At 63.6% G+C, this 57,671-nt stretch carries 44 protein-coding genes (1 of these 44 running past the window's edge); 17 read left to right on the top strand and 27 right to left on the bottom strand.

Annotated features, from left to right (window positions below; translation table 11 throughout):
* The 3 genes in view from G3480_RS04410 to G3480_RS04400 are tightly spaced (at most 21 nt apart) and all read right to left on the bottom strand, a layout consistent with a single transcriptional unit that may run on beyond the window.
* Positions 1–90, bottom strand: partial view of an ABC transporter permease subunit gene (locus G3480_RS04410; protein ID WP_164652464.1) — the 5' portion only. The gene continues 831 nt to the left of window position 1, outside the view; only the first 90 of its 921 coding nucleotides appear in the window; its start codon is at positions 88–90; the stop codon falls past the left edge of the window.
* Complete coding sequence (locus G3480_RS04405) at positions 87–1,223, bottom strand: ABC transporter ATP-binding protein (protein WP_164652463.1); 1,137 nt, start codon at positions 1,221–1,223, stop codon at positions 87–89. The genes G3480_RS04410 and G3480_RS04405 overlap by 4 nt, the downstream gene beginning before the upstream one ends.
* Positions 1,224–1,244: 21 nt before the next feature.
* Entirely contained in the window at positions 1,245–2,327 is a 1,083-nt protein-coding gene (locus tag G3480_RS04400) for a polyamine ABC transporter substrate-binding protein (RefSeq protein WP_240905579.1), read from the bottom strand.
* Between the two features lie 330 nt (positions 2,328–2,657).
* On the opposite strand from G3480_RS04400, the gene G3480_RS04395 reads away from it, so the two are divergent.
* From G3480_RS04395 to G3480_RS04345, 12 genes are all read left to right on the top strand, one after another.
* On the top strand, positions 2,658–3,656 hold the full coding sequence (locus tag G3480_RS04395; RefSeq protein ID WP_164652461.1) for a MerR family transcriptional regulator: 999 nt from the start codon (positions 2,658–2,660) through the stop codon (positions 3,654–3,656).
* Between the two features lie 73 nt (positions 3,657–3,729).
* Positions 3,730–5,322 (top strand): imidazole glycerol phosphate synthase subunit HisF, encoded by a 1,593-nt coding sequence (hisF, locus tag G3480_RS04390; RefSeq protein ID WP_164652460.1) that lies wholly within the window; start codon positions 3,730–3,732, stop codon positions 5,320–5,322.
* Between the two features lie 5 nt (positions 5,323–5,327).
* Positions 5,328–6,188 carry a COG3904 family protein gene (locus tag G3480_RS04385; RefSeq protein ID WP_164652459.1) on the top strand — a complete coding sequence of 287 codons (861 nt, stop codon included), beginning with the start codon at positions 5,328–5,330 and terminating at the stop codon, positions 6,186–6,188.
* A 409-nt stretch (positions 6,189–6,597) separates the two neighbouring features.
* Positions 6,598–7,464: an RnfABCDGE type electron transport complex subunit B gene (locus G3480_RS04380; RefSeq protein WP_164652458.1), complete on the top strand. Its 867-nt coding sequence runs from the start codon at positions 6,598–6,600 to the stop codon at positions 7,462–7,464.
* Between the two features lie 179 nt (positions 7,465–7,643).
* Positions 7,644–12,599 carry a 2-oxoacid:acceptor oxidoreductase family protein gene (locus G3480_RS04375; protein WP_164652457.1) on the top strand — a complete coding sequence of 1,652 codons (4,956 nt, stop codon included), beginning with the start codon at positions 7,644–7,646 and terminating at the stop codon, positions 12,597–12,599.
* A 166-nt stretch (positions 12,600–12,765) separates the two neighbouring features.
* A complete protein-coding gene (rsxC, locus tag G3480_RS04370; protein WP_164652456.1) occupies positions 12,766–14,208 on the top strand; it encodes an electron transport complex subunit RsxC in 1,443 nt (480 codons plus the stop codon).
* Positions 14,209–14,415: 207 nt separating this feature from the next.
* Positions 14,416–15,462: an RnfABCDGE type electron transport complex subunit D gene (locus G3480_RS04365; RefSeq protein WP_164652455.1), complete on the top strand. Its 1,047-nt coding sequence runs from the start codon at positions 14,416–14,418 to the stop codon at positions 15,460–15,462.
* Positions 15,463–15,568: 106 nt separating this feature from the next.
* Complete coding sequence (locus G3480_RS04360) at positions 15,569–16,255, top strand: RnfABCDGE type electron transport complex subunit G (protein WP_164652454.1); 687 nt, start codon at positions 15,569–15,571, stop codon at positions 16,253–16,255.
* An 18-nt stretch (positions 16,256–16,273) separates the two neighbouring features.
* Positions 16,274–16,936, top strand: coding sequence for an electron transport complex subunit RsxE (rsxE, locus tag G3480_RS04355; protein ID WP_164652453.1), 663 nt, complete (start codon positions 16,274–16,276; stop codon positions 16,934–16,936).
* Entirely contained in the window at positions 16,926–17,516 is a 591-nt protein-coding gene (locus tag G3480_RS04350) for an electron transport complex protein RnfA (RefSeq protein ID WP_164652452.1), read from the top strand. The genes rsxE and G3480_RS04350 overlap by 11 nt, the downstream gene beginning before the upstream one ends.
* Positions 17,509–17,676 (top strand): hypothetical protein, encoded by a 168-nt coding sequence (locus G3480_RS27615; RefSeq protein ID WP_167752454.1) that lies wholly within the window; start codon positions 17,509–17,511, stop codon positions 17,674–17,676. The genes G3480_RS04350 and G3480_RS27615 overlap by 8 nt, the downstream gene beginning before the upstream one ends.
* Positions 17,677–17,847: 171 nt before the next feature.
* Positions 17,848–18,750, top strand: a complete 903-nt coding sequence (locus tag G3480_RS04345) for a ferredoxin reductase domain-containing protein (RefSeq protein ID WP_164652451.1) — start codon at positions 17,848–17,850, stop codon at positions 18,748–18,750.
* Positions 18,751–18,835: 85 nt separating this feature from the next.
* Here G3480_RS04345 and ribF read toward each other — a convergent pair whose 3' ends face one another.
* The 6 genes from ribF to G3480_RS04315 form a co-directional block, all read right to left on the bottom strand.
* A complete protein-coding gene (gene ribF, locus G3480_RS04340) occupies positions 18,836–19,786 on the bottom strand; it encodes a bifunctional riboflavin kinase/FAD synthetase (protein WP_164652450.1) in 951 nt (316 codons plus the stop codon).
* 401 nt (positions 19,787–20,187) lie between these two features.
* On the bottom strand, positions 20,188–20,802 hold the full coding sequence (locus tag G3480_RS04335) for a coiled-coil domain-containing protein (RefSeq protein WP_164652449.1): 615 nt from the start codon (positions 20,800–20,802) through the stop codon (positions 20,188–20,190).
* Positions 20,765–21,010, bottom strand: coding sequence for a hypothetical protein (locus G3480_RS29420; protein ID WP_164652448.1), 246 nt, complete (start codon positions 21,008–21,010; stop codon positions 20,765–20,767). The genes G3480_RS04335 and G3480_RS29420 overlap by 38 nt, the downstream gene beginning before the upstream one ends.
* A gap of 267 nt (positions 21,011–21,277) precedes the next feature.
* On the bottom strand, positions 21,278–24,394 hold the full coding sequence (locus tag G3480_RS04325; RefSeq protein ID WP_164652447.1) for an efflux RND transporter permease subunit: 3,117 nt from the start codon (positions 24,392–24,394) through the stop codon (positions 21,278–21,280).
* A gap of 11 nt (positions 24,395–24,405) precedes the next feature.
* Positions 24,406–25,536, bottom strand: a complete 1,131-nt coding sequence (locus tag G3480_RS04320) for an efflux RND transporter periplasmic adaptor subunit (RefSeq protein ID WP_164652446.1) — start codon at positions 25,534–25,536, stop codon at positions 24,406–24,408.
* A 343-nt stretch (positions 25,537–25,879) separates the two neighbouring features.
* Positions 25,880–27,013 carry a glycosyltransferase family 2 protein gene (locus G3480_RS04315; protein WP_164652445.1) on the bottom strand — a complete coding sequence of 378 codons (1,134 nt, stop codon included), beginning with the start codon at positions 27,011–27,013 and terminating at the stop codon, positions 25,880–25,882.
* 194 nt (positions 27,014–27,207) lie between these two features.
* On the opposite strand from G3480_RS04315, the gene G3480_RS04310 reads away from it, so the two are divergent.
* Positions 27,208–28,755: a glycosyltransferase family 39 protein gene (locus tag G3480_RS04310; protein ID WP_164652444.1), complete on the top strand. Its 1,548-nt coding sequence runs from the start codon at positions 27,208–27,210 to the stop codon at positions 28,753–28,755.
* A 16-nt stretch (positions 28,756–28,771) separates the two neighbouring features.
* Here G3480_RS04310 and G3480_RS04305 read toward each other — a convergent pair whose 3' ends face one another.
* Complete coding sequence (locus G3480_RS04305) at positions 28,772–30,022, bottom strand: bifunctional alpha/beta hydrolase/OsmC family protein (protein ID WP_164652443.1); 1,251 nt, start codon at positions 30,020–30,022, stop codon at positions 28,772–28,774.
* Between the two features lie 461 nt (positions 30,023–30,483).
* On the opposite strand from G3480_RS04305, the gene alr reads away from it, so the two are divergent.
* Entirely contained in the window at positions 30,484–31,575 is a 1,092-nt protein-coding gene (alr, locus tag G3480_RS04300; RefSeq protein ID WP_164652442.1) for an alanine racemase, read from the top strand.
* Positions 31,576–32,033: 458 nt separating this feature from the next.
* The gene (gene rapA, locus G3480_RS04295) at positions 32,034–34,814 is read left to right on the top strand and encodes an RNA polymerase-associated protein RapA (protein ID WP_164652441.1); all 2,781 of its coding nucleotides are present in this window, start codon (positions 32,034–32,036) and stop codon (positions 34,812–34,814) included.
* Positions 34,815–35,449: 635 nt separating this feature from the next.
* Here rapA and G3480_RS04290 read toward each other — a convergent pair.
* Positions 35,450–35,650 (bottom strand): Trm112 family protein, encoded by a 201-nt coding sequence (locus tag G3480_RS04290; protein WP_164652440.1) that lies wholly within the window; start codon positions 35,648–35,650, stop codon positions 35,450–35,452.
* A 195-nt stretch (positions 35,651–35,845) separates the two neighbouring features.
* Here G3480_RS04290 and G3480_RS04285 point away from each other — a divergent pair, with 195 nt between their 5' ends.
* Both G3480_RS04285 and G3480_RS04280 read left to right on the top strand, forming a co-directional pair.
* Positions 35,846–37,426 carry an alpha/beta fold hydrolase gene (locus tag G3480_RS04285; protein WP_164652439.1) on the top strand — a complete coding sequence of 527 codons (1,581 nt, stop codon included), beginning with the start codon at positions 35,846–35,848 and terminating at the stop codon, positions 37,424–37,426.
* Positions 37,427–37,801: 375 nt separating this feature from the next.
* Positions 37,802–38,251, top strand: coding sequence for a hypothetical protein (locus tag G3480_RS04280; RefSeq protein ID WP_164652438.1), 450 nt, complete (start codon positions 37,802–37,804; stop codon positions 38,249–38,251).
* 115 nt (positions 38,252–38,366) lie between these two features.
* On the opposite strand, the gene clpX is transcribed toward G3480_RS04280, so the two are convergent.
* The 16 genes from clpX to G3480_RS04200 form a co-directional block, all read right to left on the bottom strand.
* On the bottom strand, positions 38,367–39,653 hold the full coding sequence (clpX, locus tag G3480_RS04275) for an ATP-dependent Clp protease ATP-binding subunit ClpX (RefSeq protein WP_164652437.1): 1,287 nt from the start codon (positions 39,651–39,653) through the stop codon (positions 38,367–38,369).
* Positions 39,650–40,543, bottom strand: coding sequence for a nitrogen fixation protein NifM (gene nifM / locus G3480_RS04270; protein ID WP_164652436.1), 894 nt, complete (start codon positions 40,541–40,543; stop codon positions 39,650–39,652). The genes clpX and nifM overlap by 4 nt, the downstream gene beginning before the upstream one ends.
* Positions 40,544–40,570: 27 nt before the next feature.
* On the bottom strand, positions 40,571–41,044 hold the full coding sequence (locus G3480_RS04265; RefSeq protein ID WP_164652435.1) for a nitrogen fixation protein NifZ: 474 nt from the start codon (positions 41,042–41,044) through the stop codon (positions 40,571–40,573).
* Positions 41,028–41,372, bottom strand: a complete 345-nt coding sequence (nifW, locus tag G3480_RS04260; RefSeq protein WP_164652434.1) for a nitrogenase-stabilizing/protective protein NifW — start codon at positions 41,370–41,372, stop codon at positions 41,028–41,030. Before nifW ends, G3480_RS04265 begins: the two co-directional genes overlap by 17 nt.
* A 186-nt stretch (positions 41,373–41,558) precedes the next feature.
* Positions 41,559–42,101 (bottom strand): hypothetical protein, encoded by a 543-nt coding sequence (locus tag G3480_RS04255; protein ID WP_164652433.1) that lies wholly within the window; start codon positions 42,099–42,101, stop codon positions 41,559–41,561.
* A gap of 4 nt (positions 42,102–42,105) precedes the next feature.
* Positions 42,106–42,888 (bottom strand): serine O-acetyltransferase, encoded by a 783-nt coding sequence (gene cysE / locus G3480_RS04250; protein ID WP_164652432.1) that lies wholly within the window; start codon positions 42,886–42,888, stop codon positions 42,106–42,108.
* 21 nt (positions 42,889–42,909) lie between these two features.
* A complete protein-coding gene (gene nifV / locus G3480_RS04245) occupies positions 42,910–44,058 on the bottom strand; it encodes a homocitrate synthase (protein WP_164652431.1) in 1,149 nt (382 codons plus the stop codon).
* Positions 44,059–44,392: 334 nt separating this feature from the next.
* Positions 44,393–44,944 carry a hypothetical protein gene (locus G3480_RS04240; RefSeq protein ID WP_164652430.1) on the bottom strand — a complete coding sequence of 184 codons (552 nt, stop codon included), beginning with the start codon at positions 44,942–44,944 and terminating at the stop codon, positions 44,393–44,395.
* 147 nt (positions 44,945–45,091) lie between these two features.
* Entirely contained in the window at positions 45,092–46,045 is a 954-nt protein-coding gene (locus G3480_RS04235) for a hypothetical protein (RefSeq protein WP_164652429.1), read from the bottom strand.
* Between the two features lie 112 nt (positions 46,046–46,157).
* A complete protein-coding gene (locus G3480_RS04230; RefSeq protein WP_164652428.1) occupies positions 46,158–46,766 on the bottom strand; it encodes an exosortase H-associated membrane protein in 609 nt (202 codons plus the stop codon).
* A gap of 1 nt (position 46,767) precedes the next feature.
* Entirely contained in the window at positions 46,768–47,292 is a 525-nt protein-coding gene (gene xrtH / locus G3480_RS04225; protein WP_164652427.1) for an exosortase H, read from the bottom strand.
* A gap of 464 nt (positions 47,293–47,756) precedes the next feature.
* Positions 47,757–50,156 carry an ATP-binding protein gene (locus G3480_RS04220; protein ID WP_164652426.1) on the bottom strand — a complete coding sequence of 800 codons (2,400 nt, stop codon included), beginning with the start codon at positions 50,154–50,156 and terminating at the stop codon, positions 47,757–47,759.
* 17 nt (positions 50,157–50,173) lie between these two features.
* A complete protein-coding gene (locus tag G3480_RS04215) occupies positions 50,174–50,488 on the bottom strand; it encodes a circadian clock KaiB family protein (RefSeq protein ID WP_164652425.1) in 315 nt (104 codons plus the stop codon).
* Positions 50,485–52,212, bottom strand: a complete 1,728-nt coding sequence (gene kaiC / locus G3480_RS04210) for a circadian clock protein KaiC (RefSeq protein WP_164652424.1) — start codon at positions 52,210–52,212, stop codon at positions 50,485–50,487. The genes G3480_RS04215 and kaiC overlap by 4 nt, the downstream gene beginning before the upstream one ends.
* A gap of 406 nt (positions 52,213–52,618) precedes the next feature.
* Positions 52,619–55,852: an efflux RND transporter permease subunit gene (locus G3480_RS04205; RefSeq protein ID WP_164652423.1), complete on the bottom strand. Its 3,234-nt coding sequence runs from the start codon at positions 55,850–55,852 to the stop codon at positions 52,619–52,621.
* A 103-nt stretch (positions 55,853–55,955) separates the two neighbouring features.
* Positions 55,956–57,119, bottom strand: coding sequence for an efflux RND transporter periplasmic adaptor subunit (locus G3480_RS04200; RefSeq protein WP_240905578.1), 1,164 nt, complete (start codon positions 57,117–57,119; stop codon positions 55,956–55,958).
* Between the last annotated feature and the right edge of the window lie 552 nt (positions 57,120–57,671).

The following is a 57,671-nucleotide window of genomic DNA, read 5'->3' as shown; positions in this document are numbered from 1 at the left end:
GACCCCGAGCCAGACATAGGGGATGCCAATGTTGACCAGGCGGCTCAGCCGACGGCTGCCCTGCGACTGTGGACCGGCGCCGATGCTCATTCGGTCAGGACCACGCCGCTGGTCGGTGACCACTCGACGCTGACATCCTGCTCCCATGTCAAGGCTTGCTCGGTACGCGGCTGGATGTTGGTGAGCGTCATCTCGACCAGCTGTCCGCCGTTGGCGCGGATGCGATAGATGGAGACGTCGCCCAGGTAGGCGATGTCCTCGACCACGCCGCTCAACCGATTGACGCCGTCCTCGGCGGGGCCATCGCTGAGCCGCATCTTCTCCGGGCGAATCGCGACCGTCACTGGCGTCCCGAGCGGATGCGGATGGAGGCTGCGCATCCGCAGGATGCCGCCGTGGCGTGCCTCGATCAGGACCTGGTCGCCTTCGCGCTCCATCACCTTGCCCTCGAACAGATTCACGGATCCGATGAACTCCGCGGTCAAGCGACAGTTCGGGAACTCGTAGATGGCTGTCGGTGTATCGACCTGCATGATCTGGCCCGCGTCCATGACGGCGATGCGCGTCGACATGGTCATGGCCTCTTCCTGATCGTGGGTGACGGTCACGAAGGTGATCCCGAGCCGCTCCTGCAAGTTGACCAGCTCGAACTGGGTGCTCTCGCGCAGACGCTTGTCGAGTGCGCCGAGCGGCTCGTCGAGGAGCAGGAGCTTGGGGTGCCGCGCCAGACTGCGTGCCAGGGCGACGCGCTGGCGCTGCCCTCCGGAGAGCTGGTCGGGGCGGCGTTTGCGAAGCTCCATGATCTTGAGCAGGTCCAGCATCTCGCCGACACGCTCCTGGCGCTCCTTCTTGGCAACGCGGTCCTGCTTGAGTCCGAACTCGACGTTCTGCTCCACCGTCATGTGCGGGAAGAGGGCGTAGGACTGGAACATCATGTTCACCGGGCGGGCGTAGGGAGGGACGTCGGTGACGTCCACCCCGTCGATGTAGATCCTGCCCGACGTCGGGTACTCGAAGCCCGCGAGCAGGCGCAGCAAGGTGGACTTGCCGCAGCCGGAGCTGCCGAGCAGTGAGAAGAACTCGCCCTTGAAGATGTTGAGGCTGACGTCATCGACCGCGTAGAGATCACCAAATGTCTTGGTGACACGGTCGATGCGCAGATAAGGAGGCGCTTTCGGATCCTGCCAGGGTTCGAGCAGGCGCCGTTCGTTGCTGACAGCCATGGGCGGGATCCGTTGTGCTCCTCAGCGATTGGACTTGATGCGGGTCCAGAGTCGGTTCAGGGTCCGGATCTCTCGGTCGCTGCGTTCGTTGGGCACGAAGAGACGCGCTTTCACCTCCGGCGGAGGATAGATCTCCGGATCCTCGCGCAGTTCTGCCTCGATGAGGGGCGTCGCCGCCAGATTGGGATTCGCATAGAAGACGTAGTCCGAAATATCGGCGATCACCTGGGGGTCGAGAAGGTAGGCGATGAAGGCATGGGCGGCGTCCGGGTGGGGGGCGTCCTTCGGGATGGCCATGACATCCGTCCACAGCGCGGCGCCTTCGCGCGGGATCCTGTAGGCGATCTCGATGCCCTTGTCAGCTTCCTCCGCGCGCTCCTGGGCCTGCAGCACGTCGCCCGAATAGCCATGCGCGACGCATAGCTCCCCGTTCGCCAAGTCGCTGATGTACTGTGACGAGTGGAAGTAGCGGATGTTGGCATGGACGCCCTTGATGACCGCGGCGGCGGCATCCAGGTCGGCCTTGTCGAGACTGTTTGGGTCTTTTCCCAGATAGGCGAGCGCGGCGGAGAAGACCTCGGTCGGGTCGTCGAGTAGGGCGATGCCGCAGTCCTTCAGCTTGGCGGCTTGCTCCGGATCGAAGATCAGCGCCCAGGTGTCGAGCTTGGCCTCGGCGCCGAGTGCCGCCTTGACCTTCTCGACATTCAGACCCAAGCCAGAGGTGCCCCACATGTAGGGGACTAGGTATTGGTTGCCGGGATCGATGGATGCGAGGCTGGCCATGATCTCCGGATCCAGCCTCTCGAGTCCGGGTAGCTTGGACTTGTCCAGCGGCTGATAGAGTCCGGCCTTGATATGACGGGCCGCGAAGGGGCGCGCGGTGGGGAAGATGACATCGTATCCGCTGCCGCCGGCGAAGAGCTTGGCCTCGAGCACCTCATTGGCGTCGTAGACGTCCAGCACCGGGCGGATGCCGGTGCGCGCTTGGAAGTTGGGGAGCGTGTCTTCGGCGAAATAGTCGCTCCAGTTGTAGAGATGCACTTGCTCCTCGGCCTGGACCGCCGGGCAGCAGCCGATGGCCAGGGCTGGGAGCAGGGCGCGCAGACCTTTGAGTCGATTGGTCAATTGTCACCTCTTGGAAATACCATCGTAACAATGGGGTCAGTTCGGGTGGTTCGGATCGGGTCGGCGAACAATGCTACTGCATGTCGGCGGTCTTGCGCATCGTTGTCGGGCGACCTCGCGTGGCGCCGATCTCGCGGTTGTCTTCGAGGTCGTTGGGTTGATTGACGTGCGGCTCTGGGGTGCTTTGGGGTAAAGGCCACCTCAGTCTTCTTGGTGCCGGCCGTTTCGAACTCCTGGCGGGGGCTTGGACGAGCGGGGGTGCGAACCCATTAACCGTTTGCATCACAAGATCATTTCGAGGACCTACTTTTGACCGATCGTGATCCACCGGAGTCGGGGCAGACCTTTCGAATCGGCACCGTTTCCCGTCTCACCGGGGTTCCGACCGATACCCTGCGCGTTTGGGAGCGCCGCTACCATGTTGTGACGCCCGTGCGGTCCGAAGCAGGCACTCGGCATTACGCGGCGGAGGACGTCGCACGCTTGTCCTTGATCAAGCGTCTCGTCGATGGTGGAGATGCTATCAGCAGTGTCGCCAACCTTTCCCTGCTGGATCTGCGTGAGCGGATGCGCGGTGCGCAGCTACCCGAGCGGTTCTCGATCACCGAGCGTCCCTGCTCCGTCTTGGTCTGCGGCGCCTATCTGGCGGACCGGCTGCGCGGGGAGTCCAGTCGCGAGCAAGGGATCGAGTTTCTGGGTTTCTTCAGCTCGCCCGATGCCTTGTTGGCGGCTCCACACCAGGAGCCTCCGGATGTCTTGGTGCTGGAACTCCCAACCCTGCATGCGGAGAGCGTCCGCGAGGTCAATCGACTGCTCCAGCGCTCCGGCGCCGCGCGTGCCCTCCTGGTCTACGGATTCGCGACTTGCTCGGCATTGCGTCTGCTCGATGGGAACCGCGTGATCGCGCGGCGCGCTCCGGTGGATGTCGATGCCCTCTGTCAGGACTGCATCGCGCTGGCGCCAGGGCTGCGTCGCCCAGCAGGGGGCGGTGAGGCGACGGTCTTGGAAGGACTGGGGGAGCCGGCTCCGCGTAAATTTTCCGACGCTGAGCTTGCGCGTCTCGCCGCTGTCTCGCCCGCAGGGGACTGCAACTGGTCGCGCCACCTGGTGGATCTGGTCGCGTCCTTGTCGGCGTTCGAGACCTATGGCTCGGAGTGCGTCGACCAAAGCTCAGAGGACCCGGCACTCATCACCTTCATCGGCGCATGCACGGTGCGGGCGCGGGCCTTGATGGAGGCGGCCTTGGAGCGCGCCGCGTCTCCGGAGGAGCCAGGCTCGGCGGAACCGCTAAACCCAGGCGACGCTTAGCGCTAGAATAGCGGCCCGGGCCCCGATGCCCCGTCGGTGCTCCGCTTACTCATCAGCTCCCTGGATTCAACCTATGATTTCGCTCCTGGACTATGGCGCGGGCAACGTCCGCAGTCTGCGCAATGCAATTCACGCCCTTGGCTTCAACCTGACCGAGATCCAGCGGCCAGAGGACATCCTCAAGGCCGAGCGGTTGATCTTTCCTGGGGTGGGCGCCTTTGGAGCGGCCATGGAGCGCCTGCACCGGCTTGGCTATGTCGAGCCTCTCAAGGCGTATCTGGCGGAGGGGCGGCCCTATCTCGGTATCTGTATCGGGCTGCAGACCCTGTTCGAGAGCAGCGAGGAATCGCCCGGCGTGGCAGGTCTCGGCCTGATTCCGGGGCAGATCCGTCGCTTTGACGCGCAAGCCCTGTCCGTTCCCCACATGGGTTGGAACGATGTGCGGGTCGAGCGTGCCTCGCCGCTCTTTGCCGACTATGCCGGGGAGAAACTCTACTTCGTGCACTCCTATCGTGCCGAGCCGAGCGCTGAGAATGCCGACTGGCGCCTTGCCACCACCGACTATGGCGCCGCCTTCCTCAGTGCCGTGCAAAAGGGGCGCGTCGGGGCGGTGCAGTTCCATCCGGAGAAGAGCGGCGAGGCGGGCCTGCGTCTGCTGCGTCACTTCTTGGCAGGTGAGGATCGCTCTGCCCCGGCCCTGGAGCGGCCAGCTCGTCAGGAGCCGACGCGCTTCGCCAAACGCATCATCGCCTGCCTGGATGTGCGCTCCAACGACGCGGGCGATCTGGTCGTGACCAAGGGCGATCAGTACGACGTGCGCGAATCGGGCGAGGTGCGGAACTTGGGTAAGCCCGTCGAGCTGGCGCAACGCTACTACGAGGAGGGCGCGGACGAGATCACCTTCCTCAACATCACCGGCTTTCGTGACTTCCCGCTGTCGGATCAGCCGATGCTGGAGGTCTTGAAGCGGACCTCTGAGAAGGTCTTCGTCCCGCTCACCATCGGCGGCGGTATCCGTGAGTTTACCGACGCCAAGGGTAAGCATTACTCAGCGCTCAGTGTGGCCGACGCCTATTTTCGCTCAGGCGCGGACAAGATCTCTATTGGCTCCGACGCCGTCTATGCCGTCGAGGCCTACAAGGCGCGCGGCGGTGAAAAGGACGGCAGCACCGCCATCGAGCAAATCGCCCGGGTCTACGGCAATCAGGCCGTCGTCATCTCGATCGACCCACGCCGCGTCTATGTCGATTCGCCCACTATGACCGATCACGTCACGGTGGAGACTCAGGTGCCGGGGCCGAATGGCGAGCGCTGCTGCTGGTTTCAATGTACGGTCAAGGGCGGACGCGAAGGCCGTGACGTCGATGTCGTCGAGCTGGCGCGGGCCTGTGAGGACCTTGGGGCAGGAGAGATCCTCTTGAACTCCATCGATCGCGACGGCACCGGGGCTGGCTTCGACATCGAGCTGGTTCGGGCCGTGCGGGAGGCCGTGAGCATCCCGGTCATTGCCTCCAGCGGCGCCGGCTGTGTCGAGCATTTCTCCGAGGTCTTCGAGGCGACCGGCGTGGAGGCCGCATTGGCTGCCGGCATCTTCCACCGTCGGGAGGTTCCCATCATGGCCGTGAAGACCTATCTGCGCGAACAAGGGATCGAGACCCGGACCTGATCTGAATGCCGCGAATCGTCCTCATACTCGTCGGCATTCTTGGGCTCTCGGCCCTTGTGGGCTGTACCTCCCTGGGTGCTGGACGGTCGGAGGGCGGCGGTCAGGCGCAGGCGTTGAGCCTTGATGAGCGGCTCTCGACGATTGCCGCCTGTCACCTGCTGCGGGTCGGGCAATGGAATGATGTGGCCGTCACGGATGCGGTCGTCATCGTGGCGGCAGACAAGTACAAGATCCCGATCGAATCCATCATCGAGCGCTCCAATCAGCTCGCCCAGGATTACCAGAGCCGGCCGTCGGATCTGGTCAGCCGCGCGGTCGCCGCCTGCCAACAGCTCGAAACCATGACCGGTGAGGTGTCTGCCCTGGTGCGCTTCGAGCCGAACGGCAGCCTGCGCACAGCCTGGCTGCGGATCGACGGTTTGGAGATCGCGCCAGGGTTTGCCAAGCGCACGGCTGCGGAACTGCGTCGGCGCAAGGCCATCGGGCTGGTGATCAATAGCCCTGGGGGCTCGGTCTATGAAGCGCGCACGCTGGGGCGCTACCTGCGTGCGAACGGACTGCGCACGGCGGTGGACGGCTATTGCGCTTCGGCCTGCGTGGATGTGCTTGCGGGCGGGGTGGAGCGCTATGTGACCGCCGAGGCCAAACTCGGGATTCATCAGAGTAAGGTTCCGCGTCGCTATAGCACGCATGAAGGCGGCCAGCTTTATGTGGCGGATTCCTTCCTGTATCTGCGCGAGATGGGGGTCGACGCTGATGTCGCGATCGCGGCTGCGTCTGTTCCCAACGACAAGATTCTCCTCATTCCGATTGCTGATGCCTTGGCGACCGGACTCGTGACCGGGGTCGTCGACGGCTTCGAATAGTCTCAGCCGCCAGCCTTCGGTTCAAAATGCCTCAGCCGCGAGCGAGCCGTCTGCGGTCTCAGGCGGCTTTCAGCTCGCTCCGATCTTCCTTCCTCCCAGTTGGCTGAGGCCGATATGGCCTCGCTGTCTGGTCGCTGCTCGTCAGAACCATCCCTCTCCAAAGTCGTCTCTGGTCGCTGATTGACTGATTTTAATGGATATTTTTCAAATTTAAATACTGACGATTTACATAATTAGCATTCTTAATAGATCACAATTCCGTAAACTACTCATGTTCATTGCGGTGGCGCTCCAGTGCTGCCCGTCGTCAGTGGTTCTCGGCGCTTCGCGGGAATCCTCTGCTTGGTGATGCGGTACTTTCTCTCTGAGTCCGCGCTTTCCTGTTTGCCCTTCGCCGGACTAGCAGTATATGGCAACCATTTTCACTGCCGTGGGCTTCATGACCGCGCTAGGCGTACTACTCGCCTTGGTTTTGGTCATCGCGAACAAGCGGCTGTACGTCTTCGAGGATCCTCGCATCGACCAGGTCGAGGGTCTCTTGCCTATGGCTAATTGCGGTGCCTGTGGTACGGCGGGCTGTCGGCCCTTCGCCGAGATGTTGGTGAAGGGTGAGACGGAGCCATCGCGATGCACGGCGAATTCCAAGTCGATGAACCAGATCATCGCCGATTTTCTCGGTGTGGGTCTGGGCGCGAGCGAGCAGCGCGTGGCCAGGCTGGCCTGCGCGGGTGGCGGCAACGTGGCCTATGTGCGTGCCAACTACAGCGGACTGAAGTCCTGTCGGGCCGCGGCGCTGGTCTCCGGCGGCGGGCGTGGCTGCGCCTGGGGTTGTTTGGGCTTCGGAGACTGCGAGGTGGTGTGTGAGTTCGATGCCATCTACATGAATGCCCAAGGCATTCCGGTGGTGGTCGAGGACAAGTGCACCGCCTGCGGCGACTGCGTGACAGTCTGTCCCAAGGATCTCTTCAGCTTGCATCCGGTCAGCCACCGGCTTTGGGTGGCCTGCCTCAATCTGGAGTTCGGCGATCTCGCCGAACACCATTGCGAGGTGGCCTGTACCGCCTGCGGTCGCTGTGAGCAGGATTCGCCAGAGGGTCTCATCACCATCCAGAACAATCTGGCGGTCGTCGATTACACCAACAACAGCCTGGCCTCGAAGGTCGCCATTGAGCGCTGCCCAACGGGCGCGATTGTCTGGCTGGAAGAGAACGGCGCCGTCCTAAAGGGGCGTGATGCCCGAAAAGTGGTTCGCAAGCGGGCGCTTCCTGTGGGCTGAGTCCGCCATCGGGCGGGCCCCGGGTAGCCCTGTGCTCGAGATTGATTTGGATGACGATCAAAGATTCGGTGCAAGGAGTCCGATGACCTGATCCAACAATAACGAACAGATCCACCCCGCGCGTGCGCCGCTCTGCGGCCTTGGTGCGCCTTGGGGTGACTCAACACTAGAGAAGGCCGATGTTCGGAAAGAAAGACGAAAAGCAGTACAAGTACCCTGGCACCCGTATGGCGATGGACGGCAACAGCGCCGTCATCATGTGCGAGCGCGAGGCATCCGATGCCGCTGGCGCCTATCCGATCACGCCTTCGACGCAGATGGGCGAATACTGGGCCGAGGAGACGGCCAAGGGCCACCTCAACATCTCCGGCAACCCGCTGATCTTCGTTGAGCCCGAGTCCGAGCACGCCGCGGCTGCAGTGACCGCCGGCATGTCCATGACCGGCCTGCGCGCGGTCAACTTCTCGTCCGCGCAGGGCGTCGCCTTCATGCACGAGTCGCTCTACGCGGCGGTCGGCAAGCGTCTTCCCTATGTGCTGAACATTGGCTCTCGCGCCATCACCAAGTCGAGCCTCAACGTCCACTGCGCCCACGACGACTACCACTGCATCGACGACACTGGCTTTTTCCAGGTCTTCGGCAAGAACGCCCAAGAAGCGGCGGACCTCAACCTCATTGCTCGCAAGATTGCGGAGTTGTCGCTGACGCCCGCGGCCGTCGGTCAAGACGGCTTCCTGACGACCCACCTCATCGAGCCCCTCATGGTGCCCGAGCGTGCGCTGGTCGAGGAGTTCCTGGGGCGTCCCGACGACGTCATCGACTGCCCGACCCCGGCGCAGCGTCTGGTCTATGGCCCAAGCCGTCGCCGCGTGCCCCTGGTGTGGGACGTCGACAATCCGGTCACCTCGGGTACCGTGCAGAACCAGGACGCTTACATGCAGTCCGTGGCCTCGCAGCGCCCTTACTTCTTCGACCACATCGAAGCGATCACCGATCAGGTCATGGACGAGTTTCATGAGCTGACCGGACGTCGCTACCAGCGCGCGGGGTCTTACCGCTGCGAGGATGCCGACTACATCATCGTCGGGCAGGGCAGCATGGTGACGCAGGCGGAGGCCGTGGCCGACTATCTGCGCGAGACGCGTAAGCTCAAGATCGGCGTGGTCAACATGACCATGTTCCGTCCCTTCCCCGGCGACGTCATCGCCCGCCTGCTGCAGGGCAGGAAGGGCGTCGCCATCCTCGAGCGCACCGATCAGCCGCTCGCGGAAGACCTGCCGATCATGCGCGAGACCCGTGCGGCCCTGACCAAGTGCATCGAGAACGGCATGGCCGCCAAGGGCGAGGAGCTGCCTTATCCGAGCTACCCGACCTACAAACAGGGTGACATGCCGCGCCTCTTCTCCGGCTGCTACGGTCTGGGCTCGCGCGACCTGCAGCCAGAGGGGCTTATCGCGGCGGTCGAGAACATGCTGCCCGAGGGCAAGCGCCGTAAGTTCTACTATCTCTCGATCGACTTCATCCGCGATGCCGCGGATCCGAAGGACGAGATCCGTATCCAAAAGCTGCGCGATGCCTACCCGACCATTGGTGACATGGCCTTGCGCGGCAGCGAGAATCCGAACCTGCTGCCCAAGGGTGCCGTGACCGTGCGCATGCACTCGGTCGGCGGCTGGGGTGCCGTGACCACGGGTAAGAACCTGGCCATGACGCTCTATGACCTGCTGGGCTACGACATCCGCGCCAATCCCAAGTACGGCTCTGAGAAGAAGGGGCAGCCGACCACCTACTTCCTCTCGGCTGCGCCAGAGCCGATCCGGCTCAACTGCGAATACACCTATGTGGACGTGGTCCTGAGTCCGGACCCCAACGTCTTCACCCACTCCAACCCGCTCGCCGGCTTGGATCGCGGCGGCCGTTTCGTCGTCCAGTCCAGCCTGGAAAGCGCTGAGCAGGTGTGGGCCAGCTTCCCGCCGGCGGCGCGCAAATTCATCGTCGATCACGAGATTCGCGTCTTCTACATCGACGGCTTCAAGATCGCCCGTGAAGAGGCGTCCAATGCCGAGCTGCAGTTCCGCATGCAGGGCAACGCCTTCCAGGGCGCCTTCTTCGCCGCCTCGCCGCTGATGGAACGCGCCGGGCTCGATGAGACCGGCCTCTTCGCCTCCATCGAGGAACAGCTGCGCTCGAAGTTTGGCTCCAAGGGCGAGCGCGTGGTGCAGGACAACTTGCGCATCGTGCGCCGTGGTTTCGACGAGATCGTCGAGATCACCGACAAGCCCCTGGTCGCCGGTCAGCTCATGTCTCGCAAAGAGCCTGGTCTGCCGATCATGCTCAAGACCCTGCCTGAGAATGATGGTCGCATCGCCGACGTGCATCGTTTCTGGGAGCAGACCGGTTCCTTCTACGCCTCCGGGCGCGGCAGCGACAACCTGGCCGATCCGCACATGGCGCTGTCGCTGATGCCGGCGTCCACCGGCGTCTACCGCGACATGACGCAGATCCGCTTCGAGTATCCGAAGTTCCTGCCCGAGAACTGCACCGCCTGCGGCAGCTGCTTCGCGGTCTGCCCAGACAGCGCCATCCCGGGTCTGGTCAGCAAGATCTCGGATGTCTTCGCGACCGCCATCGCGCGTGTCGAGCGCGGCATGCCGACCCAGTATCTGCGTCGCGAGACCCGCAACGTCGAGAAGCGTCTGCGCGGCCTCATCGAGGGCGCGGGCGAGGCGGCCGATATGCCTCAGCTCATGGATCAGGCGGTGCTCGAAACGCTGGCCGCCTTCGAGGGGGATTCTGAGCAGAAAGCCGCGGTCGAAAAGGAGTTTGGTCTTCTGATGGAGGCGCTCGGCGACTATCAGCTTGCCGTGACCAAGCCCTACTGGGGCAGCCGTGAGAAGAAGCAGAAGGGCAGCGGCGGTCTCTTCAGCATCACGGTGAATCCCTACACCTGTAAGGGCTGCATGGAGTGCATCGAGGTCTGCAATGATGGCGCCCTGGTCGCCGAGCCGCAGACGGCGGATAGCATCAAGCAGATGCAGGGCCGCTGGCAGTTCTGGCTCGACCTGCCGACCACCGACCCGGACTTCATCCGCATCGAGGACCTGGACGACAAGGTCGGTGCCCTGGAGACCCTGCTGCTCGACAAGAGCAACTACCAGTCGATGGTCTCGGGCGACGGCTCCTGCATGGGCTGCGGCGAGAAGACGGTGATGCACCTCTTCACCTCAACGGTCACCGCCCTGATGCAGCCGCGCGTCAAGCGTCATCTGGCCGAGATCGACGATCTCATCAACCGGCTCGAGACCCATGTGCGCCTCAAGCTGGCGCAGAGCATGGACCTGAGCAACAGCGCGGCCATCACCAAGGCGCTCGACGCCCACAAGGACAACGACCTGACCCTCTCCGAGCTGTCGGCGGAGCTGCTCGACCAGCGTGCCCAGCCGGTGGACCCGGAGTGGCTCAAGTTCGTCACTGGTCTGCTGGATAAGCTGCGTCACCTCAAGGCGCAGTACCTGGGGCAGTCCCTGAGTGGGGCGGGCGAGCACCGCCGCGCCGATATGGGTATCGTCAACTCCACCGGCTGCAGCTCGGTGTGGGGCGCGACCTTCCCCTACAACCCCTATCCCTTCCCCTGGTCGAACAACCTCTTCCAGGACGCGCCATCCATGGCCATGGGTCTCTTCGAGGGACACATGCGCAAGATGGGAGAGGGCTTCAAGGCGATCCGTCAGGCCCGCCTGGAGCTGGAAGGACACTTCAACGCGGCCGATCCCGACTGCAACCTGACCTACTTCGGTTGGAAGCAGTTCACGGACGAGGAATGGCTGCTCTGTCCGCCGGTCGTTGCGGTCGGCGGTGACGGGGCCATGTACGACATCGGTTTCCAGAACCTGTCGCGCGCGCTCATGTCGGGGACGCCGGTCAAGATCTTCGTGCTGGATACTCAAAGCTATTCCAACACCGGCGGGCAGTCCTGTACGTCCGGCTTCGTTGGTCAGGTCGCCGACATGGCGCCCTATGGGAAGCAGTGGAAGGGCAAGACCGAAATCCGCAAGGAGGTGGGCCTCATCGGCATGGCGCACCGCACCAGCTTCGTGCTGAACAGCTCGGCCTCGCATCTGACGCATCTGTTGGAGGGCTACATCGACGGTCTGAACGCGCGCCGTCCGGCCCTGTTCAACGTCTACACCTCCTGCCAGCCCGAGCACGGTATCGGCGACGACATGTCGAACAAGCATGCCCGCATGGCGGTCGAATCGCGTGCCTATCCGCTGTTCCGCTACGATCCGGACGCAGGCGCGAGCTTCGAGGAATGCTGCTCTATCGAGGGCAACCCGGATACCGACGCCGACTGGATCAACTGGACCCTGAACTACACCGACGAGAAGGGCAACGCGGCGGAGATGGAGGTGCCCTTCACCTTTGTCGACTTCGCCATGACGGAAGGCCGCTTCCGCAAGCACTTCCGCAAGGCGCCGCCAGAGACCTGGAATGACTCCATGGTCCCGATCGCGGACTTCCTGGAGCTGACGCACGACGAGCGCGAGGGTGTCTATCCCTACGTCTGGGGCGTGGATGCCAAGAATCGGCTCATGCGGGTCCTGGTCGCCCAGGAGCTGGTGCAGAGCTGCGAGGAGCGCCGCGCATTCTGGACCCAGCTGCGCGGTATCTGCGGCGAGCTGAACAAGGTCGACGTCGAGGCCGTGCGCAACGCCGCTAAGGCCGAGATCGCCCAGAAGCTCACCAGCAGCCTGCTGGCGATGGCCGTCGGCGACGGGCTTGCCGGACTGACGGATGCGACGCCCGCCAACGGCAAGGGTCACAACGGCAATGGTGCCGCTCACGCCGGAGTCAACGGCTCGGGTAACAATGGGGCTGCGGCCGACTGGGAGCCCGTCTGGGTCGAGACACCCGAGTGTACCGCTTGCGACGAGTGCGTCCGGATCAACCCCAAGATCTTCAAGTACAACGCCGACAAGAAGGTCGAGATCGTCGATCCCAAGGCTGGGCCCTTCAAGGACATCGTGAAGGCGGCGGAGAAGTGCACGGCCAACTGCATCCATCCCGGAATGCCCTGGAACCCCGCCGAGGCTGGTCTCGATAAGCTGGTCAAGCGCGCCGAGAAGTACCAGTAAAGGGCTCTATCCGGCTCCCAGGCTTTGCATGGGAGCCGGTCGCGACATGCCAACGTCGCGTAGCGGGCCACTCACCGCCGGTGCGGTGTGAACAGACTCCCACGCGGAGCGTGGGAGCGAGGGCAGGGAGCAGTCTCAGATTTTTTGCGCGAGCGGCGGTGACACCATGAAGCATCAGACGGCTGTGTTGGATTCGAAGCTTGCCGTGGAGACGGGTCGGTTCGGATTTGTGAAGCGGTTGAATTCAGGTTTTGTCAGTCTTTTTCAGCGCCACAAGACCTTCGATCACGGGATCTATCCCGTCGAGCACAAGGAGCTAACGGCGCATAAGCCGATCCGTCGTCTACCCTTCGCGGACGAGCTGGTCATCCCCTTGCAGCAGCACAAGGGGCGGCCCGCCGTGCCCATCGTCAAGGTCGGTCAGGAGGTGGTGCGCGGCGAGCCCATCGCGGTGGCGGACCACTTCGTCTCCGTGCCCATGCACGCGCCGGCGACTGGCGTGATCCGTGCCATCGGCTTGGCGCCGACCGCAGAGGGACCCAAGACCCAGGCGATCTATCTCAAGGTCTACCACGCGGCCAGCCAGGAGGTGCTCTACGGCGAGCATCGCGAGCCGGAGACGATGAGCGGCAAGGACATCATCCAGGCGGTGCAGGACGCCGGGCTGGTCGGTCTGGGCGGCGGTGCCTTCCCGAGTCACGTCAAGATGCATCCCCCTGCAGGTCGGGTGATCCATACCCTGGTGGTGAACGGCTGCGAGTGCGAGCCCTACCTGACCTGCGATCACCGCATCATGCTGGAGCAGACGGACGCGCTCCTGCGCGGCATCAAGATCGCACTGCGCGCCACCCGTGCCGAGCGGGCCATCATCGGCGTCGAGGACAACAAGCTCGATGCCATTGCCCACTTGCGTGCCCGCATCCCCAAGGATCTGCCGATCACCGCCGAGGCGGTGCGGACCAAGTATCCGCAAGGCGCCGAAAAGATGCTCATCAAGGCCCTGCTGGATCTCGAGGTCCCGACCGGTGGGCTGACGGCGGACGTCGGCGTGGCGGTGTTCAACGTCGGCACCTTGGCGCAGATGGGCGACCTGCTGCCGAACACCCAGGGGCTCATCGAGCGTGTGGTCACCGTCAGCGGTCCGGCCGTCGCCAATCCGGGCAACTTCATGGTGCCTATCGGCACACCCGTGCGCTTCCTGCTGAACCAGGTCGGTCTCAACGGACCTGTGGGGCAGGTCATCCTCGGCGGGCCCATGATGGGCATGGCCGTCTCCTCGCTCGACGTGCCAGTCACCAAGTCTGTCTCGGGCGTGGTGGCGCTCCAGCCCGAGGCCCCGGATGTCGTCCGACGTCAGGTCTACCCCTGCATCAAGTGCGGCGAGTGCTTGAACGCCTGCCCGATCTCGCTCAACCCATCCATGCTGGGTGAGCTGGCGGTGGCACGCGAGTACGGGACCATGACCGAGGAGTACCACCTCGACCAGTGCTTCGAGTGCGGCTGTTGCTCTTACGTGTGCCCCTCCAACATCCCGCTGACCCAGTACTTCCGCATCGCCAAGTCGATCAACCGCGATGCCAAGAAGCACCACGAGCAGAAGCAGCATTGAACTGAGAATCGAACCGCAAAGGCGCAAAGGACGCGAAGCCTTGTAGGGTGGACAAGCGCAGCGCAGTCCACCGATGCAGGCGCAAAGGCAGATCGTCTCGCTCCCACGCTCCAGCGTCGCGTTGCACACGCACCGCCGGAGCGGGATTCGGTGGACGTCGCTCTCGCTCGTCCACCCTACGAATGACCACTGATTACTGAAGACCCAATGGATAAAGGCATCGAAATCCGGACCTCACCCCACCTCAAGCGCGTGGTGTCCGTCGAGAAAATCATGCGGACCGTGGTGTTGGCACTCTTGCCGATCTGCGCCTTCGCCGTCTATCAGTTCGGTCTCAGTGCGCTCCTGCTGCTTGCGACCACCACCGGCGTGGCCATCTGGACGGAGTGGTTCTTCTCGCGTCTGAGCGGCAAGGGCAACACGGTGTCGGATTGGTCGGTCGTCATCACGGGTCTGCTGCTCGGCCTGACGTTGCCGCCGGGCTTTCCGCTGTGGATGGCCGCGGTGGCCGCCTTCGTCGGCGTCGCGCTCGGTAAGGCGCTGTTCGGCGGTCTGGGCTACAACGTCATGAATCCGGCCCTGGTCGGTCGCGCCTTCGTTCAGGCCGCTTTCCCCGTCGCCATCACCACCTGGACGCCGGCCTTTGCGCCTGGCCGCTTTGCCGAGCTGATCCCCTCGACCCTGACGCTGCCCTTCATGCAGCCGATCCCCGTGGACACTTGGGTTGCCGGACTTCAGCTCGATGGTTGGAGCGGCGCCACCCCGCTGGCGATTCAGAAGTTCCAGCACATCGAGCCGCCGCTCACCGATGCCTTCACCGGCATGATCGCGGGCTCGGCCGGGGAGACCTCTGCGCTGCTCATCCTCATCTGCGGCCTTTGGCTCGCTTGGCAGCGGATGCTCGATTGGCGCATTCCCGTCAGCGTGCTGGCCGGGGCCGCCCTGACGGCGCTGCCCTTTTGGCTGGCCGACGCCAGTCACTATCCGAGCCCCTGGTTCGTGCTCAGCTCGGGTGGCTTGATGTTGGCAGCCTGGTTCATGGCGAGCGACATGGTGGCCTCGCCGGTGACGGCCCGCGGCGTCGTCATCTACGGGCTCTTCATCGGCAGCCTGACGGTCATCATCCGGCTGTTCGGCGGTCTCGTGGAAGGCGTGATGTACGCCATCCTGATCGGCAACGCGGTTGGCCCCTTGATCTCGAGTTGGACCCAACCGCGCGTCTACGGGACATCGTCGAGGAAATCGCAGGGGTGAGCGCTCGGGACATCTGGGCTGAGGCCCAACCCGACGCCATGCTCTGGGCCTTCTGACGTCGGCCTCGCCTACAGCGGTCGCACTCCGAAACACCTTGTTTGAAGCCATGAATCTAGAAGCTCAGATCCAGACACCACAGCCGCGCACGCCCGCTTGGGCGATGCTCCGGACACTCGGCGGTATCGCCATGATCTCCGGGCTGCTCGTGGCCCTGGTCTATCAGTTCACCCTGCCGATCATCGCGGAGAACCAGCGTGTCCTGACGGAACAGGCGGTCTTTCGCGTGCTGCCAGGCGCCGTGGGGAAGCGCGACTTCGTCATCACCGCTGACGGCGCCTTGTCGCCGGCAGGCGAGGGCGTGGACGGTGCCCTGGTCTATGGCGCCTACGATCAAGACGGCGGGCTGGTCGGGGTGGCTATCACCGGATCCGCGCTGGGCTACGCGGGGCCGGTGAATGTCATGTTCGCCTACGACCCGGAGTGCGCCTGCATCACGGCCAGCAAGGTGCTGCAGTCGAACGAGACCCCGGGCTTCGGCGACAAGCTGGATTTCGATCCCGCGTTCCTCAAGAACTTCGAGGCGCTGGACGCGCGCCTGAATGATGGGGGCGACGCGCTCGCCAATGAGATCGTCACCGTCAAGCACGGCACCAAGACCCAGTCTTGGGAGATCGACGGCATCTCGGGCGCAACCATCTCGTCCAAGGCGATGGGGCGCGCGGCGAACAACGCCGCCCAGCGAGCGGTACCGGCCATCGCGCGCGATCTGGCCGTGCTGACGCAACAGAACTGAAGTAAAGAGGCGAGACCAATGGCTGAATTGCCGAATACCGAAGAGCGCCTGACACCGGACACCTTCCTGCGCGGACTCTGGGAAGAGAACCCGGTCTTCGTCATGCTGCTCGGGATGTGCCCGGTGCTGGCGGTCACCAGCACCACCGTCAACGCGCTCGCGATGGGGCTGGCGACGACCTTCGTGCTGGTCTGCTCCAGCCTCTTGGTGTCGCTGCTGCGCAACTGGATCCCCAAGCAGGTGCGCATCGCCAGCTACATCGTCATCATCGCGACCTTCGTGACCATCGTGGACTATGCGATTCAGGCCATCAGCCTGGAACTCTATGCCGCGCTGGGCGCCTTCATCCAGCTGATCGTCGCCAACTGCGTCATCCTGGGTCGCGCCGAGGCCTATGCCTCCAAGCAAAAGCTGATGACGACCTTGGTCAACAGCCTTGGCATGGGGGCCGGATTTACGCTGGCGCTCCTGAGCTTGGGCACCGTGCGCGAGATTCTCGGCAACGGAACCATCCTTGGGATCTCGCTCTTTCCCGCGGACTTTCAGCCCTGGATCGTCATGATCCTGCCGCCCGGGGGCTTCTTCGTCCTCGGCGCCTGGCTCCTCTTGTTCAACTGGCTGCGTCTGCGCAAGGAGCGCAAGGCGACGGGGCCGATCGGGGTGACCGCAGATGCACGCTGAACCGCTTTCGCTGATCTTTCTGGACGCCGCCATCGTCAACAACTTCGTGCTGGCGCTCTTCCTGGGGATCTGCCCCTTCCTCGGCGTCTCGGCCAAGAAGGACACGGCCTGGAACATGGGGCTGGCGACCATGTTCGTCATGCTGGTCAGCTCCGCCGCCGCCTTCGGCATCAACTGGCTGCTGACCGAGTTGGATCTGCTCTTCCTGCGCCTGATCTGCTACATCGCCGTCATTGCCTCGGCCGTGCAGCTGGTTGAGATGTTCGTCAAGCGCTTCAGCCCGGCCCTGTTCCGGTCGCTCGGCATCTTTCTGCCGCTGATCACGACCAACTGCGCCATTCTGGGGCTGGCGCTCTTCCAGACGACCAAGGAATACGACTTTGTCCAGAGCATCGTCTATGCGCTCGGCGCCGGCGTCGGCTTCACGCTGGCGCTGATGCTGATGGCCGGTCTGCGCGAGAAGCTCGCACTGACGCGGGTGCCCTCGGTGAGCCAGGGCGCGGCCATGAGCCTCATGCTCGCGGGGCTCTTGTCGCTGGCCTTCATGGGCTTCGCCGGGCTGGGAGGTTCGCATGGCTAAGTTCCTGCTCGCGCCTCTGGTCGTCTTCGTCGTGCTCGCCGGCTGGGTGGCCGTCCAGCGGATCTACGCACGCTTCGCCGCCAGCCATCCGCAGCTCGGTCCTTACCGTCCGGAAGGCGGTGGCTGCTCTTGCGGCAGCGGGCACTGCGAGCGCCGCTGATAGACCCGTTGGCCTCTCGTAGGGTGGACAAGCGCAGCGCAGTCCACCAGCGATGGCGCGGCATTCGGTGGACTTCGCTCTCGCTCGTCCACCCTCCGCGCCGATCCCTTTTCAAATCACACTGAGATCACACCCCGGCGGCCGCGCGTCGCCGGAGCGAGGAGCAAGAGGATGACCCAAGTCTCTGCATCAACCGACTCTGCAACCGTCCCCGTAGGAGTCCTCCCACCAGACCTCGGCCAGACCAGCCCGGCCGTCATCAAGGCGTCGCAGCGCGTCACCCCAGAGAGCACGGACGAGGTCCGCCACATCACCCTGGAGGTGATGGACCCGGCGTTCCAGTACGTCGAGGGGCAGAGCATCGGCGTCGTGGTGCCCGGGCCGCACGACTTCGGCAACGCCTACCATCTGCGTCGCTATTCCATCGCCAATGCGCGCAGCGTGCCGGTCGGCTCGGGCGTGAATCTGGACATCCTGGTCCGCCGCTGCTTCTACGTCGACGAGATCAGCGGTGAGCGCTATCCAGGCGTCGCCTCCAACTTCCTTTGCGACGCCAAGCCGGGCCAGCAGATCACCCTCACCGGCCCTTACCTCAGCCCCTTTCGGATGCCGCTGGACAGCCGCGCCAACATCCTCATGATCGGCACCGGGACCGGCATCGCCCCCTTCCGCGCCTTCGCTCAGCACATCTACGAGCGCCGTGGGGACTGGAAGGGCCAGGTGCGCCTCTACTACGGCGGTCACAGCGGTCTCGACCTCATGTACACCAACGACGAGCATACGGACCTCGCCAACTACTACGACGAGAAGACCTTCAAGGCCTTCCGCGCGCTCGGCTCGCGTCCCCTGATGACCTCGTCCCAGGCGCTCGAGCAGGGGCTGCACGACCATGCCGCCGAGGCCTGGCGCCTGATCAAGGACACCAATACGCACGTCTTCATCTCCGGCCTGAGCAAGGCCGCCAAGGTCTTCTGCAAGGTGATGGCCGAGCAGGCCGGCTCCGAAGAGGCCTGGCTTAAGGTCAAGGAGCAGATGATCGAGGACAGCCGCTGGTCGGAGCTCATCTACGATTGATCCGGAGCTGCCAGCGACCAGCCTCCGGCGCGATGCTCGCGGCACCGCTTAGCGGTGCCGCGTTCCGCGCCGAGCCGTTGTTGCTTCAGGACGCCGCAATGCCGAGATATTGCCGCGCTGCCTCGGCATCTCTCTGGATCTGCGCCTTCAATTCCTCGAAGGAGTCGAACTTCTGCTCGTCGCGGAGCTTCAAGGCCAGTTCCACCTCGAGGTGTCTGCCGTAGATCTGCTGGTCGAAGCCGAATAGGTGTACTTCCAGCCTGGCGCTGAGACCATCTACGGTCGGTCGTGTGCCGATGTTAGCCACGCCGGGAAAGGCCGCTACGTCCAAGCCATTCACGCGAACCGCGTAGACGCCTCTGACGGGGCTGACGCGCCGGTGCAGGTTGATATTGGCGGTGGGAAATCCGATGGTGCGTCCGCGCTTGTCTCCATGAACCACACGCCCCTCCATGGTGTAGGGCCGCCCTAGCAGATACTTGGCTTGCTCCAAGTCGCCCCGCGCCAAGGCATCGCGCACGCGCGTGCTGCTGATTCGCTCCTCGCCGTGCGTGATGGTATGCAGGTCCTCGACCTCGAAGCCCGCGCCCAAAGAGGCAGCCTCGCGCCCCATGGCTTGCAGCAGCGCAAAGTCTCCCGAGCGACCGCGCCCGAAGCGGAAATCGTCGCCGACGAGCAAGAACCGAACTCCCAGTCCCTCAATCAAGAGGCGCTGAACGAATCCCCGAGCCTCCATTGCCGCGAGCTTGTGGTTGAACTCCAGCACCATCACGCGCTCGATTCCGCTCTCGCGGATTGCCCTCAGCTTCTCGCGCAGGCGTGTCAGCCGCGCTGGCGCGGCGTCGGGCGCAAACAGTTCCATTGGCTGCGGCTCGAAAGTGATCACAGTCGCCGGCAGCCCCATATCTTGTCCCCGCGCCATCAGCCGCTGAAAGACCGTTCTGTGGCCCAGATGCACACCGTCGAAATTGCCGATCGTCGCGACACAGCCGCGGTCCGCAGGACGCAAATTGTGCAAGCCTCGGATCAGTCTCATAGGGCGCCTAGCGTTTGAGAATTGGCCGAGAAGTATACGCGGGAAGCGCCTGGGGCGGCACGGGGCCAAGAGCGAATCCCGAATCAACGCTTGCCCGCGGCGCCTGACTCACTCCACTGGGCGCCAGTCGGTCCTCACCAGGTTGCGCGCCTGGCTGTCGAAGATGAGGCCGAGTTCGAAGAGTCCGCGGTTGGGCAGGCTGCGGTATTTGGCGCTGTCGTCGCGAGCGGCGGGTTGTCCTCGTCGGACTCTGGTGGAATCGGGGAGGTATTACCTTTGCTCTTGAGCCGTATCGGATCGGTCTTGCGTCCCCGTCGCTGGCACCCCAACCCAATGCTCTTGAAACGCCTTTGGTGCAGTTTTTCGTAGAAGCCGAGATGGAGCCTCTTGCTGCGATCTGCTCAGATGAGTTTCACCAATGCGGCAATGGCTGCTACTTGCGCGAACATTAGGGGCACGAGCCATTTGAGTAAGTCGACTTTCGTTCGCGCCACATCGCCGCGCAGCCGTTCGATGTCGAGCTTCAGCTCGGCGCGGACCTGCTCGATATCTGCTTTGAGGTCGGCGCGGACCTGCTCGATGTCCGCTTTGAGGTCGGCGCGGACCTTCTCGATGTCCGCTTTCAGGTCGGCGCGGACCTGCTCGATATCTGCTTTGAGGTCGGCGCGGACCTGCTCGATGTCCGCTTTAAGGTCGGCGCGGACCTGCTCGATGTCCGCTTTAAGGTCAGCGCGGACCTGCTCGATGTCCGCTTTCAGCTCGGCGTGGATCTGCTCGATGTTTGCTGTGAGGTCGGCGCGGACCTGCTCGATGTCGGCTTTAAGCTCGGCACGGACCTGCTCGATCTGGAGCTGCAACCTTAGCTCGGTTTCGCGCAGATGTCCTTGGGTGACTAGATCCGGAAGGTGCGGATAGCGCTCCTCTAGGCGTTCGAATGCCTCGGCGATCACGCGGGCGCGCGTGTGCTCGTCCGGAGCGTTAGCGAGGGCTTCGTAGAGGGCGATGCTCGAACTCATAGAGATACTCTGCCACTCGGTGATCGACACGGCAAGTTGCAGGAAGACCATCCTGGATCACGCCTTGGCGCAGGGGCTGGGTCTTGCGTTGCCACTTCAGCATTTCATCGAAGCGTTTGTCGACTTGCTCGAAGCGCTTCTCCATCAGCTCGAAGCCTTGACGCATCAGCTCGCGATGGTGCTTGAGTTCCTCTTCTACCCGCATCATGCGTTCGCGAAGTTCGATTTCCTATGCAGCGGGTGGCTTGCCGAGGCTCTGCTCGGTGAGCCACGCTCCCAGGTGTTGCTTGATGAAGGCGATGTCTTCCTCAGCCAGGGTCATGGCTTGCTCCTTGGTGATCAGGGTCGCGCTTTAGTCTAGCAAGGAGGGGTGGTGAGGTCGGATGGGCGTGGCGGGGCCTGCAGGGTCACCATTTCGCTGCTCCGGATCATCAAGGCCAGCAGGCGTGCGCGATGCATCTTTCTCGGTGGGCAGCTACGGCGCAGAAACATTCCGAGCGCGCTCTACGCGCCTGTCCTTCGCCATCAAGACGTAGAGCGATGGCACCACGAAGAGGGTGAAGAGTGTGCCGATGGCCATGCCGCCGACCAGCACCAGACCGATGGAGTTTCTCGCTGCCGCCCCCGCGCCCGTGACCAGCACGAGCGGGAAGTGGCCGGCGATGGTGGCCAGGCTGGTCATGAGCACCGGGCGCAGGCGGATCATCGCCGCCTGATGCACCGCATCCAGCTTGCTTGCGCCCTGTTGTTGGAGCTTGTCGGCGAACTCAACGATGAGGATGCCGTTCTTGGCGATCAGGCCGACTAGGGTGACCAGGCCGACCTCGGCGTAGATGTTCATGGTCGTGGTCCAGCCATGGGTCCAGGACGGCATGTTGGGGTCGGGCATCTTCAGAACAGTGAAGATCAGCGCGCCGAACATGGCGAGCGGCACTGAGCCCGCCAGGATGACGAAGGGGTCGCGGAACGAATTGAACTGCACGGAGAGGACGAGATAGATCATGAGGACGGCCAGGGAGAAGGCCGGCAAGAACTTGTTGCCCTCGGTGCGCAATTGACGCGACTCGCCGGTGTAGTCGACGCTGTAGCCGGGCGGCAGAATCTCTCGTGCCGCGTCCTCCAGGAACCTGAGTGCGTCGTCCAAGGTGCGCGCGCTCATGCCTGAGAGCTTCACGGCGTTGAGTTGCTGGAAGCGATTGAGTGAGCGCGCCACCACGCTGTGCTCGACGTGCGCAATCGCCGACAGCGGCACCATCTGACCCTGTGGTCCGGTTACGTGGATGTTGCCCAACTGCTCGCTGTTGAGACGATCGACCCGCTTCAGCAGCGGGATCACCTTATAGCTGCGCCCGTCCATATTGAAACGGTTGACGAAGTCGCCGCCAGTGGCGACCGCCAGGTCGGCGCCAACCTGGGCCAGGTTGAGCCCCAGCGCGGCGACCTTGTCGCGGTCGAAAACCAGCGTCGCCTTAGGCTGGTCGAGCTTCATGTCGATGTCCGGAGGGAAGTAGAAGAGGCCGCTTTCTGCCGCCCGCTGCTGCAACTCCTTGGCGAAATCGAGGAGGTGCTCGGCATCGCCGGTCGAGGCGATGACGAACTCCACCGGAAAGTTGCTGCCGCCCGGAAGCGCCGGCGGGGTGGTCACGAACATCTGGATGCCGGGGATCTTCGAGACCTCCGCCTGCACCTCCGGCAGGATTTCGGAGACCGTTCGGGTGCGCTCGCTCCAGGGTTTCACGACCATGCCGCTGAAACCGTCGGCGCCCAGCGTCGCGCCAACCGATGGCGGAAAAAGAAGCTGGAAGGTCAGCTCGGTATCCGGGTTCTGGAGCATCACCTGCTCCGCCGCCTTGGCGTAGACGGCGTTTTGATCCGTCGTTGCATTGGCGGCGGTATTGATGATGCCGAAGAGCACGCTTTGATCTTCGGTGGGGGCCAGCTCTTTGGGGGAGAACATGAACATGGGGACCGTGCAGAGACTCACCACGACCCACACCAAATAGACCGCGGGTCTGGCCGCGAGCGTGGCCCCGAGTGCGCGCCCATAGGCCTCGCGCAGCTGATCGGAGCGGCGGTTGAGCCAGCCGGTGAGACCGCGCTCCTCGTCTTGCGCGCTGCGCAGCAGGTAGGCGGACATGGTCGGTGACAGGGTGAGCGCGACGATGCCCGAGATGGTCACGGCACCGGCCAGGGTGAAGGCGAACTCGCGAAACAGGGAGCCGGTCAAACCGCCTTGGAGACCGATGGGGACGTAGACCGCGATGAGCGTCATGGTCATGGCGATGATCGGCGAGACCAGCTCGCGCGCGCCGAGCAGCGCGGCCTCGCGCGGGGTGCGCCCCTCGCGTAGATGTCGCTCGACGTTCTCGACCACCACGATGGCATCGTCGACGACCAGACCGACCGAGAGCACGATGGCGAGCAGCGTCAGCAGGTTCAGCGTGAAGCCGAACAGCTGCATGAGGAAGATGCCTCCGATCAGCGACACCGGGATCGCCATCACCGGCACCAGCACCGAGCGCACCGAGCCAAGGAAGAGGAAGATCACCGCGATCACGATCAGCAGCGTATCAACGAGCGTGCCGGTGACCTCATGGATGGCGTTGCTGACATATTCCGAGGCGTCGTAGCCGATGCTGGCCTCGAGGCCAGCCGGCATGTCGCGCTGCAGCGCCGACAGCTCCGCTCGCACGGCGCGGATCACATCGATGATGTTGGCGTTGGGCTGCGGAAAGACGCCGGCAAAGACCGCCGTTTGTCCCGAATAGCGAACCAGGGTGTCATAGTCCTCGGCACCCAGCTCGACGTCCGCGACATCCTCCAAGCGCACGATGGTGTCGTTCTTCTGCGAGATCACCAGACGCCGGAAATCCTTGGCGCTGTGCAGATCTGTATTCGCCGCGAGGTTGGTCTGAACCAAGGCACCTTTGGTGTTGCCGATGGCGGCCAGGTAGTTGTTGGCGGCCAGCGCCTCGCGTACCTGCGATGGACTGATCCCCAGGGCTGCCATGCGTTCTGGCTTGAGCCAAACCCGCATCGCGAAGGTTCTCGCGCCGAAGATTTCGATCCGCTGGACGCCGGTGACTGCAGAGAGGCGTGGCTGCACCACCCGCGTCAGGTAATCGGTGATCTGCTCCTGCGACAAGATATCCGAGGCAAAGCTGAGATAGGCTGCGGCAAAGTCCGAGTCGGCCGATTGCACGCTGATGGCGGGCACCTGCGCTTCCGCGGGCAGGTCGTTACGGACCTGGTCCACCTTGGAGGAGATGTCGGCCAGGGCCTTGGTCGAGTCGTAGTTGAGCTTGAGCCGGGCGGTGATGATGGAGATACCCTGCAGGCTCTTGGACTCGACGTAGTCGATGCCTTCCGCCGCCGCGATGGCGCGCTCCAGCGGCGTCGTGACAAAGCCGCGCACGAGATCCGCGCTCGCGCCGACGTAGACGGTCGAGATCTGCACCGAGGCGTTCTCGCTGACCGGATACTGCCGCACGCTCAGCGAATTCCAGGCGTTCAGCCCGGCGATCACGATCAAGAGGTTGACCACGATGGCGAGCACCGGGCGCTGGATAAAGATATCGGTAAAGCGCTTCATGGCCGCGCTCCTCAGGAGTCCGCTGGATGCGGCTCGAGGCTGGCGTTCGGCGCCAGCTTATTGTCGATGACGACCTTCATTCCGGTGCGCAGCTTGAAGACGCCGCTGGTGACCAGGGTCTCACCGGCCTTAAGCCCATCGGTCACATCCACGAAATCGCCGCGCGCCCGACCGAGGCGGACGAATTGCTGCCGCAGCACCCGCTCCGCGTCGCCGGACGTGTCATTCTTCCGCGCCTCGACGACGAAGACCGAATCGCCGTAAGGCGCATAGAGGACGGCGGTTGCGGGAATCGGCAGGACCTGCTCTTCGTCCGGCAGCATCACCTCGACCTGGGCAAACATGCCGGCATACAGCCGCTCGCCCGGGTTGGAGACGAGTGCCCGCACGCGCACGCTGCGGGTGCTCGCGTCGACCTCCGGACTCACGGCGATGATGGCGCCGGCAAAGGTTTCGTCCGGCGCGACGTCGGCGGAGACACGCACCGCCATACCTTGCTTCAAGCGTCCGAGCTGCTGCTGAGGAACGGAGAAATCCACATGGATCGGATCCAAGGTCTGGAGCGAGACGATCGGATCGCCTTCTTTCAGCACTTCGCCGAGATTGACTAGGCGCAGACCCAGTCGGCCGCTGAAGGGGGCGCGAATCGACTTCTTCGCAATGATTGCGCGGATGTTGCCGACTTGGGCCAGGGTCTCCTTCGCCGTGGCCTCGGCGCGGTCGATCGCGTCCTGTGAGGCGAGCTTGCGCTTCCCGAGTTCGCGTACACGTGCAAGGTCTGCCCTTGCCAACTCGGCCGATGCCTCCGCCGAGGCGAGTTGGGCATCCTCACTCGAGGTGTCCAACTGCAGCAACACACTCCCGGCGGACGCCGTTCCGCCGGACTCGAAGGCAATTTGCGTCACCCTTCCGCCAACCTCGGTGCTCAGCGTGACACCCTGCACTGGCTCCAGGGTGCCAACCGCGGGGATCGACTGCTCCCATTGCGCGCTTTCCAGCGTCATGGCCGTCACCGTTTCAGGTGGCTGGACCGCGCTTTCAGCGGCTTTCCCCATTGCCGCAAACTGGCCAAGCTTGGCATAGACGATTGCGCCAACCAGGATGGAGATGGCGATGGCGGTAAGGATCAACTTGCGAAGCATGAGACATTCAACCGATGGAGTACCTGAGTGTAGGACTAGCCGGGGTCGGCACCCCGGAGTGTGTATTTGCCGATTCTCCCCTGATCGCGGGCTTGATGTAACCTCGATATCGCCTCAGCAGGTTTGACATCCTCGATCGAGCCGCGTCTTCACTGGGGAAGTCGGGCACATCGCGGCGCTTGGAGAATGCGGCTTGCGCATGACGCTTTTGTATCCCGGGGCCTATTGAGGGTTGCAGGCGGAACTTCAATTAGCGCGTCCCGGCAAGCGGTCAGGAGCGGCGCGATTTCGACGCCGCAGCCCGGATGTCGAGCAGCAGCCCTGATGCTCTTTTTCGCCGACATCACTTGGTTTGAGGCCGCTTCCAGGTGTAGACCGCGGTGACGGCGTAGTTCCAGACCGCGCCCACCAGAATTCCTGCCAAGGCGGAGAGGAACCAGCCGGAATGGCCTTCATGGAAGAGGTAGTTGGCGATGCCGACGTTGGCCAGCGCGCCGACGCTGCAGGTCACCACGAAGCTCAGCCAGCCCCAGAGCAGCTGGCGACCGCGCAGCCGCATGTCGCGATAGGTCAGGAGGTTGTTGAGGAAGAAGTTGCTCGTCATGGCGACCAGGGTCGCCGCGCTCTGACTCAGTAGGAAGGCGCCGCTGCCGAGCCATTGCAGCATGGGCCAGAGGACGGCCATGTGCACGAAGACGCCGAGTCCGCCGATCACCGAGAAGGCGATGAAGCGGACCGGGATCAATGGCCCGATCATCTTCTGTGTGAGCATCAGCAGATACTCCCAGAGCACCGCGTTGTCCAGCTTGCTGCTGCCGGCGTGGCGCTGACGGAAGGTGAAGGGAAGCTCGCGGAAGCGCAAGGGACGCTCGGCGGTGGAGAAGATATCCAGTAGGATCTTGAAGCCGACGCCGGTGAGGCGTCGCACGCAGGCATGAATGACGCTTGCGCGCACCATGAAGAAGCCGCTCATGGGGTCCTGTAGCTCGACGCGGATGAGGCGTTGGCCGATGCGGGTCGCCACTTTGCTCATGGAGTGGCGCCGCGCGCTCCAGTCGCCCACGCCGCCGCCCGCGACGTAGCGGCTGCCGACGACGATCTCCAGGTCTTCGTCTTTGATGGCCGCGAGCATGCGTGGCAGCAAGGTCTCATCGTGCTGCAGATCGCCGTCCATGACGGCAAGATAGGGGGCCGAGGTCGCTAGCATGCCCTCGATGCAGGCGGAGGAGAGACCGCGTCGTCCGACGCGTTGGATCACGCGGATGCGAGCGTCCCGCCGCGACAGCTCACGCGCACGCTCGGCGGTGCCGTCGGGCGAATCGTCATCGACGAAGATCAGCTCCCAGTCGACACCTTCTAGAGTGATCGCGACCCGGCGAGCGAGTTCCTCGACCGATCCGGCCTCGTTGTAAGTGGGCACGATGACGGCGAGTTCGGGCACTTGGCAGCTGATGGAGTCGGGGGATGCTGTGGTCATAGAAAGCTTCTGATCAGGCGCTCAGGGTCGAGCGCTTATACGAGGGACGCGCATTCTAACCCGTCCGGCTCCTTCGCGTGGCCATTGGGCGATGGGCTATCCATGGCTGGGACAGGGAAGGCAATGGGTTCATGCTTTCGTGGCGCCTGTCCCAGGCGCCGCACCCTCTTTATCCACTCAACCAAACGAAACGCATGACTTCAGCTTCGAGCCATTCAACCAAGCACAGCCATCCTTGGGGCCTGATCTTGCTCCTGATCGCCGCGATGACGCTGTGGCGCGTCGCGGTCGCTGCCTTGATGCCTGTCACCCAGGATGAGGCCTATTACTTCGATTGGGCGCGCAGCCTCGCTTGGGGCTACTTCGACCATCCGCCAGGTGTCGCGCTGCTCGGGATCGGGGGCCTCTTGGAGCCCGCATCGGCCCTGATGGCTCGGCTGGGAGGTCTTCTCGCCGCGACCCTGACCTTGCTCATGCTCGCTAGGCTCTACGTCAATTCGGGGCTTCGCCGGGGGCGAGACTGGGCGCTCGCCTTGCTCTTGGTCTTCGGCGTCTTGCCGGGCCTTGCCGGCGGTGTCATCACGACGCCGGATACCGCACTGGCGCTTGCTTGGGCACTGGCCCTGCATGAAGCGGAGCGGGCCTTGGCGGTGGACCGGCGTCGGTGGATCACGGCTGGGGTCGCGGCTGGTCTCGGGCTGCTTGGCAAGTACAGCATGGTGCTCATTGGCCCGGTCTTCCTCTGGGCCATCTTACGCGCGGACTGGCGCGCCCTGCGCACGCCCTGGCCCTATCTGGGGGGGCTGGCTGCCCTCTTGGTCTTTTCCCCCAATCTCCTTTGGAACGCGCAGCACGAGTGGCTGAGTCTCGGCTTTCAGCTCGGTCATGGTTTCTCGACCGAGGTGACTGGCTTCGCTGCCCCGGAGGCCAACGCCATTGATCATGAGGGGCCGGGGTCGACCGCCGAGCGCTTGGCGAGCTTGGCAAGCTACGCGGGGACGCAGCTCGGGCTTTGGGGCGCCATTCTCGTGGCGATGTTCGTACGCTTGTGGCCCCGTCGCGGCCAGATGCAGGCTGATCCAGCCCATGTGCCCCCGGTCCTCGCGCGCTCGGCCCGTGAGCTGCTGATCGCCGCTACCGCCTTTCCCTTGCTCTTCTTCGCCCTGGTGTCCTTGGTCAGCGAGGTCGAGGCCAACTGGCCTGCCATGTATCTCATGGCAGCCGCGCCCCTGGCAGCCCTTTGGCTGTCTACAGTCCGTGCTTGGGCGGTGGCGGCTGTCGGCGTCAACCTTGTGCTCGTCAGTCTCTATGCCTTTCATGCCGCGACTGATGCGTTGCCCCTGCCAGACAGCCAGAATCGGATTCTGCGCGAGACGCACGGCTTCCAGGAGCTGGCACAGATCGCAGCGGATCTGGACGGTCCGGTGTACGCGGACCGCTATCAGACGACGGCCATGCTGAGGTTTTATCAGCCGGATCTCGAGACGACGCAGTGGCCTGGTCTCACGCGACCCTCGGAATATCTAAGGGGTCAGATTGCGCCCTGCGTCTCGCCTCAAGCGGTGCATGAGCCTTTTTGGCTGGTGACCCGCTTTGGCGCGCCACCGCAGATTCCCGGCTTCTCGCCGGTGCAGCAGCGCCTGCTCTTCGATTGCCCCAGGCGACCGCTGCGGGAGGGTGGCGAGCCGCCTTGCCAGCGCCCGCTGCACAGCTGGCGGCTCTACCAGTATCGGCCGGAATGAGCTTGTGGGGGGCAGCTCAGTTCGGATCGTCCTCGATGTAGCGGGTGTCGATCCGGGGCATGGCATCCAGGGTTCGATGCACTGGACAGCGCTCGGCGATCTCCAGCAGCCGCGTGCGTTCGGCGACGCTGAGGTTGCCATGGATGTTGATCCGCTGGAAGATGCGGTCGACCTTGGTGACCTTGCTTTCGCAGTTCTTGCAGTCGTCCGCGTAGTTCCGCTCGTGCCTCAGCAGGACTTCGATATCGTCCAGGTCCATGCCCTTGCGCTTGGCGTACATGCGCAACGTCATGGAGGTGCAGGCCCCTAGCGCCATGAGCAGCAGGTCGTAAGGCGAGGGTCCCAGGTCCGAGCCGCCCACTGATTCCGGCTCGTCGGCCAGCCACTGGTGGCGATCGGTATAGAGGCCGCGCAGGAAGTTGGTGTCGATCTCCGTCACCAACACCCCGCCCGGCGCCACCTTGGGGGCGGTGCCCGTGCTCGGTTCGAAGCCGTGCTTGCCGAGTCCAAGGTAACGGCTGGCCCAGGCGACTAAGGTCTCGGCGACATACTCGGCGTCCTCGCGATTGCTCAGCATGTGGTCGGCGTTGTCCAGCGAGATAAAGCTCTTGGGATGGCGCGCCGCCTGGTAGATCTTGGCCGCCTCGTCGATATCGACGATGTTGTCGAGCGGCGAGTGAAAGACCAAAAGGGCGCGATTTAGATGCCGGATATGATCGGCGTCGCCGTACTGAGCCAGGTCGTCGAGGAGCTGCTTCTTGATGCGGAAGCGGCGCAGGCCGATGGTGATCTCCGCCTCGCCCCTGTCTTCGAGCTGACCCCGTGCTCCGCTCAGCAAGTGCTGGACATGAGAGGCGGTGGCCGGCGCGGCGATGGTGACGACGGCCTCGACCGAGGGGAGCTGTGGCGCTGCGGCCAGCACGGCGGCGCCGCCTAGGCTATGCCCGATCAGCAGGGCTGGTGCCTCGAAGTCGAGCTCGAGCTTGCGCGCGGCGGCCAGCAGGTCCTGAACATTGGACGAGAAATTGGTATTCGCGAAGTCGCCATCGCTGTTTCCTAGGCCAGTGAAGTCGAACCTGAGCGAGGCGATGCCGCGCGCCGCGAGTGCCCGGCTGATGCGGCTTGCGGCTGCAACGTCCTTGCTGCAGGTAAAGCAGTGGGCGAAGAGGGCATAGCGGGCGATGGGCGTCCGCTCTGGAGGTGTCTCGAGGAGACCGACGAGGGTTTCACCTTCGGCGTTGGGGAATTCGAGCTTGATGCGTGACATTCCAAGGCGATCCGTTCAGTTGTGCGTCCAGTCTGGGGTTGTGATGGGAACCTGGTGACTCAAGCGTTGCCCGAGGGCGATCGGCCGTCTGCTGCAGTCTCGACCTGCGCCCTTTGGTTGCGCTGTCATGCTGCGGTGCAATATAGCGCAGAAGGCCGACCGACGCGAAGCGACTGAGCCATAAAATTTAATATAATCATTGAATTATATTCATAGCTCTTGATGCTAGGAGCCTTCCCGGCGGCTGAATTCGAGGTTGTGGGAGTAGCGCCCCGCGAATCTGGCGAAGAACCGCAGCAGCGCGGTAGAGCTGTCGAAACACAGATAGAGCCCGATACCTCGTCGGGCTCTTACGCGAGCGCGGCCAGCACGACTGCGGGGCAGGGGAGTCGTCGATCCTGTCGTGGTTGTGATGGCGTCGCGGTCGCGACAAGGTCTCGCACGCATGGCAAAGTGATGACATGACGCTTTCAGCCCGCCCGCTCCGTGCCCGCATCCACCTGGATGCCATCCTTCACAACTATCGTCTTGCGAAAGCCTGCGCGCCCTCGGCGCGTGCCCTTGCTGTCGTCAAGGCCAATGCTTACGGTCACGGGGCCGTCCGGGTGGCGCAGGCGTTGGCGCCGGAGGCGGACGGCTTCGCCGTGGCCTGTGTCGGGGAGGCCTTGGAGCTGCGCGAATCTGGGATTTGCAATCCCATCCTGCTCTTGGAGGGCGTCTTCTCGCCCGATGAGATCACGCTGGCGGACCGGGCTGCTCTGGCGATGGTGGTGCATTGTCCGCAACAGCTCGACTGGGTACTGGCCGCGCGTCCCGCGAGACCACTGCAATGCTGGATCAAGATCGATTCCGGCATGCACCGGGTTGGCTTCGCCCCTGGCGACTTTCAGCAGGCCTATGCGCGCTTGAGCGCCTGCCCGCATCTTGGTCTGGTGGTCGCCATGACCCACTTCGCCCGCGCGGACGAGCCCGAGCATCCTTATACCTTGGTTCAGCTCGATGCCTTCGGCCGGGCCTTGGGCAGTCTCGAGATCCCCTGCAGCCTGGCCAACTCCGCTGCCATTCTGGCATGGCCGCAAGCGCATCGCGATTGGATCCGTCCGGGAATCATGCTCTACGGGGCCTCGCCTTTTGCCGACGCTGGGGCAGGGGCGGCTGAACTCTTGCCGGCGATGACATTGGAGTCGGCACTCATCTCGATCCGCGAACTCGGCCCCGGCGATCCCGTCGGCTACGCGGGCCGATTCGTTTGCGATCGGCCGATGCGTGTCGGGGTGGCCGCCGTCGGCTATGCGGATGGCTATCCGCGCCATGCCAAGGATGGAACGCCGATCGCGGTCAATGGCCGGCTCAGCAGGGTGATCGGGCGTGTCTCCATGGACATGATGACGCTGGATCTGACCGACATCGAGCATGCCCACTTAGGCGATAGGGTCGAGCTTTGGGGGCGGACCCTGGCGGCGACGGATGTCGCCCGCTGGAGCGACACTATCGCCTATCAGCTCTTCACCGGCATCAGTCGGCGGGTTCCTCTGGTTTACGAGCATGGCTGATGTGTTTCGCGCCGATGTCTAGCGAGGCTTCGCCTCAGACCGACGCGTCATCCCATCGGGATCGCTCTCGGAATCGGGATCGCTATCGTCGGTTCGATCCCGATCCCGATCCCGACCCCGACGGCCTTGGATGGTCGGACGCTTCATCGAAATGTGACTCATCTGAAAGCATGTTGCGCGCTCAAGGATTCTAGGAGCCTGTCCGGCTTGGGGGGATCGAAGCGAGGAAGTGGGAGAGCGAGGCCATTTCGTTCCGGTTTTGAGGCGCATAGTGGTTCTATGTAACGAAAAAGCGGGGCGAAAGGGACCGTTCTCCCGATTCCGCAGCCGATTCATCCTAAGTCGGACAGGCTCCCAGGCGCATTCGCTCGGTCACGCGTGCATAGCATTGGGTCGCGGTCGCACGGGGTGTTAGCATGGAAGGCTGTTTGATGATAGCTCCGGTGACTTAGAGAAAGATGCAAGAATTCGTGCCTGGCCAGCGCTGGCTGAGCGAGACCCAGGCCGAACTCGGCCTGGGCATTGTTATGTCGACGGATGGGCGCTGCGTGCAGATCGCCTTTCCGGCGACGGGCGAGACCAGACTCTATGCGATGCGTGATGCGCCCCTGGTGCGCGTGGAGCTGGGGCCGGGCGAGCGCGTCCGCGACCACAACGGCCGCAAGCTCTGCGTGATCGGCACGCAGGACGACGCTGGACTCATCACCTATCTGTGCGAGGATCTGGACGGCCGCAGCGTCGTGCTGCCCGAGGCCAAGCTGGACGACCGGATGCGCTTCAATCGGCCCCAGCAGCGCCTCTTGTCGGGCCGGATCGACAGTGACCATTGGTTCTCGCTGCGCTACCGCACCTGGATGCAGGGCATGCGCGAGGCCGGCTCGCCGGCCTTGGGCCTACTCGGGGCGCGTGTCGCGCTCATCCCGCACCAGCTGCACATCGCCGCCGAGGTCGCCGGGCGCGAGGCCCCCAGGGTGCTGCTGGCCGATGAGGTCGGGCTTGGCAAGACCATCGAGGCCGGGCTCATCCTGCACCGCATGCTGCTCACCGGGCAGGCGCGCCGCGTCCTCATCGTGACGCCTGAGCCCTTGCTGCATCAGTGGCTGGTCGAGATGCGGCGCCGTTTCAACCTGAGATTCGCGCTCTACGATCGCGAGCGCTTCGACGCCATCACCGACGTCAATCCCTTTCAGGATGAGCAGCAGGTCCTCTGCAGTCTCGACCTCATCGCCGGGAGCCCGGACGCCGCACGCGCGGCCCTCGAGGCGCAATGGGATTTGCTCGTCGTCGACGAGGCCCATCACCTTGCCTGGTCCGAGACTGACTCCAGCTTGGAGTACGACCTCATCGAGGCGTTGGCGCAGGTGACGCCCGGTGTCCTGCTGCTCACCGCAACGCCGGAGCAACTGGGGCGTGCGGGCCATTTCGGCCGACTGCGGCTGCTGGATCCGGATCGCTTCCACGACTACCAGGTCTTCCTTGAAGAAGAGGCGCACTATGCCCCGGTCGCCGATCTGGCCGCTCGACTGCTCGATGGTGAGCCTCTAAGCGCTGCCGACCAAGGCTTGCTGGAGTCCCTGCTGGGTGACGTCCAGGGCCAGGGGAGCGAGGAGATCATCGCGCACCTGCTCGATCGCCACGGGACCGGGCGCGTGCTCTTCCGTAATACGCGCGCCTCGATTCCAGGTTTTCCGGAGCGCCAGCTCATCCCTCACCCGCTGCCGAAGCCGCCGGAATTCGATGCATTGTCGGCGCAGGCTGTTGAGCGTCTGACGCCGGAGCGCGTGCTGGGCGGGGATTGGATTGACGTAGATCCCCGTGTCGATTGGCTGATCCAGCGCTTGAAGGCGCTGCGTCCGGCCAAGGTGCTCTTGATCTGCGCCCACGCGGAGACCGTACTCAAGCTGCGCGAGGCGCTGCTGTGCAACGCGGGGATCTATGCTGCGGTGTTTCACGAGGGAATGGAGATCGTCGAGCGCGACCGCGCGGCGGCCTATTTCGCGGCCGTCGAGGATGGTACCCAGCTCCTGCTGTGCTCGGAGATCGGGAGCGAGGGGCGCAATTTTCAGTTCGCCCACCATCTGATCCTGTTCGATCTGCCGCTGGACCCCGATCTCTTGGAGCAGCGTATCGGTCGTCTCGATCGCATCGGGCAGACCCAGACCATTCGCATCCATGTGCCCTACTTCTTGGGCTGTCCTAGCGAGGTGCTCTTTCGCTGGTATGCCGAGGGGCTCAATGCCTTCGAGCACAGCTGTCCCGCGGCATCGGCGGTGCTGGCCGAGCAGGGGCCGGCGCTGCTGCGCGCGCTGGAGAATCCGGGTGACGTCGATACCTTGATCGCCGAGGCGCGCGCCTTGACCGAGCGGCTCAATCGCGAGCTGTCCGCCGGACGCGATCGTCTGCTGGAGATCCACTCGCATCGCGCCAAGACTGACCTGGCCCTGGTCGACAGCATTGAAGAGATCGATGCCAGCCGTACGGTGGTGGACTACCTGACACGGTTTTGGGACGCCTTCGGTGTCGAGCATGAGTCGGGTGCGGGCGGCTCGCTCGTCGTGCGCCCCGGGAGTCAGATGCTCCAAGAGCACTTTCCCCGGCTGCCCGAGGATGGCCTCACCGCCACCTTCGAGCGTGCCGGCGCCTTGGCGCATGAGGACCGTGAGTTTCTCACCTGGGAGCACCCCCTGGTGCGCGAGGCCATGGAGCTGTTGACCGCCTCTGATTTAGGCACCTCCGGGCTCGTCCTCATCAAGGACGCGCGCTTCAAGCGCGCCACCCTCTTGTTGGAGCTGCTCTACGTCGCCGAGTGCCCGGCGCCGCCGGAGCTGCAGGTCGGGCGCTTTCTGCCGCCCACGCTCGTGCGGCTACTGCTCGATGGCGACGGCAAGGATCACGCGGCCGAGATTTCCCACGAGGCCATCAGAGGGGATTGCCTGACCCGCAACCTCAAGCTGGCCCGGCAGGTCATCAAGTCCCAGGTCCCCCGCTTGACTGAGATGCTCGCGCGCGGCGAGACACTGGCGCGCGAGCAGGTCGAGCAGCTCCAGCGCGACGCGACGGCGCGCATGCAGGCGGTGCTGGGCGAAGAGCTGGAGCGCCTGGTCGCACTGGCTCAGGTCAATCCCAGCGTCCGCCGGGATGAGATCGATCGACTGACTGAGAAACGCGCCCGGCTCGATGCCTACCTGGCCCAGACCCACTTGCGCATCGACGCCGCCAGGGTCTTGGTGACGGCCTGAGGAGCGGCGGGTGCCTGTGGGGGCCGTGATCGATACGCGTTATCTGGGCCTCGGTCATCCTTTGGTCCAATCGCGCGGTCGGTGGGCGCGGCGCCCCGCCGCGACGGGGCGCCGCTCCCACGTCGCTTTGCTTCAAGGATGCGCGGCGTCCGCTCAACCGACTGGGCGGCCCGATGATCAACGCCCTTATCTGTGACCTGAACATGTCTGAAATGGATGGCGTACGCCATCTTCGCGTCCAACGTTCAGCTCGCCAAGAAAGCGTCCATCAACAACTTCCCCCCTTTCGCAAAGGGGGGCTCGGGGGGATTTCGGGCGGCATCGCTCGCATCGGGAAACAATTGATGGACACTTGCCAAGCGCATGAATCTCTCGATTGTGGCGGAGGGCATGGCGTGTGGTGGAGGGGGTGGCGTGTGATGGAGGGGATGGAGACGCAAGCCGATTGAGATCCGGCCAAGGAGCTTGGCTGTGACAGCCTCCAAGGCTTCTTCATCGCCAAGCCGGTGTCGGTGCGACTCGCCTCGTCGGGCTTTGCCGCTGTCGCTCAGAACAGCAGGTGGCCGTGGATCTGAGCTGGCGCAATGCCGACTCTGGAACGAATCGATTTGCGCCGGCCCTTGGGCTCCGAATGGCTAACGAGCCGCGCGGTAGCCGTCCATCTCTTCCAGCGAAAGTTGGCGCGCCTCCTCTTCGAGCATCACCGGAATGTCGTCGCGGATGGGGTAGGCGAGCTGCGCCGACAGAGAGATGAGTTCTGCCCGGTCCCGATCGAAGATCAAGGGACCCTTGGTCACGGGGCAGACGAGGATGTCGAGTAGCTTCTTGTCTAGCATGGCTTGATTGCTCCGCAGAGAGTTCTATGTGTGCTCAGTGGGGAGTTTAACCTAGAACCAGCTGGCGGCCGTCAGCTTTCAGCTCAAAGCTTTGTATTGGCGAGGCTTTTTTGCGTTTTCGCAAGCGCAGCTTGGCCGTGCTGGTCTTGGCTGTTGGCGGACGGTCGATGAGCGGGTGTTTCCAAGGAGTTCAGCGTGTTGCCTTCGTTAAGAACATCGGCCGGTCCGTCGCTTCGTGGTCGTCTGGCTGCCCTGGTTGCGGTAGCCGCGCTCGCAGCCATTGCGGCCGGTCTCTGGCAGCTCGCTGCCACGACCCAGGGCCTGGAGGTAAGGAGGGTGGAGATCGGCAACCTTCCGCTGACGGTCTATCGGCCGCGCCAAGCCTCTGCCGCCCCGGCGGTAGTGATCGCGCATGGATTTGCCGGATCCCAGCAGCTGATGCAGCCCTACGCGACCACGCTGGCGCGCAATGGCTACGTCGTGGTCACCTTCGATTTTCCCGGCCACGGGCGCAATGCGGATCCCTTCGTCTCGAGCCTGATGGATCAGGAGAAGCGGTTAGGCATTCTGCTCGCTGCCCTGCGGCCTGCCTTGGATTTGGCCTTGTCGGAGCCGGGGGTGGACGGCCGTCTCGCCCTGGTTGGTCACTCCATGGCCGGGGATGTCCTGGCGCGCTTTGCCCAGGCGCATCCGGATCAGGTCTCCGCCTTGGTTCTGCTGTCGCCCTACCTGTCGACGGATACGCAAACGGCCGAGCTTCACAATCTGCTGCTGATCTATGGCGCGCTCGAGCCGGAGATGCTGCATCAGCAGGGGCTGAAGGTCTTGGCGGAAGGGGCTGATGATCGGCCTGTCGAGCCTGGAGTGACGCTGGGAAGTGTGGCTGAGGGCAGCGGACGTCGCTTGCTGCTGGCCGAAGGCGTCGAGCACATCGGTGTGCTCTACGCGGGTGAGGGACTGCAGGCCGCGATTGAGTGGCTCGATCAGACCTTCGACCGCAGTGGTAGCGGCTTCATCGATGCGCGCGGTCCCTGGCTCGGCCTGCTCTACCTGGGGCTGCTCGGGCTTGCCTGGCCACTGTCGCGGTTGCTGCCCGTAGTCGTCGAGCGTCCAGCCGGTGCCGGGCTGCGCTGGCGGCGCCTGCTGCCGGTGGCGATTGCGCCGGCCGTGATGACGCCACTCATCCTCTGGAAGCTGCCGACGGACTTCCTACCCGTGCTGATCGGCGACTATCTCGCCTTGCATTTCGCGGTCTACGGAGCGATCACCGCGCTCGGGCTGTGGGCGATGCGTTGCGGTCCATTTTCTTCGGGTGAGGCTCGGCTCGGTGTGGTTCGGTTGGGGCACTACGCACTGGCGACCGCCATGACCGCCGCCTATTTCACCTTGGCCTTCGGGCTCTCCACGGACACTTTCGTCACGGCCTTGCTGCCGGGTGTCGCGCGCATCTGGGTGGTGATCGCGATGCTCGGCGGGACGCTGTCCTATTTCATGGCGGACGAGTGGCTGACACGCGGCGAGGGCGCGGCTCGGGGCGGCTCGGTCTTGACCAAGGTGCTCTTCCTGCTTTCCTTGCTCCTGGCGGTCATGCTCAATCTCAACGAGCTGTTCTTCCTGATCATCATCGTGCCGGCGATTTTGGTCTTCTTCGTCGTCTACGGGCTGATGAGCGCATGGGTGTACGGTCGCACCCAGCATCCCTGGGTCGGGGCTGTTGCCAGCGCGATCGCCTTTGCCGTGGCGACGGCCGTGACCTTTCCGCTCGTTGAGCCTTGACTCGTCCAGGATGATCGCCATCAGATAGCTGAGGGGAAGGGCATGATGTTTGGCAGGCCGGGCCTGATTCCTGGGTCAGCCTTGACCTCTGCGCGATCCTGTTGCGGGTCCTTGAATCAAGCCTCCTGCCGCAGGAAGCTGAATTGCGCAGGCTGATTAACTCAGTGTTTGCAGGGTGAAGAAAAGTTGATCGCGCATGACCTATATTCAAGATGGGGTTTGGCGTAAGATGCGGGAACCGCTGCGGTTTGCTGGAGTCGTTGGCAGAATCACGACCTGCGTTCGTAGCGACCTCTGAAGGACAAAGCCTCCCAGCGCGGAGCGAATTAAGAAACCTAGGCTGCTGTTCTACCGACCGACCGGAGGAGTATCAAGATGGTCGCTTTTGCACAATTACATGCTCAGAACCATAAGATCACTGAGCTATCCAACGTCTTTCTCTATCTCGTCCGTGAGCGCTCGATGTGCGACACCGATGTCGCCTGCGACGTCTTCTTCGACCTCACCAATCGGATTCGCGAGCACATGGAACTCGTGGATCGCGATATCTGCGGCGCACTCATTTCGTACCCGGACCAGAAAGTCAAGAACACCGCCAACCGCTTCTTGTCGGGATCCACTGAGATCAAGCGCATCTTCGGGGCTTACGTGAAGGAGTGGTGCTCTCAGAAGCGTCATGCGCTGACCATTAGCGACTACACCTCCTTCCTGCAGGATACCGAGCAGATGTTCGCCTTGGTCATGGACAGGATTCAGCGCGAGACGGAGCATCTCTATCCCTTGCTCCGTAAGGTTGAGGGTGACGATGACAAGCAGGTGGCTTGATCGCGGTCGCCAGTCAGATGCTGGCGCCGGGCAGCTTCTTGCTGAATCCGCAGACTTAGAAAGCGAGCGAATTCGCCGTGACCCAGTCGGCGCCTACTAGGCGCCGACGCTTGTCTCAGGCACCGGCCTCAGCTCGTGTGCCTTCCGCTCCCGACTCCGCGTAGCACCATTCCACCGCGCTCGCGCCAAGGACCGCATCCGCGTCCACCCGACAGCCGACAACGCCTTGGAGCGAAGGCAGCTCGAACATGGGGCGTTGCAACAATGCCTCCAAGACGCTGCGCAGGCCGCGTGCACCCGTCCCCCGATCGATGGCTTTGTGCGCGATGGCAGTGAGTGCGTCAGCGGAAAACTCGAGCCCGACGCCCTCGAAGTCGAATAGCTGCTGATACTGCCGCACGAGCGCATTCTTGGGCTCGGTCAGGATACGGACGAGCGCGGCCTCGTCGAGGTCGTGGAGGCCGACGATGACCGGGAAGCGGCCGATGAACTCTGGGATGAGGCCGAACTGACGCAGATCGTCAGGGTGCGTGTCGCGGTAGAGATCGGGATTGCGCTTCTCAGTGCTGTCGTCAGCCCCCAGCTCGGCGTGGAAACCGATCCCGGATCCGTCTTCTTTGCGGCGTCGCTTCAGCACCTTCTCCAGTCCGGCGAAGGCGCCTCCGACCACGAACAAGATGTTGCGGGTGTCGATCAAGGTGGGCTCGTTGCCGTCCTTGCGGCCTTTGGCACCGAGCTTCACTTGGGTGCCCTCGACCAGCTTGAGGAGCGCCTGCTGTACGCCCTCGCCGGAGACATCGCGCGTCCCGTGCGCGGTTTCGCCCTGGCGTGCCAGCTTATCGACCTCGTCGATGTAGACCATGCCCCACTCGGCGACCTCGCGGTTGCCGTTGGCGGCGTCCAAGAGGCGGGCGAGAATGCTCTCGACGTCCTCGCCCACATAGCCGGCCTGGGTGAGGGTGGTGGCGTCGGCGATCACGAAGGGGACGCCGACGATGCGGGCCAGCGTGCTCGCGAGCAGCGTCTTTCCCGTCCCTGAGGGGCCGAGGAGCAGGATGTTGGATTTGTCGATCTCGACGCGATCCTCATCCTCGAGTGAGCGCTTGGGGTTGCTCGCCTCCACGGCGAGACGCTTGTAATGGTTGTAGACGGCGACCGACAGGGTCTCCTTGGCGGCCTCCTGACCGATGACGTAGCGGTCTAGGTGCTCCTTGATCTGGATCGGCTTGGGCGGCGACTTTAGCGGTCCGGTCAGCGCGCGTGCGCGGCCCCAGCTGCTGATGACTTGATGGGCCAGGCCGACGCAGGCCTCGCAGATGTGACCCTCGATGCCCGCGATGAGCGGGGTTTCCGGGGCTTGCCGCGCCCCGCAGAAAGAGCAGCTGTGGACCTGGTCATTCATGCCGTCGAGACCTCTGTTCGCGGTGGTGCCTGTTGCTGGAGCGCTGCGAGCCAGCGCTTCTGACAGTCCTTGCTCTGGCGGGCGGCCAAGATTGCGTGGATCCTGGTGCGCGCCTGATCGAAGGTGACAGTGGTGGCCGGCTCGGCCGTTTCACAGAGCAGTAGGTGAAGGCCGATCTCGGATTCGACGACCTCACTGATCTGCCCTGGTTCGAGCGCGAAGAGCGTCGCGTCCAGCTCTGGGTAGAGCTGCCCTCGGGGGAGGGTGCCGAGCTGCCCCTGCTGCATGGCCGTGGGACACTCGGAGTGCGCTTGCGCGAGCTTGCCGAAGTCTTGTGGGCGCTTCTTCAAGGTTTCCGCGATCTGATCGATGCGCGCGCGCGCGGCCTCGCGACCGTTCTCCGCATACTCCTCATTGATGGTGATGAGGATTTGGCGCGCGCCGCGACGCTCGGGGGCGATGAAGCGCTCATGGTGCAATTCGTAGAAGAGGCGCTCGTCGGTCTCGGTGACCGGCTCGGCACGGCTGCCGATCCGCTGCATGACGGCGTCGAAGACCAGCTCGCGGCGCAAGGCGTTACGCAGCGTGGTCTCTTCCAGGCCGTTGGCGTTCAGCTCGGCCGTGAAGTCGGCTGTATCCAGGTAGCGGTCGCGGATCTCGGCGACGGCCTCGTCCAAGCGCCGCTCGGGAATCAAGGTATCCCGTGCCTCGCTCGTCGACAGCACCAGGCTCTCCAAGGCGAAGGTCTGCTGGGCCTGCTGCTCGACTTGCCGCAGCTGCGCCGCGTCCAATCCGGCGAGTCCGCTCTGAAAGCGCTCGGTGGCGGCGCGGAGCAAGTGGTAGCGGTACTCTGAGCTGGGCTCTTCTTGGGTGGCTTGGGAGAGGCTCATGGTCATAGTGCCGGGCTGGTTGTTTGTCTAGGAGGCTGCGCTGGACCCTGCGGTCTCGTCTTGAGGCGGCTCCGTGAGGGCCGTTTCCGGGACGATGAGCGTACTGCGATCGGGGAAATGAACGTGATAGGCCACGCCCCCCGGGTGGTCGCGCAGGACGCGGATGACCTCGCCGACCTCGCCCGTTTCCACCATGACGCGCCCTTGGATACCGAGTGGCTGGGACGCGGCGACACGGTCGCGGAACTCGAAGCGGCTGGGGGTCCAAGGCGCGTCGACGGGTTGGAGTTCTTCCTCGCGGCAGCCGATGATGCGGTCGCTGTCGAGGAAGTGCACGGAGTAGATGATCTGGTCCTGCAGGAAGGTGCCGACGTCCTTGACGTAGCCCGTGCTGCCCCGCCGGATCAGCAGGGTGCCCGTGGGCTCGCCAGGAAAGGTCCCGTCATTGCGCACGTTGCGCAAGACGCGGACCTCGTCGCCGTAGTCATACTGCGGGCGCATTCGGGACTTGCTCCATGAGGTCGCTGAGCGGCACAGCGACTTGCTTGGGCTCCTTCATGGTGAAGACGCGGAAGACCTTTTCGGTGGCGGCGTCCGAGGTGACGAAGTCTGTGTAGGCCGCCTTGAGCAGGTCTGCATGCAAGGCCCATTTGGCGTCGGGACTCGCGGGCATTTCATCCACCTGCCCCAAATAGTCGTGGAAGCGCTGCAAAATATGCAGGCGATTGACTTGCACGATGCTGCGCTCGTAGTCGATGTCGAAATACTCGAGGAAATCCTCGGCGCTGGAAAGCTCGCTCAGATCGAGTTCGAAGTCTTCGTTGGTCATGATCGCCTCCGGGTGGTCGATGAAGTTATCGGGTTCAGTTGTCACCCCCAGGGGGTGGATGCGCGAGAGCCAAGTCCACCACAGTGTCTTTGCTGCCGATTCGGTGGACTGCACTGCCTTTGTCCAGATCGCTCGGCTTGGCGTCTGGCTCGTCCGTTTGGCGTCTTGGTCGTCAACCTCGGAATCTCATCGGCCCAGGAAGCGCACGTTGTCGCCGGCACCGGCAATCTGCGCTTCGGCGACGGCACTGCGCGCCATGGTCAGCAGCTCATTGATGCCAAGCCGATCGCTAGTGTCGATCTCCGCGAGCTTCTCAAAGCGCTCCAAGGCCTCCGCCGGTCGGCTCAGTCGCATGAGGAGATAGCCGGCCCCCTTGAGCGCGAGAAGCAGGAAGCGTGTCAATGACATGGAGACCTGCACGGAGCGGCCCAAGTCCTCCTCGGTTAGCTCGGACCACAGCGCCGTGATGCCGAGGCGTTCTGCGCTGAGCGCGATGGCGCGATCTGCGGTGATGAGGGAGTCCTGGTAGCGGTGCTGATAATAGAAATAGCGATAGAGCGCGACGAGCACGGTGAGATGCTGGGGCTCGAGGAAATAGGCGTGTAGCAGACTCAGCTCGGCACCTGGCTCGCCATAGCGGCAGGCCGCGTCGGCGAGCAGCGCCTCGACCTCCGGGCTGACCGGTTCGTCGAAGTACATGTCCTCGCCACTGAAGTCCAGCAGATCCATGGCTTCAGACCTCCGCCGCGCTGGTGGGCCGAGTGGGCGGCTCGCAGACCTGGATGGCCTCGCAGCTCCCGCATTCGTCCTTGGGCTCGGTGCCGCCCGGCAGGCAGCCGTGAATCCCGATTTCTTGCTCCAGGTGGCGGATACGCTCCAAGAGGCAGGAGATGGCCCCGGCGACCGGGTCCGGAATGAGGTGATGATCGAGATCGATGCCGTGCGGCGTGAGGTTGTGCGACTTGCGCGACTTGACCACCTTGGCTGGGATGCCGACCACCGTGCTGTCGTTCGGCACATTGCCGATCACCACGGAGTTGGCCCCGACCTTGACGTGCTCGCCTAGCACCACTGGCCCAAGGATCTTGGCGCCGGCACCGACCACGCAACCGTCTCCCAGCGTTGGGTGACGCTTGCCCTTGCGCCAGGAGGTGCCGCCCAGGGTGACGCCATGGTAGAGGGTGACATCGTCGCCGATTTCCGCCGTCTCGCCGATCACCACGCCAGCGCCGTGATCGATGAAGAAGCGGCGGCCGATGTCGGCGCCAGGATGGATGTCGATGCTGGTCCAGATACGCGCGATGTAAGACATGAAGCGCGGCAGCCAGCGCCAGCTGCGCCGCCACAGCGGGTGTGCCAAACGATAGAGGATCACGGCGTGGACGCCCGGGTAGGTCGTGTAGACCTCGAAACGGGTGCGCGCGGCAGGGTCGCGCTCGAAGATGCAGTCCACGTCCTCGGCGATGGTCGACCAGACGCCTGGTCCGGTCGGTCGCTCTAGAATGGCCTCGTTCATGTTTGGGGTCTCCCGCACCGACTACTGGAGCAGTGCTGCCTGTGGTTGGCCGATCTCGGTCAGGAAACGTCTGAGGTCGCCTGTTTCCGGGCTGCGCTTGGTCTCGGTGACGAAGCGCCGCACCAGGGGCAGCACGCGCTCCGCCTGGTCGGTGTCGAGCTCGAAGCGCAGCAGCTCCGAATAGACTTGCTGGACGGCGCGCTTGCCTGAGTGCTTGCCGAGCACCATGCGGTGTGTGCGTCCCAGCTCAGCGGGATCGACGCCCTGGTAGTTCAAGGGGTCTTTCAGCAGCCCGTCGACGTGGATGCCGGCCTCATGGGTGAAGGCGCCGATCCCGATCAGGCTCTTGTGCCAGCAGACGGGGCGGCCGGAGGCCTGGGCGACCAACTCTGAGAGGTTGTCGAAGCGATGCAGGTCGATGCCGGTCTCGATGTGGTGAGCGTGCCTCAGCCCCATGACCACCTCTTCCAGCGGCGCATTGCCGGCGCGCTCGCCGAGCCCGTGGACCGTGGTGTTGACGTGGGTCGCGCCGCCGCGCACGGCCGCCAGGGTGTTGGCCGTTGCCATGCCCAGATCGTCATGGGCATGCATCTCGATTTCCATGTCGACGATGGCGCGCAGGTCGCGAATGCGCTCGAAGACGCCGAAGGGGTCCATGAGTCCGACGGTATCGGCGAAGCGGAAGCGGCGGGCACCGGCCTCTTGAGCGGCCTCGGCGGCCAGCCAGAGCAGCTCGGGGTCGGCGCGGGAGGCATCCTCGGCGCCGACACAGACCTCAAGCCCGAGTTCTTGGGCCGCGCGCACCTGGGTGCGAATTTGCTGCAGGACCCAGTCGCGATCGCGTCCGAGCTTGCGTGCGATCTGCTGGTCCGACAGCGGGATGGAGAGATCGACCATGTCGACGCCGAGGTCGCGGCAGAGCGCCATGTCTTGCGGCAGCATTCGGGTCCAGACCATCAAGCGGGCGGACAGCCCCAGTGCCGCGACGGCGCGGATGGATTCGCGCTCTTCCTCGCCCATGGCCGGGATGCCGATCTCGAGTTCGGGGACGCCGAGCGCGTCCAGACCGCGCGCGATTGCCAGCTTCTCCGTCAAGGAGAAGGCGACGCCGGCCGACTGCTCGCCGTCGCGCAATGTGGTGTCGTTGATGGTGACCGTGCTCTGCTTCATCGCCTTGGCTGACTCCTAAGTGCCCTTGTCAAGTGTTAAGCAAAGCCTGTGCCGCTAGCCTGAAGTCTTTTTTCTCAGTCGCTTACGATCGGGTATGTCGGAAATTGAGGGGTTTGCGACAAAGCGGTCGGCAAGCGCTTGTCGCGGAGATGACCAAGGAAAACACTCCTGGATCTTTGCGGTTGCGCTGCTCCTCTTAGGGCGGCCGACTGGCGAGCGATCAGGGCCTCGATCATCGGTTGGTCTAACCGCGCGATCGGTGGGAGCGGCGCTTTGCCTGAAGGATGCCCGGTGTCAAATCAACCGCTTGAGCGCTCCGATGATCAACGCCAAATTATGCTTGCAAAACAACAGACAGAAGACCATGCCAGGGTGCAGAAAAATACACCCTGGCGGCCCATCCCTCGACACCAGATTCTTGTAGCAAAATACGATGGTCAGACCTCTCAATATGAAACCGAAGATTGCCCACGCAGAAATACCAATGCGTCAGTTTCTCGCCCCGTTCCCCGATGATTCGGATTTTACCTGTCACAGACTGAACTTTTCTCTCTCGAAGCGTGCGATTCATCTGATGCCGGTAGTAAAGAATGAACGCCCACACGATCAGGGCGAAGAAAGCCGTGAAGCCAGAGTATATGAGTAAGGATTTGACACCCATGTTCTCGGTGCGAATCATCTCCGCTGAGAAGCCAAGCAAACCCAGCCCGAAAATAATTGCGAATGCAATCCATGCGAAGCGAGAATTGGCGTAGTGTTTACCTGTGATGCGAGCCTTCTGCGCTGCAGATATCTTGCCCATGCGATTGGCTTCAATATCTGCCGGTGAGAACTCAAATACTTCGGCTAAGATTGCTTGCTGGTCGGGTCTCTCATCTTGAGTCATATAGAAATGCCACTTCCTTGCAGGTGCGGAAATCAAAAAAGAGGACGGATTTATCTATGTGCGTAAATGATTTTTGATACCGGAGGTATCGAAAATAAATCTGTCCCCTTTTCTCCCTGTCCCCTTTTCTCCCTCATCTCTTTTCTGTCATCGGCCTTCCGGACCCTCTGGGTTGATGATCTCGATCAGCATCAGATAACTGGCGATCAGGAAGCAGCATGAACCAAGAAAGGTCGAGAGATTGCTGAGCATCGGGTTCTCGAAACCGGATTTGAAGCCGAACCAGGCGCAGAGAAAGAAGCCGATGGCGCCCAACAGATTGAACAAGCCACTCCACCAACCGAGCGTATCCCAAGCCGGTTTTAGCGCGCTCGGCTGCACTTCACGCATCGCCATCCAGGCTGCAATCATGAACCAAATGGCACCAATCATCTGCGGCAGCCAGAACCAAGCAAAGGCATCGAGATCGGGGTGGGTTGCCAATAGCGCGCCGACCACGCAGGGCACGAAGAAGATCGTTGCGCCAAGCAACTGCGCTAGATTCAGCCAATAACCCCAGTTGGCCGGGCGCAGTCCAAACCACCGAAGACGATGGTCGTCGGCGTGCAGGGGTCGGCTATGCCCGGCCTCATCATCCCGGAACAGCAACACATATCGCTGCGCGTTCAGCACCTCCAACCAGGAAAGATAGGCGCCGATCAGAAAGATCCCGCCACCGAGCACCGCTGTCCAAATGGGCACATCGGTCTTGATGGCCGGCTCATCGGAAAACGGCAGAACGGTCACCAACCCGTTGATGAGCCAAACAAGACTGCCGAGGGTAAAGACTGCTGCCACCCACCAGGAAAGTGATCGCCACTGAACTGCCAGCAAGCGATACTCTGCCCGAGCAGCCTTGGCCCCATCGGCCGTCTTCAGTGGGTGCGAACGCTGTTTTCGATGGTTGCGCGCGTTCCAACGCAGCTCGATCCCTTCTTCCGTATCACGAAAGACATGCTGAAACGAGCATGCCGCAGCCGTGTCGAAGCGGCGCAGCTCACGCACTGGGGGCAAGGCTTGTTGCGGAACAATCACTAATTGATGTTTGTTCAGCTGTTTCACTCATGATTTCTCTGACCAGAAGCTTCGGATCCGCACCATCTTCTCTGCCTGACTCCGGCACCGGCTGCGCCGAGGCTTTTTTGGGGGAATCTGAGTAGCGTCTGGGCTGGGTTTAGGGACTCTTCTCCGGTTGCGCCGTCTTAGCCGATGAGCGCTGCCAAATCGACGCAGTGTCACCGAACTGCCCCAGCCAGAGCATGATGGGCACCACGGCCGGCATGATCAGAAAACCCAGTTGGTAGGCTAAGGCCAACGCCTCGTAGCCCCAGGGCGAAAAATCCAAGGCGGAGGTGCCTTGCTCACCCAGCTGGAAGGCGATCACTTTGAGGATTTCGGTGCTGATCCCAAAGACCTGAACCATCGTAAGGATGAGCATGCCGAGCAGCCAGCGCATGAGTTTTGCCGCCTCATCCGCCGGCGTTGCGATGACCAGGGCCGTATAAAAGGGTACGCAATAGCCGTACTTGAGCGGATTGAGGTCGAACAACAGCTCACCCGCTGGCGCGCCTTGCGCCGTCGGTACCTCAATGAGCGTGAGCACGGTCAATGCGTTGCCATGACGGACAACGCCATCGATGACATCCGGGAACAGGCTCGATAGCAGTGCGCTCTCCAGACTCGCGAGGGGCACGGCAAAGATGATGGATGAGAAGTACCAGACTCCGAAGCAGACGGGCAGCCAGAATAGGGTGTGGAGAATGAATGGGCGCAGTGACTTCATCTCAGCCGTCCAAGTTGCTGGCGGGTATCGCGGCGGTTGTTGACGCCTCGCGTTTCGAAAGCCAGCGCAGCCAGAGTAGGAAGACCACGAGGACATCCAGCATGATGAGCGCCTGCCAGATGTAGAGGTGCGCCCATTCGAAGAGGGTCTGATTCCACTGGCCAATGTAAAAGAGCGTGATGATGCGAATCAAGTTGAGGCCCTGCACCGTCACCAGTCCCACAGTGATCCCCGCGAGCTTCTCCTGCCAGGTCGCTGGAAACGCCAGCATGGCCGCCAGCAGCACGATACCGGCCTCGACACCATTGCATCCGGCCTCGATGGAGACTGCAAATCCGCTTGAGGCATCCCAAATAATCTTGCCTTGCGCCAGGACCTCTGCATCCCACGCCTGCATCAAGAGCGCACTCGCTCGCGCGATGACTGAGGTGAAGGGCATGACGAAGACGCTCTGGACGATGGGCGTCAGTTCGGCAGCAAACGGGACGACAACCAGTAGGGTAAAAATCAGAAAAAAACGGGTCATGGGTCATCCCGTGGGCTTGGCGTTTTCTCGGCTCAGGCGGGTTCTCGGTTCGGTGAAGCAGACTCAGGTGAAGGCGTGCGACCTTGCCGGAATTCGACGCTGCTGCCCTGAAATTCGCTTGAGCATCTGTAATGCTGGTCAGCGCTCATTATCTTCCGTTTCGGAGTTCGAAATCAGCCGCGAATCGTAAATATTCGGTCAGACCGGCGTCGACCATCGTATCGCTCACTCGGTTGGTTGGCATCCTGTGTCCGTCAGGCCGTGCGACCTGGGAGTGCCGCTCCGACTGCGCGGCTGGACCAATGGGTGTTCAAGGCCGGCTTGCGGAAGCGGGTGGCGGCTCATGGAGCGGGGTGTCCGCGAGTCGAACTGGTTCGGTGACCGACTCGGGGAGATTCGCGAGAAAACATGCTTGGCTCGAGCTTGAATGCGCGGCGGCTGGTGGCGAGTTGCGCTGTCGCGGGTCAATGCGAGGCGAGGAGTCGCTCCTGCAAGTCGGCGATCAGGGACAGGGCCTCATCGAGATCGAAGACATCGACGAGCGCGGCGATGGCGCTGATGTCCGACTCCAGCGCGCTGCCAGCCACTGCTGTCTGTAAGTCCTTGAGCAAGGGTCCCACCGGACCCAGGTCGCGCTCCAGCGCGTCGGCCAGCAGTCTCAGGTGCTGGTGCAGTTGGACTGGGTCGGTTGGCGCGGGAATGTGCACCTCAGCGGCGGCGAGCCCGTCGATCTCTCCGATCAGGGTCTGCAGCCGGGTCTGTAGTGCTTGCAGGTCGGCAGCACTCGGCGGAGTCCCCTGCTTGAGCTGCGCATCAATGTCGGCCACCTGGGCGTAGAGCGCGGTCGCGCCGAGGTTGCCGGTCACACCCTTGAGCGCATGGGCGTAGGCTTGAGTCGCCTGGATGCCCTTGTTTGCGAGGAGTCGCCGCAGCTCAGCGGCCGCGTCGGAATAGCGCTCGCGAAACAGCCGTAGCAGCCGGCGATAGACCTGAGGGCTGCCGCCGACGCGCAGGAGTCCCTCTGGTGCGTTCAGGCTGCTGAGCCCGAGCAGATCGGGCGGAAGGGTGGCCCCGAAAGCGCCGCTGGCGGCTGCCCTCGCGGGCTCCGCTGCGAGCTGAGTTGGTCGATGCAGCCACTTTCTTAGAACAGCGGTTAGGTGCGTGGGCGCGACGGGTTTGCTGATATGGTCGTCGATGCCTGCTGCCCGGCTGCGCTTGATGTCTTCTGGCATCGCCATCGCAGTCATGGCGATGATCGGCAGTGTGCCGAAGCGCTTGCCGCCGGGTGCCTCGGCCATGGCGCGGATGCGGCGCGCCGCCTCCAGGCCGTCCATCACCGGCATTTGGATGTCCATGAGCACGGCGTCGTAGCCCTGCGCCCGCACCCGCTCGAGCGCCTCCTGGCCGTTCACCGCCGTATCGACCGAGATCCCCTCTCCGCGCAGGTACTCAGTGGCGATCTCGCGATTGATCTCATTGTCCTCGACCAGCAGGACGCGCGCGCCCTCCAGGTGTGCCGGTGTGCCGGCCTCCCCGGGGCTTGCAGGCGACTCCACCGTGCTCGGCCGCTCAGCCTGGCTGGGGATCCCCAGCGGCAGGCTGAGACCGAAGGTCGTACCCTGATCGGGCCGCGATTCCACGACCCAGAGGCGCCCTTTCATGAGTTCGACCAGGTTCTTGCTGATCGCGAGTCCCAGCCCGGTGCCGCCGAAGCGGCGTGTGGTTGATGATTCGGCCTGAGAAAATTCCTGGAACAGATGGGCCTGCACCTCGGGCGTCATGCCGATGCCGCTATCACGCACGCGGACCTCGAGGGTCAAGGCGGTCGCGCTGACCGCAGTCGCGCGGAAGCTTAGCTCGACCTCGCCCTGCTCGGTGAACTTGAGGGCATTGCTGCACAGGTTGAGCAGAACCTGACCGATGCGCAGGGGGTCGCCCAGCAGGGTCTTTGGGATGCTGGCCTCCCGATGGATCAGAAGCTTGATGCCCTTGCGCTCCGCCTGGTCGGCGATGGCGTCGACCAGGTGCCCTAGCAAGGTATGGAAATCGAACTCGACCCGTTCGATCCCCACTTTACCGGCCTCGATCTTCGAGAAATCGAGGATGTCGTTGATGATGCCCAGCAGAGACTCCGCCGCACCTTGCGCCCGCTCCAACTTGCGGCGCACCTCTGGCTGGAGGTCGTGCCTGAGCGCGAGATAGAGCATGCCGAGGACGGCATTCATCGGCGTGCGGATCTCGTGGCTCATGTTGGCGACGAAGGCGCTCTTGAGACGGGTGGCCGCTTCGGCCGCCTCCTTGGCCAACGCGAGTTCTTGCGTGCGGGCGGCGACGCGCTCCTCCAAGCCGGCATTGAGGGCGCGGATCTTGGCCTCGGCCCGCTTCGCCGAGCGCAGGTCGACCACCACCAGGCAGCGCAGACCGCCTGCGCCTGGGGGCAGGCGGCTGAGTGAGAGGCGCGTGGGGCGTGTCTCGCCGTCAGCGGCGCGCAGCGCGATTTCGGCGTTGGCGTCGTCTGGAGCGCTGATCAGCGCCTCGAGATGCGCCCGATCGGCGGCGCTCGCCAGCTCGGTAAAGGGCAACCCGACGGCCTGCAGGCGGTCGAGTCCGAGGAGCAGTGCAAAGGCCGGGTTCATGTCGCTGAGGCGGCCTTGCGTATCGAGCGTCACCGCGCCCTCGTTCATGGCCTCGAAAAAGGCCTGCAGATGCCAGTCTTTGCCAATGTGCCGCACCTGGCCGTCGCTGCCCACCAAGGCGTCTACGGCGCCGCTCTTGAGGGCCTCGATCAGTGCCTCGGCATCGGCCAGGCGACGTCGCAATGCCTCGACCTCGGTCGTCGACAAATCGGATTCTGGGTCCGTCATGGCACCTCCAGCGGTGCTCAGGTCTCTTTCGGCCGGAAATCCAGGCCGATGAGGACTCGCTCGGTATCGGACAGATCACCGATGACCCTGAGTGAGGGCGGGGGCAGGCGTCTGATCAGCGTGGGAGCGGCCAGGATCTGATCGCCCTCGGCCAGTTCGGGTTGCTCGAGCAGGTCGATGACCTCGATCGCATGGCGTCCCGGCAGGTGCTCTTCACAGATGCGCCGCAGATTCGCGATCGCCGCGCGCGAGCGCGTCGTCCCCCCGGTGACATAGAGTCTGAGGTGATACTTCTCGTCCGGGTCGGGCGGTGTGACGGGATCAGGGCTCATTTGGGATCCCCCTTGTCGCTCTTGTCGCTGCGCCGCGTGGAGGCAGCGTTAAGCGCCTGGGCTTTGGCCGCCTTGTCTGCGGCCTCGGCCGAGACGTCGGCTTCAAGCGCGAACATCTCGTCCTCGAATTCGGCCCGCAGTGCATTGATCCGCGCCTCCATCAGCGCGCGCTTGCGCTGGATCAGCGCCTGACGATGCGTCTCCTTCTCGGCGCTTATCTTCTCACTGCTTTGCTCCAGGGCTTCCTGCAGCGCTCGCGCTGAGCCGGTGAGCAGTTGGCCGGCTTGATCGACGTGAACATCGATCAGCTCGATGCCGGAGGCCGTCATGATGAACTCGCGCACCTGGTTGGAGTGGGCCATGCCGCGCGACTTCATGACATAGAGCGTGCGGGTGCGCTCGCCGGCCTGCTCCAGGTTGCGCACGAACAGCCAGGTGTCCATCAGGGAGGACATGCCGGCGTCGCGATAGGTCTGTGAGGTGGCGTCGCCGTCGTGCGTGAGGCTGGTGACCAGGGTGGTGATCCCCGCTTGCTTGAAGAGATCGAGTGAGCGTATCAGCAGCGTCTTGACCTCGTGCGTTTCAGCGCCCACTTCGAAGGCGCTGATGGGGTCGATCACGACCAGTCGCGGCGTGGCGGCGAGCATCAGACGGTGCATGATCGCCAGATGCGTTTCCAGGCCGCAGCTCTGCGCCCGCGTGGCGTGGAAGTGCAGTAGGCCGGCATCGATCCAGGGCTGCAGATCGATGCCGACGGAGCGCATGTTACGGACGATCTGCGAGGGGGACTCCTCCATCGCGACATAGAGGCAAGGCTCGCCGCGGCGGCAGGTGGCCGCGATGACATGAGCCGCCAGGGTGGACTTGCCCGTGCCGCTGGTGCCGCTGATCAGAATGGAACTGCCGCGGAAGAAGCCCTCGCCGCCGAGCATGGCATTGAGACTTGGCACGCCGGTCGAGATCCGCTCCTCGGAGGCCATGCTGTCGAGCCCGGCTGAGCTGATGGGCATGACGACAAAGCCCTCGTCGCCGAGCAGGAAGGGATATTCGTCTGCGCCATGTGCCGAGCCGCGATACTTCACGATGCGCAGGCGGCGGGTGGCGATCTGGTGGTTGACGCGATGGTCGAGCAAAACGACGCAGTCGGAGATGTATTCCTCAAAGCCGTGGCGGCTGATGCTGTCGATGCCGCGCTCGCCGGTGACGATCGCCGTGACGCCGCGGTCCTTTAGCCAGATGAAGAGGCGCTGAAGCTCGGTCCGCAGGATGTGCTCCGAGGGCAGGATGGCGAAAAGGTTTGCGATGCCGTCGAGCACCACGCGCTTAGCCGCGACGGCATCGATGGCCGCGCCAATTCTTATGAAGAGCGGTTCGAGGTCGAACTCGCCGGCTCCCGTGACCGAGCAGGGGCTCAAGGGAACTGACCTGAGGGCGAGGCGTCCGGCGGCCTCGAATGCCCTGAGATCGATGGCCAGGGAGCCAAGATTCGCGGCCAGCTCGTCGACGGACTCCTCGAAGGAGACGAAGACGCCAGCCTCGTCGTCGCAGTTGATGCCGTTGACCAGGAACTGCGAGGCGAAGAGCGTCTTTCCGCTGCCTGCGCTGCCGACGAGCAGCGTCGGACGGCCTCTCGGCAGTCCGCCAAGGCTGATCTCATCGAAACCGGCGATGCCGGTGGGGCATTTTGCGATTCCCGATGGCTCGGGCGGTCTGGTGTCCTGCATGTCAGGTTTCCGATGATGTTCCCGCGCCCTTGCGGTGGTAGCACTGGACATGGTGGGCCGTGCTGTCATCCGGGTCAGTCAGGGCCGCGGTCTTCAAGGCCCCTTCTCCTCGAACGCGCTGACCAAGCGAGCGTCCTGGAGAGACACCGCATGCCTCGGGCCCTGTGCGGCTCAGGTCATTTCCAGGAAACAATCGAGCCGAAATGACGGTCACCAAGGATGGGCAAAGCCCGCTTGATGCGGTCCATTCGCGGCGCGGCTGTTCAAAGGATGCGCCCACTTGTGCTCTGCCTCTCGCAAGACGGGCGCGTCCGCCAAGTCTCCTGACCAAGCCCGATTCCGGGGCGCGGATCTTGCTTCGCCGAGCGCTTGCCGTTTCTGAGGCTCTTCAATCTCCGACATTTGCCTAACGCCTGACGAGATACTTCCCCGCACTGACGCAACCCAGCGGGATGACGACCAGCGTCAAGAGGGTGGAGACCAAGACCCCGAAGAGCAGCGAGATCGCCATCCCTTGAAATATAGGATCTGTCAGGATAACACTGGAGCCGGCCACCAGGGCGAGCGCCGTGATGAGGATGGGGCGCGTGCGTGCCTTGCAGGCGTTGATGACGGCCTCGGTGACACTGCGCCCCTGGGAGACTTCGTCGATGGAGAAGTCCACCAGGAGGATGGAGTTGCGCACGATGATGCCCGCGAGCGCGATGAAGCCGATCATGGAGGTGGCGGTGAAATCCGCGCCGAGCAGCCAGTGACCCGGCACGATGCCAAGCAGTGTCAGCGGGATGGGCGCCATGATGACGCCGGGTGTGACGAAATTGCCGAACTCGGCGACGACGAGCATATAGATGAGCACCAGGGCGACCCCGAAGGCGAGGCCCATGTCGCGGAAGGTCTCGTAGGTCACGGTCCACTCGCCGCCCCACTCGAAGCCGGATTTCCCATTGTCCGGCGGTGCGCCGCTGAACATGGTGCCGGACAGGGTGACACCGTCCGGGGTGCGGTAGTCGACCAGCTTCTTCTCCATTTCGAGCATGGGATAGAGCGGGGCGCCCAGCTTGCCGACGGCGTCGCCGACGACATACTCGAGCGGGCGCAGGTCTTTGTGATAGACGATGGGGTCCTGCTGCGTCTTGACGAAGCTGCCGAGTTCCGTCAGCGGGATGGCGCGGCCGTCCGCCGCCGGGATGGGCAGATCCGCGAGGCGGGGCAGGTTGGCGCGCACGGCCAGCGGGACCTCGATGGTGATGAAGGTCGGCTCCAGTAGGCTGCCGCGCTTGACGTCGCCGGCCTTGAAGCCACCGAGCGCCATGTCGAGGTTGCGGATGACGGTGTCGACCGAGATGCCGAGCCGCACCGCCTTCTCTGCGTCGACCTCGAAGCGCAGGACTTCATAGGGCTCCTGCATGTAGTTGTCGACGTCGGCCAGGCTGTCCACCTCTTCGAACATGCGGGTCATGTCCGTTGCCACCTGGCGGCGGGTCTTGGCGTCCGGTCCGTAGATCTCGGCGACTACCGATTGAAGGACGGGCGGACCCGGCGGCATCTCGACGACGGTGATGCGGGCACCCTGGTCGCGGGCCAGCGGCGTCAGCAACTCGCGAACCTCAAGTGCGATCTCGTGACTGCTGCGCTCGCGTGCGTGTTTGTCCGTGACCTGGATCTGGATCTCACCCTGCCAGGGTTTCTGGCGCAGGTAGTAGTGGCGCACCATGCCGTTGAAGTCGAAGGGCTTGGCGGTGCCGGCATAGGTCTGGATGGCAAGCACCTCGGGGATCTCGCGCACCTGCTCGGCGAGCATCCGGGCGGTGTTGACCGTCTTGCCGAGCGCTGTGCCCTCCGGCATGTCCAGCACCACGCTGAGTTCCGGCTTGTTGTCATAGGGCAGCATCTTGAAGGCGACCGCCTTGGCGTAGAAGAGGCCGCAGGACAGGAAGAAGGCGCCGATGAGGCCGATGAGGAAGGCATAGCCCAGGGGCTTGCGCTCGATCAGCGGAATCAAGAGTCCGCGGAAGAAACCTTCCAGTGTCTCGGCCGTCTTGTGCTCGCGCTCCTCCGCCTTCTTGATGGCGGCAAGGCCGGGCTTGATGCGCATCGCCAGCCAGGGCGTGAAGGCGAAGGCGGCGAAGAGGGAGAAGATCATGGCGGCCGAGCCCAGCGCCGGGATGGGCTCCATGTAGGGTCCCATGAGGCCGGAGACGAAGCCCATCGGCAACAGCGCCGCGACCACGGTGAGGGTGGCGATGATGGTCGGGTTGCCCACCTCGGCGACGGCGGCCACCGCAGTGTCCGTGTCCGTTTCGCCCTTCATCAGCCAGCGGCGGTAGATGTTCTCGATGACGACGATGGCGTCGTCCACCAGGATGCCGATGGAGAAGATGAGCGCGAAGAGACTCACGCGGTCGATGGTGTAGCCCAGGATCCAGGCCGAGAACACGGTCATGAGCAGCACCACGGGGATGACCAGGGTGACCACGATGGCCGGCTTGATGCCGAGTGCCAGCAGCACCAGCAAACTCACCGCGCCCGTGGCCACGAACAGCTTGAAGATCAGCTCGTTGACCTTGTCGTTGGCCGTCTGGCCGTAGTTGCGCGTGACTTCGATCTGCACGTTGTCCGGGATCAGCTGCCCCTTGAGCTGCTCGACCTTGTCCAGGATGGCGTTGGCGACGGTGACGCCGTTGCTGCCCTCTTTCTTGGCGAGCGCGATGGTGACGGCCGGCATGCCGTCCGCCTCAGCCTCGCCGGGGTAGCTCGGGCCTGTGTAGTAGTTGACCTGCTGGCGGTACTCCTCCGGCTCCAGGCTGACGCGCGCGACGTCACGGATGTAGATGGGCGCACCATTGTAGGTGCCTAGCATGAGACGCTCGACGTCCGAGGCGTTCTCCAGGAAGGAGCCGGTGTAGACCGTGAGGTGGCGCTCGTTGGCCTCGGCATCGCCGGTGCGGCGCTCGGCATTGGCAGTCTTGATGGTGTTGGCGATATGGTCGAAGGTGACGCCGAAGCCGGCGAGCCGCTGGGGCTCGACCTCGACACGGATCTGCTCGTGACGGCCGCCGACCACGAAGCCCTGACCGGCGTTCGGGATCTGCGACAGGCTCTGGAGCAGCTTGGTGCCCAGTGCGCGCATGGCGGCGTCGTCCAGCACGTCGGACCAGAGCGTCAGTGTCACGGCTGGCACGTCATCAATGCCCTTGGGGCGGACGACCGGCGGCAGGGCACCCGGCGGTAGCACCTGTTGATTGGCTTGGAGCTTGTCGTGGACCTTGACCAGGGATGGTCCCATCTCCTCGCCGACCTTGAAGCGGACGGTGATGATGCCCTGCTCGCGCTCGCTGGCGGAGTAGACGTGCTTGACGCCCGGGATCTCCGACAGCAGCCGCTCCAGGGGCTCGACGGCGAGGCTGCCGACCTGCTCGGTGGAGGCGCCCGGGTACTGGACGAAGACGTCGACCATGGGCACCGAGATCTGCGGGTCCTCTTGGCGCGGGGTCGACATAAGGCCGAGGATGCCCATGGCCAGCATGGCGAAGAAGAGCAGGGGCGAGAGCGGCGAGTGGATGAAGGTCCGCGCGGTCAGGCCGGCGAGGCCGAGCTTGGGCCCTCCCTCCGCAGCGGTATGGCTGGTGCTGTTTGACATGACTGTGTCTCTAGGCTGGCTGCATCTGCGCAGTCAAAACAGGGCGGGCCAAGTCTCGGCTCAGCCCGTGCTCGTCTGGATTCGGCATGAGCGAGGCGGGTGCTCAGTCGGCCTCCGCGGGATTGAGCAGGACGCGCTCGCCACCCTGGAGCCCGGTCAGAACGCTGACCCTGTCGCCATACTGCTCACCGAGGCGGAGCAGGTGCAGGCGTGGTCGGTTCTGAGCATCGAGGACATAGACCATGGGCAAGCCGCCGCGATAGACCAGGGCCGAGATCGGGATGGCCGGGGCCGAGCCCATGTCGGACTCTGGCTGTGGGATCAGCACCTCCGCGTACATGCCGGCCTTGGCGGGTGCGCCTTCCTGCAGATCGAGCTTGACGCGGACCGTGTGACGGGTCGGGTCGGCCATGGGAAAGACTTGGGCGACCCGTGCCATGACGACCGTCTGGTTCGGGTCGTCCAGCTTGACCTTGGTCACGAAGCCTGGCGTCAAGGGGGCGGAGAGCCGGGTCGGAACGTCGGTCTGCAACTGGAGGTGGTTCATGTCGGCGAAGCTGAGCAAGGGCTGCCCAGGCTGGACAGTGTCACCCGGATTGACATGCTTGTGCGTGATGTAGCCGTCGAATGGCGCGACGCTCTTGACGTCCTCCAGCTTGGCATCGACCTCGCGCAGCTGCGCCTGGGCCGTGACCACCGCGCCTTGTGCCTGCTCGATCTGTGTTCTGTACTGATGCAGCGTGGCCCCCCGGGTCACGCCCGTCTCGCGGTCGCCGCCGAAGAAGGGCATGGGCATCATCTGGCTCATCATGTTGCCGCCCTGCTTTGGACTGGGCTCCTCACGCTCGCGCTGATATTGGACTTCGGCATTGCGGACCGTCGCCTGGGCGTTGGCGATGGCCGCAAGCGCGGCCTGGCGCTGGGCGCGCAGCCCGGCCTCGTCGAGTTCCGCGAGGGTCGTTCCGCGCTTAAAGAAGTCGCCCTCGTTGCCGGCGATCATCTCGACATTGCCCGACATCTGTGCGGTGAAGGTGATCTCCTCCAAGGGGACCACGGTGCCGCCGACCGTGGTATTGCCGCCGAGATTGTGGCGCTCGACCACCGCCCAGCGCGGGCTTTCGTTCGCGGGCGGGGGGATCATCTCAGCAACCGGTGCCGGTGCGCCCTCAGGTGCCGGGGAAGCTGGCTCCTGTGCCGCGACGAGCCCGAATAGAGAGGCTCCGCCAGCGGCCACGATTGCCGAGGCGATGAGTAATCTGTGAGGCATGGTGATCACAACGTCCTCCAAGGGTCTATAGAGCTGCGGTACCGCGATTCGATTGGCCGCGGAACGGGAGGGGTAACCGAGCGTCCGCCTCCCGGCGAAGGGCGCGAAGGATAGCATAAGCAGGGGATTGGTCGGATCCGACGCGGCTGACTGGTCAGGTGCCGAGCGCGCGGTTGGGGCAGGCGATGATCGCGGCCCGACAGGCCATTGCGTGCGCTGGGAGGCTGCAGCCAAGGGTCATTTGGCCCAATGGTCATTTGGCCTCGTATACTCGCTATAGCAATAAAATGCGATTTTTATAATTACTATATTGCCGATCGCTTGTAGTCATTTTATTTGATAACTAGGCATCCTTGTACAGTCAAAGCTTTGGTTGTGCGGAGACAAGAGCAATCTCTGTCTAGATGTTATATTAAATGGCCATAACCGGTATTTATAAAAGTCAAGAGCCTATTTCATATTATGTATCATTGTTAATTTTCTGAGCAGGATAAAGCGGAGATCAACCAGGCGCGGTTTCACGATCCGGTTCCTTTAATACGAAAACGCATG

It is taken from the genome of Thiorhodococcus mannitoliphagus, from assembly GCF_010915725.1.
Lineage (GTDB): Bacteria > Pseudomonadota > Gammaproteobacteria > Chromatiales > Chromatiaceae > Thiorhodococcus > Thiorhodococcus mannitoliphagus.
The sequence above is the reverse complement of the archived record's forward strand: the minus strand, read 5'-3'. Positions and strand labels throughout refer to the sequence as shown.

Excerpts from the sequence above, each read along its gene's own strand:
- G3480_RS29420 (WP_164652448.1), bottom strand. The coding sequence starts at position 21,010 with ATGATGCGGGTAGAAGAGGAACTCAAGCACCATCGCGAGCTGATGCGT.
- clpX (WP_164652437.1), bottom strand. The coding sequence starts at position 39,653 with ATGAATGACCAGGTCCACAGCTGCTCTTTCTGCGGGGCGCGGCAAGCC.
- G3480_RS04220 (WP_164652426.1), bottom strand. The coding sequence starts at position 50,156 with ATGACGGACCCAGAATCCGATTTGTCGACGACCGAGGTCGAGGCATTG.
- G3480_RS27615 (WP_167752454.1), top strand. The coding sequence starts at position 17,509 with ATGGCTAAGTTCCTGCTCGCGCCTCTGGTCGTCTTCGTCGTGCTCGCC.
- G3480_RS04310 (WP_164652444.1), top strand. The coding sequence starts at position 27,208 with ATGACTTCAGCTTCGAGCCATTCAACCAAGCACAGCCATCCTTGGGGC.
- ribF (WP_164652450.1), bottom strand. The coding sequence starts at position 19,786 with ATGAGACTGATCCGAGGCTTGCACAATTTGCGTCCTGCGGACCGCGGC.
- cysE (WP_164652432.1), bottom strand. The coding sequence starts at position 42,888 with ATGAACGAGGCCATTCTAGAGCGACCGACCGGACCAGGCGTCTGGTCG.
- G3480_RS04200 (WP_240905578.1), bottom strand. The coding sequence starts at position 57,119 with ATGCCTCACAGATTACTCATCGCCTCGGCAATCGTGGCCGCTGGCGGA.
- G3480_RS04240 (WP_164652430.1), bottom strand. The coding sequence starts at position 44,944 with ATGACTCAAGATGAGAGACCCGACCAGCAAGCAATCTTAGCCGAAGTA.
- G3480_RS04255 (WP_164652433.1), bottom strand. The coding sequence starts at position 42,101 with ATGGATCTGCTGGACTTCAGTGGCGAGGACATGTACTTCGACGAACCG.
- G3480_RS04345 (WP_164652451.1), top strand. The coding sequence starts at position 17,848 with ATGACCCAAGTCTCTGCATCAACCGACTCTGCAACCGTCCCCGTAGGA.
- kaiC (WP_164652424.1), bottom strand. The coding sequence starts at position 52,212 with ATGCAGGACACCAGACCGCCCGAGCCATCGGGAATCGCAAAATGCCCC.
- G3480_RS04290 (WP_164652440.1), bottom strand. The coding sequence starts at position 35,650 with ATGCTAGACAAGAAGCTACTCGACATCCTCGTCTGCCCCGTGACCAAG.
- G3480_RS04325 (WP_164652447.1), bottom strand. The coding sequence starts at position 24,394 with ATGAAGCGCTTTACCGATATCTTTATCCAGCGCCCGGTGCTCGCCATC.
- G3480_RS04350 (WP_164652452.1), top strand. The coding sequence starts at position 16,926 with ATGCACGCTGAACCGCTTTCGCTGATCTTTCTGGACGCCGCCATCGTC.
- rapA (WP_164652441.1), top strand. The coding sequence starts at position 32,034 with ATGCAAGAATTCGTGCCTGGCCAGCGCTGGCTGAGCGAGACCCAGGCC.
- G3480_RS04265 (WP_164652435.1), bottom strand. The coding sequence starts at position 41,044 with ATGCGCCCGCAGTATGACTACGGCGACGAGGTCCGCGTCTTGCGCAAC.
- G3480_RS04375 (WP_164652457.1), top strand. The coding sequence starts at position 7,644 with ATGTTCGGAAAGAAAGACGAAAAGCAGTACAAGTACCCTGGCACCCGT.
- G3480_RS04385 (WP_164652459.1), top strand. The coding sequence starts at position 5,328 with ATGCCGCGAATCGTCCTCATACTCGTCGGCATTCTTGGGCTCTCGGCC.
- G3480_RS04380 (WP_164652458.1), top strand. The coding sequence starts at position 6,598 with ATGGCAACCATTTTCACTGCCGTGGGCTTCATGACCGCGCTAGGCGTA.
- G3480_RS04320 (WP_164652446.1), bottom strand. The coding sequence starts at position 25,536 with ATGCTTCGCAAGTTGATCCTTACCGCCATCGCCATCTCCATCCTGGTT.
- hisF (WP_164652460.1), top strand. The coding sequence starts at position 3,730 with ATGATTTCGCTCCTGGACTATGGCGCGGGCAACGTCCGCAGTCTGCGC.
- rsxC (WP_164652456.1), top strand. The coding sequence starts at position 12,766 with ATGAAGCATCAGACGGCTGTGTTGGATTCGAAGCTTGCCGTGGAGACG.
- G3480_RS04205 (WP_164652423.1), bottom strand. The coding sequence starts at position 55,852 with ATGTCAAACAGCACCAGCCATACCGCTGCGGAGGGAGGGCCCAAGCTC.
- nifV (WP_164652431.1), bottom strand. The coding sequence starts at position 44,058 with ATGAAGCAGAGCACGGTCACCATCAACGACACCACATTGCGCGACGGC.
- G3480_RS04305 (WP_164652443.1), bottom strand. The coding sequence starts at position 30,022 with ATGTCACGCATCAAGCTCGAATTCCCCAACGCCGAAGGTGAAACCCTC.
- rsxE (WP_164652453.1), top strand. The coding sequence starts at position 16,274 with ATGGCTGAATTGCCGAATACCGAAGAGCGCCTGACACCGGACACCTTC.
- G3480_RS04360 (WP_164652454.1), top strand. The coding sequence starts at position 15,569 with ATGAATCTAGAAGCTCAGATCCAGACACCACAGCCGCGCACGCCCGCT.
- G3480_RS04280 (WP_164652438.1), top strand. The coding sequence starts at position 37,802 with ATGGTCGCTTTTGCACAATTACATGCTCAGAACCATAAGATCACTGAG.
- G3480_RS04215 (WP_164652425.1), bottom strand. The coding sequence starts at position 50,488 with ATGAGCCCTGATCCCGTCACACCGCCCGACCCGGACGAGAAGTATCAC.
- alr (WP_164652442.1), top strand. The coding sequence starts at position 30,484 with ATGACGCTTTCAGCCCGCCCGCTCCGTGCCCGCATCCACCTGGATGCC.
- nifW (WP_164652434.1), bottom strand. The coding sequence starts at position 41,372 with ATGACCAACGAAGACTTCGAACTCGATCTGAGCGAGCTTTCCAGCGCC.
- G3480_RS04335 (WP_164652449.1), bottom strand. The coding sequence starts at position 20,802 with ATGAGTTCGAGCATCGCCCTCTACGAAGCCCTCGCTAACGCTCCGGAC.
- nifM (WP_164652436.1), bottom strand. The coding sequence starts at position 40,543 with ATGAGCCTCTCCCAAGCCACCCAAGAAGAGCCCAGCTCAGAGTACCGC.
- xrtH (WP_164652427.1), bottom strand. The coding sequence starts at position 47,292 with ATGACCCGTTTTTTTCTGATTTTTACCCTACTGGTTGTCGTCCCGTTT.
- G3480_RS04405 (WP_164652463.1), bottom strand. The coding sequence starts at position 1,223 with ATGGCTGTCAGCAACGAACGGCGCCTGCTCGAACCCTGGCAGGATCCG.
- G3480_RS04365 (WP_164652455.1), top strand. The coding sequence starts at position 14,416 with ATGGATAAAGGCATCGAAATCCGGACCTCACCCCACCTCAAGCGCGTG.
- G3480_RS04315 (WP_164652445.1), bottom strand. The coding sequence starts at position 27,013 with ATGACCACAGCATCCCCCGACTCCATCAGCTGCCAAGTGCCCGAACTC.
- G3480_RS04230 (WP_164652428.1), bottom strand. The coding sequence starts at position 46,766 with ATGAAGTCACTGCGCCCATTCATTCTCCACACCCTATTCTGGCTGCCC.